Annotated in this window: 51 protein-coding genes (2 of these 51 only partly in view); 15 read left to right on the top strand and 36 right to left on the bottom strand. The window is 54.4% G+C overall.

Features of this window, described 5'->3' with window-relative positions; genetic code table 11:
• The 5 genes from VIJ98_RS01780 to gltP form a co-directional block, all read right to left on the bottom strand.
• Positions 1-5,239 carry the 5' portion of an autotransporter outer membrane beta-barrel domain-containing protein gene (locus tag VIJ98_RS01780; RefSeq protein WP_323271970.1) on the bottom strand. It extends 830 nt beyond the left edge of the window, so only the first 5,239 of its 6,069 coding nucleotides appear in the window; the start codon lies at positions 5,237-5,239; the stop codon falls past the left edge of the window.
• A gap of 531 nt (positions 5,240-5,770) precedes the next feature.
• A complete protein-coding gene (gene murP, locus VIJ98_RS01775) occupies positions 5,771-7,201 on the bottom strand; it encodes a PTS N-acetylmuramic acid transporter subunit IIBC (protein WP_323275720.1) in 1,431 nt (476 codons plus the stop codon).
• The gene (gene murQ / locus VIJ98_RS01770; RefSeq protein WP_323271968.1) at positions 7,201-8,112 is read right to left on the bottom strand and encodes an N-acetylmuramic acid 6-phosphate etherase; all 912 of its coding nucleotides are present in this window, start codon (positions 8,110-8,112) and stop codon (positions 7,201-7,203) included. Before murQ ends, murP begins: the two co-directional genes overlap by 1 nt.
• A 139-nt stretch (positions 8,113-8,251) precedes the next feature.
• Entirely contained in the window at positions 8,252-8,656 is a 405-nt protein-coding gene (locus VIJ98_RS01765) for a type II toxin-antitoxin system HicB family antitoxin (RefSeq protein WP_154154690.1), read from the bottom strand.
• Positions 8,657-8,873: 217 nt separating this feature from the next.
• Complete coding sequence (gltP, locus tag VIJ98_RS01760) at positions 8,874-10,175, bottom strand: glutamate/aspartate:proton symporter GltP (RefSeq protein ID WP_061718358.1); 1,302 nt, start codon at positions 10,173-10,175, stop codon at positions 8,874-8,876.
• Between the two features lie 581 nt (positions 10,176-10,756).
• Here gltP and acs point away from each other — a divergent pair.
• The 3 genes from acs (at position 10,757) to actP (ending at position 14,834) form a co-directional block, all read left to right on the top strand.
• Entirely contained in the window at positions 10,757-12,712 is a 1,956-nt protein-coding gene (acs, locus tag VIJ98_RS01755) for an acetate--CoA ligase (protein ID WP_154154692.1), read from the top strand.
• A gap of 146 nt (positions 12,713-12,858) precedes the next feature.
• Positions 12,859-13,185 carry a DUF485 domain-containing protein gene (locus VIJ98_RS01750; RefSeq protein ID WP_008109989.1) on the top strand — a complete coding sequence of 109 codons (327 nt, stop codon included), beginning with the start codon at positions 12,859-12,861 and terminating at the stop codon, positions 13,183-13,185.
• Complete coding sequence (gene actP / locus VIJ98_RS01745) at positions 13,182-14,834, top strand: cation/acetate symporter ActP (RefSeq protein ID WP_323271966.1); 1,653 nt, start codon at positions 13,182-13,184, stop codon at positions 14,832-14,834. Before VIJ98_RS01750 ends, actP begins: the two co-directional genes overlap by 4 nt.
• Positions 14,835-14,910: 76 nt before the next feature.
• Here actP and VIJ98_RS01740 read toward each other — a convergent pair whose 3' ends face one another.
• From VIJ98_RS01740 to VIJ98_RS01725, 4 genes are all read right to left on the bottom strand, one after another.
• Positions 14,911-15,456 carry a YfaZ family outer membrane protein gene (locus VIJ98_RS01740; protein ID WP_008109987.1) on the bottom strand — a complete coding sequence of 182 codons (546 nt, stop codon included), beginning with the start codon at positions 15,454-15,456 and terminating at the stop codon, positions 14,911-14,913.
• A gap of 140 nt (positions 15,457-15,596) precedes the next feature.
• Positions 15,597-16,139 carry a YfaZ family outer membrane protein gene (locus VIJ98_RS01735; protein WP_008109986.1) on the bottom strand — a complete coding sequence of 181 codons (543 nt, stop codon included), beginning with the start codon at positions 16,137-16,139 and terminating at the stop codon, positions 15,597-15,599.
• Positions 16,140-16,223: 84 nt separating this feature from the next.
• The gene (locus tag VIJ98_RS01730) at positions 16,224-16,919 is read right to left on the bottom strand and encodes an LrgB family protein (protein ID WP_323271964.1); all 696 of its coding nucleotides are present in this window, start codon (positions 16,917-16,919) and stop codon (positions 16,224-16,226) included.
• Positions 16,912-17,334 carry a CidA/LrgA family protein gene (locus VIJ98_RS01725; RefSeq protein WP_008109984.1) on the bottom strand — a complete coding sequence of 141 codons (423 nt, stop codon included), beginning with the start codon at positions 17,332-17,334 and terminating at the stop codon, positions 16,912-16,914. The genes VIJ98_RS01730 and VIJ98_RS01725 overlap by 8 nt, the downstream gene beginning before the upstream one ends.
• Before the next feature lie 104 nt (positions 17,335-17,438).
• Here VIJ98_RS01725 and VIJ98_RS01720 point away from each other — a divergent pair, with 104 nt between their 5' ends.
• Positions 17,439-18,341, top strand: coding sequence for a LysR family transcriptional regulator (locus VIJ98_RS01720; RefSeq protein WP_008109983.1), 903 nt, complete (start codon positions 17,439-17,441; stop codon positions 18,339-18,341).
• 69 nt (positions 18,342-18,410) lie between these two features.
• Here the strand turns inward: VIJ98_RS01720 and VIJ98_RS01715 are convergent, their stop codons facing one another.
• The 4 genes from VIJ98_RS01715 to soxR all read right to left on the bottom strand — a co-directional run bounded on the left by VIJ98_RS01715 (position 18,411) and on the right by soxR (position 22,993).
• Positions 18,411-20,060 (bottom strand): Na+/H+ antiporter, encoded by a 1,650-nt coding sequence (locus tag VIJ98_RS01715; protein WP_008109982.1) that lies wholly within the window; start codon positions 20,058-20,060, stop codon positions 18,411-18,413.
• A gap of 139 nt (positions 20,061-20,199) precedes the next feature.
• Complete coding sequence (locus VIJ98_RS01710) at positions 20,200-21,549, bottom strand: NCS2 family permease (protein ID WP_061718363.1); 1,350 nt, start codon at positions 21,547-21,549, stop codon at positions 20,200-20,202.
• Between the two features lie 258 nt (positions 21,550-21,807).
• Positions 21,808-22,473, bottom strand: coding sequence for a glutathione S-transferase family protein (locus tag VIJ98_RS01705; protein WP_154154704.1), 666 nt, complete (start codon positions 22,471-22,473; stop codon positions 21,808-21,810).
• 43 nt (positions 22,474-22,516) lie between these two features.
• Complete coding sequence (soxR, locus tag VIJ98_RS01700; protein ID WP_008109977.1) at positions 22,517-22,993, bottom strand: redox-sensitive transcriptional activator SoxR; 477 nt, start codon at positions 22,991-22,993, stop codon at positions 22,517-22,519.
• 98 nt (positions 22,994-23,091) lie between these two features.
• On the opposite strand from soxR, the gene soxS reads away from it, so the two are divergent.
• Together soxS and VIJ98_RS01690 are read left to right on the top strand one after the other, a co-directional pair.
• Entirely contained in the window at positions 23,092-23,523 is a 432-nt protein-coding gene (gene soxS / locus VIJ98_RS01695) for a superoxide response transcriptional regulator SoxS (RefSeq protein WP_036649992.1), read from the top strand.
• Positions 23,524-23,777: 254 nt separating this feature from the next.
• On the top strand, positions 23,778-24,059 hold the full coding sequence (locus VIJ98_RS01690) for a YjcB family protein (protein ID WP_008109973.1): 282 nt from the start codon (positions 23,778-23,780) through the stop codon (positions 24,057-24,059).
• Between the two features lie 56 nt (positions 24,060-24,115).
• Here VIJ98_RS01690 and VIJ98_RS01685 read toward each other — a convergent pair whose 3' ends face one another.
• A complete protein-coding gene (locus VIJ98_RS01685; protein WP_008109972.1) occupies positions 24,116-25,066 on the bottom strand; it encodes an ATP-grasp fold amidoligase family protein in 951 nt (316 codons plus the stop codon).
• 8 nt (positions 25,067-25,074) lie between these two features.
• Positions 25,075-26,331 (bottom strand): polysaccharide biosynthesis C-terminal domain-containing protein, encoded by a 1,257-nt coding sequence (locus VIJ98_RS01680; RefSeq protein WP_323271958.1) that lies wholly within the window; start codon positions 26,329-26,331, stop codon positions 25,075-25,077.
• Positions 26,332-26,857: 526 nt separating this feature from the next.
• On the opposite strand from VIJ98_RS01680, the gene VIJ98_RS01675 reads away from it, so the two are divergent.
• Entirely contained in the window at positions 26,858-27,253 is a 396-nt protein-coding gene (locus VIJ98_RS01675) for an IS3 family transposase (RefSeq protein ID WP_008109970.1), read from the top strand.
• A gap of 932 nt (positions 27,254-28,185) precedes the next feature.
• Here the strand turns inward: VIJ98_RS01675 and VIJ98_RS01670 are convergent.
• Complete coding sequence (locus VIJ98_RS01670) at positions 28,186-29,139, bottom strand: DMT family transporter (RefSeq protein WP_323271955.1); 954 nt, start codon at positions 29,137-29,139, stop codon at positions 28,186-28,188.
• A 72-nt stretch (positions 29,140-29,211) separates the two neighbouring features.
• On the bottom strand, positions 29,212-30,042 hold the full coding sequence (locus VIJ98_RS01665; RefSeq protein WP_323271953.1) for an AraC family transcriptional regulator: 831 nt from the start codon (positions 30,040-30,042) through the stop codon (positions 29,212-29,214).
• Between the two features lie 123 nt (positions 30,043-30,165).
• On the opposite strand from VIJ98_RS01665, the gene VIJ98_RS01660 reads away from it, so the two are divergent.
• Positions 30,166-30,693 (top strand): isochorismatase family protein, encoded by a 528-nt coding sequence (locus tag VIJ98_RS01660; RefSeq protein ID WP_008109967.1) that lies wholly within the window; start codon positions 30,166-30,168, stop codon positions 30,691-30,693.
• Positions 30,694-30,793: 100 nt separating this feature from the next.
• Here the strand turns inward: VIJ98_RS01660 and ssb1 are convergent, their stop codons facing one another.
• Entirely contained in the window at positions 30,794-31,348 is a 555-nt protein-coding gene (gene ssb1, locus VIJ98_RS01655) for a single-stranded DNA-binding protein SSB1 (protein WP_008109965.1), read from the bottom strand.
• A gap of 222 nt (positions 31,349-31,570) precedes the next feature.
• On the opposite strand from ssb1, the gene uvrA reads away from it, so the two are divergent.
• Both uvrA and VIJ98_RS01645 read left to right on the top strand, forming a co-directional pair.
• The gene (uvrA, locus tag VIJ98_RS01650; RefSeq protein ID WP_008109963.1) at positions 31,571-34,399 is read left to right on the top strand and encodes an excinuclease ABC subunit UvrA; all 2,829 of its coding nucleotides are present in this window, start codon (positions 31,571-31,573) and stop codon (positions 34,397-34,399) included.
• A 210-nt stretch (positions 34,400-34,609) separates the two neighbouring features.
• Positions 34,610-35,674: an NAD(P)-dependent alcohol dehydrogenase gene (locus VIJ98_RS01645; protein WP_061718370.1), complete on the top strand. Its 1,065-nt coding sequence runs from the start codon at positions 34,610-34,612 to the stop codon at positions 35,672-35,674.
• A gap of 6 nt (positions 35,675-35,680) precedes the next feature.
• Here VIJ98_RS01645 and VIJ98_RS01640 read toward each other — a convergent pair whose 3' ends face one another.
• The 7 genes from VIJ98_RS01640 to dnaB all read right to left on the bottom strand — a co-directional run bounded on the left by VIJ98_RS01640 (position 35,681) and on the right by dnaB (position 42,390).
• Positions 35,681-36,031: an MmcQ/YjbR family DNA-binding protein gene (locus VIJ98_RS01640; protein ID WP_008109961.1), complete on the bottom strand. Its 351-nt coding sequence runs from the start codon at positions 36,029-36,031 to the stop codon at positions 35,681-35,683.
• A 3-nt stretch (positions 36,032-36,034) separates the two neighbouring features.
• On the bottom strand, positions 36,035-36,451 hold the full coding sequence (locus tag VIJ98_RS01635) for a secondary thiamine-phosphate synthase enzyme YjbQ (RefSeq protein ID WP_061718371.1): 417 nt from the start codon (positions 36,449-36,451) through the stop codon (positions 36,035-36,037).
• Positions 36,452-36,559: 108 nt separating this feature from the next.
• Positions 36,560-38,095, bottom strand: coding sequence for a catalase (locus VIJ98_RS01630; RefSeq protein WP_323271951.1), 1,536 nt, complete (start codon positions 38,093-38,095; stop codon positions 36,560-36,562).
• A 183-nt stretch (positions 38,096-38,278) separates the two neighbouring features.
• A complete protein-coding gene (locus VIJ98_RS01625) occupies positions 38,279-39,472 on the bottom strand; it encodes an amino acid aminotransferase (protein WP_008109955.1) in 1,194 nt (397 codons plus the stop codon).
• Positions 39,473-39,520: 48 nt separating this feature from the next.
• Positions 39,521-40,135 (bottom strand): YitT family protein, encoded by a 615-nt coding sequence (locus tag VIJ98_RS01620; protein WP_008109953.1) that lies wholly within the window; start codon positions 40,133-40,135, stop codon positions 39,521-39,523.
• A 228-nt stretch (positions 40,136-40,363) separates the two neighbouring features.
• Positions 40,364-40,855: an Lrp/AsnC family transcriptional regulator gene (locus VIJ98_RS01615; RefSeq protein ID WP_008109951.1), complete on the bottom strand. Its 492-nt coding sequence runs from the start codon at positions 40,853-40,855 to the stop codon at positions 40,364-40,366.
• A gap of 128 nt (positions 40,856-40,983) precedes the next feature.
• Positions 40,984-42,390 carry a replicative DNA helicase gene (gene dnaB, locus VIJ98_RS01610; RefSeq protein WP_036649986.1) on the bottom strand — a complete coding sequence of 469 codons (1,407 nt, stop codon included), beginning with the start codon at positions 42,388-42,390 and terminating at the stop codon, positions 40,984-40,986.
• Positions 42,391-42,463: 73 nt separating this feature from the next.
• Between dnaB and VIJ98_RS01605 the strand changes: the two genes are divergently transcribed.
• Positions 42,464-43,447: a quinone oxidoreductase gene (locus VIJ98_RS01605; protein WP_154194861.1), complete on the top strand. Its 984-nt coding sequence runs from the start codon at positions 42,464-42,466 to the stop codon at positions 43,445-43,447.
• A 194-nt stretch (positions 43,448-43,641) separates the two neighbouring features.
• Here the strand turns inward: VIJ98_RS01605 and pspG are convergent, their stop codons facing one another.
• The 3 genes from pspG to traF all read right to left on the bottom strand — a co-directional run bounded on the left by pspG (position 43,642) and on the right by traF (position 46,478).
• Complete coding sequence (pspG, locus tag VIJ98_RS01600) at positions 43,642-43,875, bottom strand: envelope stress response protein PspG (RefSeq protein WP_154154880.1); 234 nt, start codon at positions 43,873-43,875, stop codon at positions 43,642-43,644.
• A 256-nt stretch (positions 43,876-44,131) separates the two neighbouring features.
• Entirely contained in the window at positions 44,132-45,130 is a 999-nt protein-coding gene (gene dusA / locus VIJ98_RS01595; protein WP_323271946.1) for a tRNA dihydrouridine(20/20a) synthase DusA, read from the bottom strand.
• Positions 45,131-45,227: 97 nt separating this feature from the next.
• Positions 45,228-46,478: a conjugal transfer protein TraF gene (gene traF, locus VIJ98_RS01590; RefSeq protein WP_323271944.1), complete on the bottom strand. Its 1,251-nt coding sequence runs from the start codon at positions 46,476-46,478 to the stop codon at positions 45,228-45,230.
• Positions 46,479-46,929: 451 nt separating this feature from the next.
• On the opposite strand from traF, the gene zur reads away from it, so the two are divergent.
• Positions 46,930-47,448 (top strand): zinc uptake transcriptional repressor Zur, encoded by a 519-nt coding sequence (gene zur / locus VIJ98_RS01585; RefSeq protein WP_008109945.1) that lies wholly within the window; start codon positions 46,930-46,932, stop codon positions 47,446-47,448.
• Between the two features lie 75 nt (positions 47,449-47,523).
• Here the strand turns inward: zur and VIJ98_RS01580 are convergent, their stop codons facing one another.
• The 4 genes from VIJ98_RS01580 to VIJ98_RS01565 form a co-directional block, all read right to left on the bottom strand.
• Positions 47,524-47,736: a CsbD family protein gene (locus tag VIJ98_RS01580; protein ID WP_008109944.1), complete on the bottom strand. Its 213-nt coding sequence runs from the start codon at positions 47,734-47,736 to the stop codon at positions 47,524-47,526.
• A gap of 164 nt (positions 47,737-47,900) precedes the next feature.
• Positions 47,901-49,223: an MATE family efflux transporter DinF gene (gene dinF / locus VIJ98_RS01575; RefSeq protein WP_323271941.1), complete on the bottom strand. Its 1,323-nt coding sequence runs from the start codon at positions 49,221-49,223 to the stop codon at positions 47,901-47,903.
• Between the two features lie 136 nt (positions 49,224-49,359).
• Positions 49,360-49,974 carry a transcriptional repressor LexA gene (gene lexA, locus VIJ98_RS01570; protein WP_008109941.1) on the bottom strand — a complete coding sequence of 205 codons (615 nt, stop codon included), beginning with the start codon at positions 49,972-49,974 and terminating at the stop codon, positions 49,360-49,362.
• Between the two features lie 105 nt (positions 49,975-50,079).
• On the bottom strand, positions 50,080-50,448 hold the full coding sequence (locus VIJ98_RS01565; protein ID WP_323271939.1) for a diacylglycerol kinase: 369 nt from the start codon (positions 50,446-50,448) through the stop codon (positions 50,080-50,082).
• Positions 50,449-50,575: 127 nt separating this feature from the next.
• On the opposite strand from VIJ98_RS01565, the gene plsB reads away from it, so the two are divergent.
• Positions 50,576-52,999 carry a glycerol-3-phosphate 1-O-acyltransferase PlsB gene (gene plsB, locus VIJ98_RS01560; protein ID WP_061718380.1) on the top strand — a complete coding sequence of 808 codons (2,424 nt, stop codon included), beginning with the start codon at positions 50,576-50,578 and terminating at the stop codon, positions 52,997-52,999.
• A 545-nt stretch (positions 53,000-53,544) separates the two neighbouring features.
• On the opposite strand, the gene ubiA is transcribed toward plsB, so the two are convergent.
• The 4 genes from ubiA to VIJ98_RS01540 all read right to left on the bottom strand — a co-directional run bounded on the left by ubiA (position 53,545) and on the right by VIJ98_RS01540 (position 56,225).
• Entirely contained in the window at positions 53,545-54,429 is an 885-nt protein-coding gene (gene ubiA / locus VIJ98_RS01555) for a 4-hydroxybenzoate octaprenyltransferase (protein WP_008109936.1), read from the bottom strand.
• A gap of 6 nt (positions 54,430-54,435) precedes the next feature.
• Entirely contained in the window at positions 54,436-54,954 is a 519-nt protein-coding gene (gene ubiC, locus VIJ98_RS01550) for a chorismate lyase (RefSeq protein WP_061718382.1), read from the bottom strand.
• Positions 54,955-55,046: 92 nt separating this feature from the next.
• Positions 55,047-55,457, bottom strand: a complete 411-nt coding sequence (gene psiE, locus VIJ98_RS01545; protein WP_008109934.1) for a phosphate-starvation-inducible protein PsiE — start codon at positions 55,455-55,457, stop codon at positions 55,047-55,049.
• Positions 55,458-55,526: 69 nt separating this feature from the next.
• Positions 55,527-56,225, bottom strand: coding sequence for a UTRA domain-containing protein (locus VIJ98_RS01540; RefSeq protein ID WP_323271937.1), 699 nt, complete (start codon positions 56,223-56,225; stop codon positions 55,527-55,529).
• A 224-nt stretch (positions 56,226-56,449) separates the two neighbouring features.
• Between VIJ98_RS01540 and VIJ98_RS01535 the strand changes: the two genes are divergently transcribed.
• Both VIJ98_RS01535 and VIJ98_RS01530 read left to right on the top strand, forming a co-directional pair.
• Positions 56,450-57,511: an ABC transporter substrate-binding protein gene (locus VIJ98_RS01535; protein WP_008109931.1), complete on the top strand. Its 1,062-nt coding sequence runs from the start codon at positions 56,450-56,452 to the stop codon at positions 57,509-57,511.
• Between the two features lie 10 nt (positions 57,512-57,521).
• Positions 57,522-57,671: the beginning of an alkaline phosphatase family protein gene (locus tag VIJ98_RS01530; protein ID WP_154154744.1), read on the top strand. It continues 660 nt past the right edge of the window; 150 of the gene's 810 nt are visible here — the first part of the coding sequence; it begins with the start codon at positions 57,522-57,524; its stop codon lies beyond the right edge, outside the window.

Below are 57,671 nucleotides of genomic sequence, written 5' to 3'. Positions count from 1 at the left end.
ACATCTCGCCGCCGTTGCCTTCCGGACGCGTCTGCTCGTGGCGCAGTTCGCCGAGGCGTTTATGCAGATCGTCGATAATCGCGGTGGTGTAATAGGCGAGACCAACCGGCGCGGAAACATAGGAAGGTACCTGCGGTACCACCGCCGGACGCGAATCGTAGCTTTGCGGCGTACCAAAGGCATCGGTGACGAAGGTCGGCTGGCAGCTGTTGCTATCTTCACACACGTAGTAGTTCGCCAGACGGTAATCCCAATAGTTATTGCCGCTACCGCTGACTAAGCGCTGATTAGGATCGCTGCTGCCCGGCGCAAAAGTGTAGAGGCGATATTGCCACGGCCCGGCGCCGAGATAGCCATCTTTCAGCGCGAAGCTGTTAGCGCTGGCATTACCGCCGACCTGCGCCAGCGAGATCCCTTCGTTGCCCTCCACGCCACCATTTTGATTGAGATCGGTGAGTGCGCCGGTGCTGGCATCGGCAAGTTTCACGTTAACCAGCGTGGTACCGCTGGCATTGCCGGTGACGTTGAGATGGTCGGTGAACTGGTTGCTCAGCGCACCGCCCTCATTCAGATTGGTGACCAGATTGAGCTGGCCGCCGCTCGATGCCAGCGAGCCCGCGATATCCAGCGTATTGCCCGGCGACCCCGCGCCGTTGGTGAGATCCAGCGTACCGGCGTTGTTCACCACCAGCGAATCCGCCGTTCCACCCGACAGCGTTGGATGCACGTTATCGCCGGCGAACAGCGTTGATCCCGCATCAACATTGATGGTGCTGTGCGCCAGCTGCAGGTTATCGGTTAGCGTCCATTTAGTGTTAGCGAAGTTGATGGTGCTCCAGCCGCTGCCGAGGTTGACCCCTTTGCTGAGATCGTCAGCGCTGAAGCTGCCACCGCGTGAATCGATCTGGTTGAAGGTTAAGGTGTTACCGGTGCCGGTGCCGCTGGAGAGATGGTACGTGGTGCCGAGATCGACATTGCTCACTTCAGCGGTGTTGTTGTTGTCATTGCCCATCGTCAGGCTGCCGTTGAGCGTACCGCCCGTCCAGCGGAACAGATCCGATCCGCCGCCTGGGTTGATATCGCCCTGCACTGCGCCTTCCGTCAGCAGGATTTCGTCATCGGCGTTGCTGCCCGCCACCGCCACGGTTTGTGGATTGGCGGTGATGATGTTGCCGAGGTTCTCGAAAATGGTTTTGCCACCGCGCAAATCCACCACCGGCGCCGTCAGGCTGTTGGAAGTGAAGTTGCCGGTATTGACGATGGTGCCTGCGGTGCTGGAGACCAGCGCCGATCCGCCCGCCGCATTACCGATATTCACATTGGCGGCGGTGGTGACATTGCCCGTGGTATTGGCGCGAATACCGGTGCCGCCCGCGCCGGTAACATTAAATTGATAGCCCGAACCCAACGTCAGATCGCCGCTGGTGGTGGAGCCATCGGCGTTGGCGATATTCAAGCCGGTACCGCTGCCGTTCACGTTGGTGGTCACGGTTGAAGCCGGATCGAACGGTACGGCGGTGCGGATACCGTTGCCGTCGCCGACATTGATGGTGAGATTGCTCAGGCCGACGTTGCTCAACTCGGCGCGGTTTTCGATGCCGTTGCCGCTGCCGAGCACGTTCACCGTGGCGTCGCTGGCGCTGAGTGCGGTCGCGCCGCTATCCAGCAAGATGCCGTGCGCGTTGCCGCGCGTGGTGATCACCGTGTCGCTGCCGGTTAAAGCCAGTTGCGCGCCATCGCTAATGCGCACGCCCGCCGTGCCGTTATCGACATTAATGGTGCCGCCTTTCGCCAGCGTGCTGCCGCTGCCGGAGACATCCAGCCCGGTGCCGTTGGCCACGTTGACCACGCCGTTGTTGGTCAGCGTACTGCCAGCGCGCGAACGGATACCAATATTGTTGCTGCCGGTAAGATTCACATTGCCGTTGTTGACCAGCTCTGCGCCGTTGGTGACATCAAAGCCAATTGCGCCATTGCCCGCGCCGCTGACGTTGCCGTTGCTGGTGACGCTGGTGGCCGCCGCGCTGCCATCCAGCGCATTACTCAGATCAGTGCGCAGATTATTCACCAGCACGCCGACCGCGTTGCTGCCGCTGAGATTGATGCTGCTGCCGCTATCCAGCGTGGCATTCGCGCCGCCTTCTGCGCGGATTGCCGTGCTGCCCTGGCCGCTGGCGGTGAAGCTGGCATTGCTGCTATTCAGGCTGCTGCCGCTGCCGGAGATGATCGCGCCGGTGCTGTTACTGGCGCTGGAGGTGATGGTTGTTGGAGAGGTGAAACTTAGCGCTGCGCCATCATCAATGCGATAGCCGGTTGAGCCGCTGCTGTTGATGTCTAAAGCGTTGGTGGCGGAGCTGATGCGCGATCCGCTGCCCGCCGCGTGATAGGCGATCTGGTCGCTGTTGTTGAATACCGGCGCTGAACCGGCGGCGATATTCACCAGTGCGCCGTTCAGCGCTTCTGCACCGATCGCGCCAGTGCCGTTCAAATTCAACGTGCCACCATTCAGGTTCGCTACCGCGCGATTCCCACTGGCGCTGACGCCGCGACTGCGATTAGTGGTGCTGCCGCCGTTAACGTTGATGGTGCCGGTGTTGTTGGCGGTGGTGGCAAAGGTGCTGCTGCCGCTGTTCACCGCGATGCCGGTGCCGCCATCGTTGATATTGATATTGCCGCTGTTGGTGCCGGTTGCACCGCTTTCCACGCGAATGCCGGTGGAATTGGCGCCGGTGAAGGTGATATCGCCGGTGTTAGTCAGCTGCGCGCGATTGCGTGCCACGTAGCCGGTCAATCCACTCTGCGAAGCATTTAAAGACGCCGCAGAATTGAGGCTGGTGCTGGTCACCGGCGAGCCGCTGTTTCTGCCGAAGATATCGTGTTTTTGTCCGTCAACAATCGCACCGATCGCATTGCTGCCGGTGAGATTCATGGTGGTTGCCGCGTTAATCACGCCATTTGCGCCACCTTCCACCGTGATGCCATTGGCGCCGCTGCCGCTGACGTTGATCACCGCCGCACCACTGTTGACATCTGTGCCAGCGCCGCTGCCGAGCACGGCGGTAGATCCGGCGCCCGACGCAGTAAGCGATAAGGCATTGCCATTAAAGTCTGCGCCCTGCTCAACGCGGAACAGCGTCGAGTTCTGTGTCGTCACATCAAACGGATTATTGCCCAGCACGTTGATCAGCGCATTGGGGCCGTAGGCGAAGAAGGCGATCTGATTGGTGCCGTTAGAAAAGGTCGGTACGGCAGCCGGATCCACCGTAACCGTGGAGTTTCCGCGCGCATGCACGCCAATTGCGCCATTGCCGCTAAGGTTAATCGGGCCATCGACGGTGGCCTGCGCCGTACCCGTTCCTTGCCCTTCCACCCACACGCCATAGTTGCGCGTGCCGCTGGCCGGATCGGCTCCGCCCGCCACGTTAATGGTGCCGGTTGAGGTGGCGCTGGCGGTGTTGCCATTGGTGGCCAGCACTTTCAGGCCGGTGCCGTTCACGCCATTCAGATTGATGGTGCCGGCGTTATTGATGTTGCCCGCGCTGTTGTTCACCAGCATGCCGACGTTTTCGCGCGGTATGGTGGCAGCCGCGCCGTTCACATTGATGGTGCCGTTGTTGATCATGGTGCCGTTATTAGCACCCGTCGCCGACATCCCCGCTGCGTTTTGCGTTTTCGTCCCGATGGTAATGCTGCCATCGTTTACCGCGTTGCCGTTGGCGACCAGCGCGATACCGCTGGTGAGCCCGCTCTGGTTCATCGCGGTATCCGCCGTCGCCTCACCCAGGCTGTTTTGCGGGCCGCGACCAATGTAGATATTGCCGCTGGCGTTATTGGTAAAGCTGGATGTGGCATCAGTCAGTAACACGCCGGATGCGGTGCCGCGCGCACTCGAACCGTTAACGCCGATGTTGATATTGCCGCTGTTATTGGCGGTGGATGACACACCAAGATTGATGCCGGCCACGCCATACTGTGAATTGCTGCCGGTGGTGGCGAAGTTGAGGATGCCGTTGTTGTTGAAGGTACTGCCGGTTTGCACGGCTACGCCGTTGGCACCGTACCCGGTCGAGCCAATGCCGGTGCCATCCTGACGATTAAGGAATCCGCCGTTAATCACGCCATTGTTTATCCCGCTGCTGTTGTCGGTTAACACCAGCGCCGTGCCGTTATTGGTGATGCTGCCCCGGCTCGCCAGCTTGCCATCAATCACCGCTTGTGCGCCGTTGGAGGCTTTAATCGCTCCGCCGGTTGCGCCCACCACTTCCAGCGTTTTACCCGCCGCCAGATTGACTTTCGCGCCCGCGCCACTGGCATTAATCACAATGCGATTGCCAATGGATTGCGTGACTTCATCTGGCGGTGTGGCGCTAACGTTGTAGACGATGCTGGCATTGGTGAAGGTGACGGCTTTGTTGAATTCGGTGAGATAGCGGGTTTTATCGAGGTTGCCTGCCTGCAGCTGGCTGATCAGCCAGTTATTGTAGCTTTGCAGTTGGCTGGCGTTAGTGACGGTAAAACTGGTGCTTTTGCCATCTAGCGTCTGCACGCTGAAACCACCGTTATAAGTGGCAAGATTTTGCACCTGATAGCTGCTGGTGGCCGATCCTGCGCCGTCTGGCGTGGCGGTTGCTCCGAAGAAGCTGATGCGGTTGTTGCTGTTCCAGTTCACCGTGCCGGTGCCGCTCACATCAAACAGCTGCGTCTTCTTGGCTGCCATGGTCCAGCTGTTGGTGCTGGCGCTGCTGAGCGCATTGGCCTGGCCGATATTCACATCCAGCGTGCCGCCGGTGACATCGGCAATGCGCGCATCGATATATTGGCCATTATTGACGTTTTGCACATCCGGCACGCTGGTGGCGCTGGTGACGGGCGCTAATGCGACAAGACTCGCAGAGTTGTAAACCTGGAACGTGCTGTTGGTGCCGGTGGCGGCATCGGGCGTAGTGATAGCAAAGTTTTGCGGGCCGGGATCAAGGCGATCCTGATTGAGATACTGCGATCCCGAGGTGATTGCTACTTGCCCGAGCGTGGTGGTGACTGCGCCATCTGTTCCTGCCGTGAACGCCTGATTGCCGCTGAGGGTTTCATTGCCGCTGCTGACGGTAATTTTACCTATTTGGTTGTCATTATTTTCTGGTGTGTAAGTCCCCAACGTAACAGCCTGACTTTGCATAGCTGGATAGATCAGCAATTGCGCCGTCAACATCCCTAATGCGATAGGATTTAATTTAAACCTCATACTTCCTCCAGTGGGCGTGCAGCGTCCGCGCTGTTTTTGCAACAGCGTTAAATTCATCGCGAGGGGATAAAACGGCAGGTTAATACCAATCCCGTGTAGCAATCTAATTTGAGAACAACTGTGTGAAGAAATACGGTGCAGCGAAAAAAGGGATGGATTTTTTGTTATAGATTAATTGGCTTTAGGTATAGACGTTTTCATTGCTGAGTGCAAAAGGCAATAATGAGTAACCTATTGTGATTTCGGGGAATTAATTGCGATGCAGGTTGGATATTATAAATATATTAAGTCCATTTTAAATTTTAGGGCTAGCTTTCTATCTCCTTAATAAATCCTTTATTTTTAACTGACACTTTACTTACAAACGGCACTTAATGGATTAACGGGATAGTGCCAGGATAAGCGATACGAGAGAGTTTAAAAGTGTGATCGGAATCACATTTAACCAGGTCGCCATGAATGGCGACCCTACGGGGAGCTGGTTTTGTAGGGTCGCCATTTATGGCGACCTGGTCGATATCCGCACTTCACTCAACTCAAATCCACATCGCGGGTACCGCCCCACCAGGTAAAGGCGAATCCGCCAATCCACGCCACGATCAGTCCGGCGAGATACACGGCCATTCCGGCAAAGATGCCCTGCGATGATGTCATTAGCGGCAGCGTGACTAAACCGGAAGGGCCAAACACGGTGTTCATTCCCACTGGCAATCCCAGCCACGCCACCAGCCCGATAAAGAAGCCGCCTAGCGCGCCGCCAAAACAGGCGGTAATAAACGGCTTCAGGCGCGGCAGCGTGACGCCATAAATCAGCGGTTCACCGACACCGAGCAAACCTGGCACAATCGCGCCTTTGATCTGTTTACGCAGCTGCGAGTGTTTATCCGCTTTACACCATAACGCCAGCGAGGCACCAACCTGCCCCGCGCCAGCCATCGCCAGAATGGGAAAGAGCGAGTTAAAGCCCTGGGTTTCCATCAGCGCGAAATAGACCGGAATAAAGCCCTGATGAATGCCAAACATCACCGCAATCAAAAACAGTCCGGCCAAAATAGCGCAACCAAACGGATTGTTATTGAGATGAATAAACAACCATGACATGCCTTTAAACAGTTCACCGCCGATTGGCATAATGACCAGGAAAGTCACCGCGCCGGTAATTAATAACGTCAGCAACGATGTCAGGATCATATCGAGATTATCGGGAATGATTTTTCGCAGCTGTTTCTCAATCCAGGCACCAAATATCGCCGCCAGCAGCACGCCTATAATATTGCCGCGTGGATCGATCACCATGCCGAAGAAATCCTGCATCCCGCTGTAATAGCCAACTTTGGCGTCAGGCACATAACCGAGCACAAACAGCGAGGCGATAATGGCGCCGTTGACGCCGGTCCCGCCAAAGGCTTTCTGCGCGTTGTAGCCGATCAAAATACTCAGGAAGGTAAACAGCCCTTTGCCGAACACCTTCATGTACGCCACGGTATCCAGCAGCCAGCGTGCATGATCGCCCGGCTGATTGAGGTGGAAGATCTGTTCAATTAGCGTGGCGAAACCCAGCAATAAACCGGCACCGATAAAACCGGGGATCAGCGGCGTAAAGATGGTGGCAAAGCAGGAGAGAAAACGGTGCAGCGCGCTGGTCTGTTTCGCCTTCATCTGCTGCTTTTGCGCGCTGGCGATGGCCTGCAGATCGCCTGGCGGTTGTTGATTGAGCAGCGACTGCATTTTCTCCGCTGCGGTTTGTGCTTTGCCGGGCCCGAGCACGATCTGCAGCTGAGCATCGCTGTCGATCACACCCAGCACGCCCGGCAGCGTTTTGAGTGTGGCGCTATCCACCTGCGTGGCATCGTTGAGCGTCAGGCGCAGACGCGTCATGCAGTTGCCGCACTGCACCACATTACTGGCGCCGCCCACTGCCTGCAGAATATCGCGCACCAGACCTTCGGTAATGGCCGCCATCATTGCGCTCCTGCGTCACGTAAAGCGTTGCGAATAAAGCCCTGATTCTGACTCAGCAGCGATTTCGCTTCAGCGGCAGTTAATCCCGCCAGCACCATGACAATCGCGGTTTTACAATGCCCATTACACGCCGCCAGCGCCTGCTGCGCGGTGGCATCGTCACAGTCGGTGGCTTGTTTGACGATGTTGACCTGGCGCTGCACCAGCTTCTGATTAGTGGCTTCCACATCGACCATCAGATTGCCGTACACCTTGCCGCTGCGAATCATCGCGCCGGTGGTGAGCATATTGAGCACCAGCTTCTGCGCCGTTCCGGCCTTCATGCGCGAAGAACCGGTGACCACTTCCGGGCCCACCACCGGCGTCAACGCCACATCCGCAGCCTGCGACATCGGGCTGTTGGGATTGCAGGTTAACGCCGCAGTAAATGCGCCCTGCTGACGCGCATACGCCAGCGCGCCCAGCACATACGGCGTGCGGCCGCTGGCGGCAATCCCGACCAGCACATCGTTAGCGTTGAACTGGATATCTCGCAGATCCTGCGCGCCTTGCTCAACATTGTCTTCGGCGTTTTCCACCGCCTGCAGAATCGCGGTGTGGCCACCGGCAATCAGCCCAACCACCTGGTTGCGCGGTGTGCCGAAAGTCGGCGGACATTCGCTGGCATCCAGAATCCCCAAGCGACCCGACGTACCCGCACCGCAGTAGATCAGGCGACCGCCTTTGCTAAAGGCATGGGTGATGGCATCCACCACCTGCCCAATCTGCGGCACGATGGCTTCCACCGCCAGCGCCACTTTTTTGTCTTCATCATTAATCACCCGCAGCATGGCTTCGGTAGACAGCTCATCAATGTTCTGACTGGCGGGATTACGACCTTCGGTGATCATCTGGCTGAGATCGATCTGCATGGGACACTCCGGTGAGAGAATAATTTATTCGTAAAACTATATATCACACAGAATTGTTAATTCCTCTGCTGCGCGTGATTTTTTTGCTTTTTGCCGCAGCAGGCATAAAAAAACCCGCCGAAGCGGGTGTTTTAAGGGTTCAGGCGTTTGCTAACTCTTTGCGCGCCAGCGCGGCCAAAAATCCACTTCTGGAACCATATTCACGATGGTGATCGACATAGCTATCGATTTTAGTTAATAGATTCTGTGGCAAGGTGATGTTGAGTTTTACCGCTTTGCCTTCATAGCGGCTGAGATCGATATCGACAAAGGCCCAATAACCACCCTGACAATTTTCATCCTCAATATGCGTTTCAATGCTCGTTGCCACCGGCACCTCGTAACCCGCATCAGTCGACGACTCTACATGCGCATCGATCGCAGCAGAAGCATCAGTTAATGCATCATCCACTGTCTCGCCAGCAAAAAAACATCCAACAACATCCGGTACAAAGCCAGAATAGGTGTTGCTCTCTGTCTTATGAAGATAAACGGGGAATCTCATGCTGAACCCTCACTTGAAAATGATTTTTAAAAACGTCTTTTAGAAAGTATTGGTGGTTATAGTGGGTATGAATATAAGCAAAGATATGAGCCAAAGGGTTATAGGACTTGTCTGCAGCAGGCATAAAAAAACCCGCCGAAGCGGGTTTCAGTGCGTAGCGGTCGCCATTAATGGCGACCCTACAACGTAGGGTGCGCATTTATGCGCACATGGAACATTAACTGGCGCTTTGAGTGCGCAGCTGCTGCTCGTAGGCGGCGGCTTGTTTGGTGTCGAACTGGTCTTCCCAGCGCGCAATCACCAGCACTGCCAGCGCGTTACCGATCACGTTCAGCGCGGTGCGCGCCATGTCCATGATGCGATCCACACCGGCGATAAACGCCAGACCTTCCAGCGGAATGCCCACGCTGCCCAGCGTTGCCAGCAGCACCACGAAGGAAACGCCCGGCACGCCGGCGATGCCTTTCGACGTCACCATCAGCGTCAGCACCAGAATGATCTCGTCGGTCAGCGACAGGTCAATGCCATACAGTTGGGCGATAAAGATCGCCGCGATGCTCTGGTACAGCGTTGAACCGTCGAGGTTGAACGAGTAACCGGTTGGCACCACGAAGCTGGTGATGGCTTTCGGCGCACCGTAAGCTTCCATCTTCTGCATGATGCGCGGCAGCACGGTTTCTGAGCTGGAAGTGGAATAGGCAAGAATCAGCTCGTCTTTCAGAATGCGCATTAGCGTAGTAATGCGCAGCTTACAGAAGCGCGCCACCGTGCCGAGCACCACGAAAGCAAAGAACAGAATCGCCACGTACACCAGCAGCACCAGCTTGGCGAGCGGATAGAGCGAAGCAAAACCGAAGTTCGCAATGGTGACCGCAATCAACGCAAACACGCCGACTGGCGCATAACGCATGATCATGTGCGTCACTTTAAACATGGTTTCGGAAATAGAGCGGAATACCGTGACCAGCGGATCGCGATGTTCCGATGGCAGCGCCGACAAGCCCATACCAAACAGCACCGAGAAGAAGATAATCGGCAGCATGTCGCCCTTCACCAGCGAGGCGAAGATGTTCTGCGGGATCAGCGACAGAATGGTGGTAACCAGACCGTGCGGTGCGCCCTGAACGGCTTCGGTTGTGGCTTCGTATTTAGAGATGTCCACCGTTGCCAGCGTTGACATATCAATGCCGCTGCCGGGTTGGAATACGTTGGCCAGCGTGATGCCGACCACAATGGCAATGGTGGTGATCACTTCAAAATAGATGATGGTTTTGACACCAATACGTCCGAGCTTTTTCGCATCACCCACGCCAGCAATGCCGACAATCAGTGAGGAGATAACAATCGGTACCACAATCATCTTGATCAGATGAATAAAGATGTCACCCGCTGGCGTCAGAATGTTAGTGATTAACCATTCACGATCGTCGGGCTGATTATGCAGCACGGTTCCCACAATCACGCCCAAAATCAGCGCGACGAGGATTTGCCATGCAAGGGTGAACTTAAAACCTTTCATAACGCGTTATTTCCTCAGTTAAAAACCCCTTTGCTCTGCTGCGAAGGTGCAGGAGAAATGTCACACAGGGAAGTGAGCAAAAGCCCGATAAAATAGAGGGTTATTTATGACTACGTCGTTTACAGCTGTGCGGGCATTTTGCGCCTGCGGAGTGATGCAGTCTGAGTTGATACCTGCTGAACAGGGCCGAGATAAGTACCATTTTCACTACGGTAAATGCAACCCCCGGCGTGATAGCGCAAATCTTATTCAGGTTAGTAGCATAAAATGCTGACAAAGGTTAACAGCCATAACTCGCTGTTATGAAAAGTGTTAATTCGATAAGTTTCAGCATAGCTATGCAATATTGCACAAAAAGCGGCCCGGCTCGTTTGCTGATTATTTGCACAGAAGAACCAGAAATCTCTTAGGCTTAAAGCAGAAAATCGGACTGAACGCGCGGTATTTTCACTCCGCGTTCGTGGGGCATTTGGCGGTGATAAAAGGTCGTGATCCAGACTACAAAACAGAAACAAAGCCCTACTGCGCTCTTCAATTAACCATTGATTGACATATGATTAACATCTTCAAGGAGGTCAGCCATGAGCCAAATACACAAGCATCCCGTACCCGCTGCCATTGCAGCGAATGCTCTCATTAATGCCGATCAGTATGCGGCACTGTATCAACAATCGGTTGACGATCCCGACACCTTTTGGGGTGAGCAAGGCAAAATCCTCGACTGGATTAAGCCTTACAGCAAAGTGAAAAATACCTCCTTTGCCCCCGGCAATATTTCAATCCGCTGGTATGAAGACGGTACGCTGAACCTTGCCGCCAACTGCCTCGATCGCCATTTGGCCACGCGTGGCGATCATCCCGCCATCATCTGGGAAGGCGACGACGCCAGCGAAAGCAAAACCATTACTTTCCGCGAACTGCATGCGGACGTCTGCCGCTTTGCCAATGTGCTCGGCAGCCTGGGCGTGAAGAAAGGCGACGTGGTGGCAATCTATATGCCGATGGTGCCCGAAGCCGCCGTGGCGATGCTGGCCTGTGCGCGCATTGGCGCGGTGCACTCGGTAATCTTCGGTGGCTTCTCACCGGAAGCGGTCGCCGGACGCGTGGTCGATTCCAACGCCAAACTGATCATCACCGCCGATGAAGGCGTGCGCGCCGGACGCAGCATTCCGCTGAAGAAAAACGTCGATGATGCCCTGAACAATCCGAACGTCACTACGGTAAAAAATGTGGTGGTGTTTAAGCGCACCGGTAAAGACACCGGCTGGCGCGAAGGCCGCGATCTGTGGTGGCACGATTTAGTGGCGAAGGCCAGCGATCAGCACCAACCGGTCGCCGTTGATGCCGAACATCCGCTGTTTATCCTTTATACCTCCGGTTCTACCGGCAAGCCGAAAGGCGTGCTGCACACCACCGGCGGTTATCTGGTGTATGCCGCCAGCACCTTTAAGTATGTGTTTGATTATCATCCTGATGATGTTTACTGGTGCACGGCTGATGTCGGCTGGATCACCGGTCACAGCTATCTGATTTACGGTCCGCTGGCGTGCGGCGCAACCACGCTGATGTTTGAAGGCGTGCCGAACTGGCCGAAGCCAAGTCGCATGGCGGAAGTGGTGGATAAACATAAGGTCACGCTGCTGTATACCGCGCCAACCGCGATTCGCGCGCTGATGGCCGAAGGTGATAAAGCGATTGAAGGCACCGATCGCAGCAGCCTGCGCATCATGGGTTCGGTGGGTGAACCGATCAACCCGGAAGCCTGGGAGTGGTATTACAAGAAGATTGGCGACAGCCGTTGCCCGATCGTCGATACCTGGTGGCAAACCGAAACCGGCGGCTTCATGATCACGCCGCTGCCGGGCGCAACTGAACTGAAAGCCGGTTCCGCCACCAAACCGTTCTTCGGCGTGCAGCCTGCGCTGGTAGATAACGAAGGCAATCCGCTTGAGGGCGCCACCGAAGGCAACCTGGTGATCGTTGATTCCTGGCCAGGCCAGGCGCGTACGCTGTATGGCGATCACGATCGTTTCGAGCAAACCTACTTCTCTACCTTCAAAAATCGCTACTTCAGCGGTGACGGCGCGCGCCGTGATGAAGATGGTTATTACTGGATCACCGGCCGCGTCGATGACGTGCTGAACGTTTCCGGTCACCGTCTTGGCACCGCCGAGATTGAATCGGCGCTGGTGTCGCATCCGAAGATTGCCGAAGCTGCGGTGGTGGGCATTCCGCACAGCATCAAAGGCCAGGCGATCTACGCTTATATCACGCTCAACCACGGCGAAGAGCCGTCGCCAGAGCTGTATACCGAAGTGCGTAACTGGGTGCGTAAAGAGATTGGCCCGATTGCCACGCCGGATGTGCTGCACTGGACCGACTCGCTGCCAAAAACCCGCTCCGGCAAGATTATGCGTCGCATTCTGCGCAAAATCGCTGCGGGCGATACCAGCAATCTCGGCGATACCTCTACGCTGGCCGATCCGGGCGTGGTAGAGAAATTGCTGGAGGAGAAACAGTCCATCACCATGCCGTAACCGGCTTCTGTTGTAGGGGCGACCATTTGGCCGCCCTTATATGCCACGTATTTCTGAGTTCGCACAACTTATAAAACTAGAATATTCAGCCAGTTAAATCATTTAATCGTGAGTATGCTGGCCGCCTTGCCTCTGGAGAAAATGTGATGAACGAAACCCCTGAACAGGAAGCAGTCTGGCAACAAGTCGAGAATAATCCGCGCTTTCATGAGCTGGTGCATAAGCGCCAGGCGTTTGCGCTGCTGCTCAGCGTGATCATGCTGGTGCTCTACATCGGCTTTATTCTGTTGATCGCCTTTGCGCCCGCCTGGCTCGGTACGCCGCTGCACGCCGGCACTAACGTCACGCGCGGCATTCCGATTGGCGTCGGTTTAATCGTGATGTCATTCGTGCTGACCGGCGTTTACGTGTGGCGCGCCAACGGCGAGTTTGATCGTCTGACCAAACAGATCCTGAGCGAGGTGAAATCATGAAGCGCCTGCTTACGGTGTTTTTAGCCATCGTGCCGGCCAGCGTGTTTGCCGCCGATGCCATTACCGGCGCGGTACAACGGCAAGCCACCAACTATGAAGCCATCATCATGTTCGTGGTATTTGTCGCCGCGACGCTCGGCATCACTTATTGGGCTTCGAAACGTACCCGCTCACGCAGCGATTACTACACCGCAGGCGGCAATATCACCGGTTTCCAGAATGGCCTCGCCATCGCAGGTGACTTTATGTCCGCCGCCTCTTTCCTCGGTATTTCTGCTCTGGTTTATACCTCGGGTTACGACGGGCTGATCTACTCGCTCGGCTTCCTCGTCGGCTGGCCGATGATCCTCTTTTTGATTGCTGAACGTCTGCGAAACCTCGGGCGCTATACCTTTGCCGATGTCGCTTCTTATCGCCTCGCGCAGAAACCGATCCGAACGCTGTCGGCCTGCGGCTCGCTGGTGGTGGTGGCGCTCTATCTGATCGCGCAGATGGTTGGTGCAGGTAAGCTGATCCAGCTGCTGTTTGGCCTCGATTACCATATCGCGGTGGTGATGGTCGGCATTTTGATGGTGCTGTACGTGCTGTTCGGCGGCATGCTGGCGACCACCTGGGTGCAGATCATTAAAGCGGTGCTGCTGCTGTTTGGCGCCAGCTTTATGGCGATTATGGTGATGAAAGCCGTTGGCTTTAGCTTCAATACGCTGTTCACCGAAGCGATGGCGGTGCACCCGAAAGGCGCGGCGATCATGCAGCCTGGCGGGCTGGTGAAAGATCCGATCTCGGCGCTCTCATTAGGTCTTGGTTTGATGTTCGGTACCGCCGGTTTGCCGCATATTCTGATGCGCTTCTTCACCGTGGCCGATGCGCGTGAAGCGCGTAAAAGCGTGTTCTGGGCCACCGGCTTTATGGGCTACTTCTACTTCCTGACCTTTATTATCGGCTTCGGCGCGATTTTGCTGGTGGGAGCGAATCCAGCCTTCAAAGATGCCAGCGGCGCGCTGCTCGGCGGCACCAACATGGCGGCGGTGCATCTGGCGAATGCGGTCGGCGGCAGCCTGTTCCTCGGCTTTATCTCGGCAGTGGCCTTCGCCACCATTCTGGCGGTGGTGGCAGGTTTGACACTGGCGGGCGCATCAGCGGTTTCACATGATCTCTATGCCAGCGTGATCCGCGAAGGCAAGGCGACGGAGCGCGATGAACTGCGCATCTCGAAGATCACCGTGCTGGTGTTGGGCGTGGTAGCGATTGCGCTGGGGATTCTGTTTGAGAAACAGAACATTGCCTTCATGGTCGGCCTGGCGTTCTCGATTGCTGCCAGCTGTAACTTCCCGATTATTTTGCTGTCGATGTACTGGTCGAAACTGACCACGCGCGGCGCGATGGTGGGCGGTTGGCTGGGACTGATCACTGCGGTGCTGCTGATGATCCTTGGCCCGACGATTTGGGTGCAAGTGTTGGGGCATGAGAAGCCGATTTATCCGTATGAGTATCCGGCGCTGTTCTCGATGCTGGCGGCGTTTATCGGCATCTGGCTGTTCTCGATTACCGACCATTCAGCACGCGGTGCGCAGGAACGTGCGCGCTTCCGTGGGCAGTTTATTCGCTCGCAGACGGGGATTGGGATTTCGCAGGGTAAATCGCATTAGTGAGGATGTTAAAAGGGTCGCCATGAATGGCGACCCTACGGATAGGGTGCGCATTGATGCGCACCTGGTTACCTCATTAGAAACGCAGTGACGCGCCAACGTAAGGGCCATCGACCAGTACGTTATCTTTGCGGCTGCCTTTGTTGTTCAGCTCAATGTACTGATAACCCACACGCAGGTTCAGCAGTGAAATCGGCGTAAAGCTTAGGCCGCCTGAGGCTTCCTGGTAGCTATCCAGACGATCGGAGAAGGCTTCTGGCGCATAGTAATATTCGCCGTACAGGCCCCACATGCTGTTGAAGCTGTATTGCGCTGCACCACCCACTGCCACGGTGAAGCCATCACGACCATCTTCCGGATGGGTGAACAGCGCTTTCGCGGTAGGAGCAATGCGGAAATCGCCCACGTCGATGTTATAGCCGAGGCCCGCACCGTAAGTGCTGCCATCGTGATCGCTGCGCAGCCAGTTGCCTTTCAGGAACAGGCCAGGTGAAGTGGTGCCGAGGCCAAGGTTCAGGTTGGTGCTATGCTCACCCACGTCAACACTGCCCTCAATTGCCTGCGCGCCGCTGCTCAGCAGTGCCAGACCCAATACGCTTCCAGTAACAAGTTGCTTTAACATGTGATTCCACTCCATGAAGGACAATTAATTCGGCGGCAAGGGTACCAGCCTGGCGACGAGAGACAACATTATTTGGAAAGCTTTACGTAAAAATGGATTACGGCGGGGGAAAAAGTGGCCCCGCAAGGCCACTCGTCAGACTAGAAACGCCAGGCTGCGCCCATAAACAACCCATCAATCGCATGTTGGGTTGTATGGCCGTGCAAACCACTGCCGAGATAGCGGTAACCTGAGCTCAACGTGAGCCAGTGTGCCGGTTGATAGTAAACACCCGCTTCAAATTGATGCAGATGATCCAGCTTATAATTGCCGATATTCGGCGACATGCTGAAATCGAAGTAAAGCCAGGTATGGCGCGCTTGTGGCAATGGAGCCATCGCGCGGATACCCGCGTTAACGCCGTAGCTGGAGGTCTTGTCGTGGTTCAACTCAGCCCAGAACAAGCCCACGCGTGGAACTACGCGCAGCTCTCCGACCGCCACGCCATAGCCCAGATTAGCGTCCAGCAACTCTGACTGATGTTTTGCTTTGACATATTCCACACCGTATTGCAGGCCTGGCGCGGTTTTTTGGCTATTGATTGCGGCAGCAAAGAAATCACTACCACCCTTTACGCCGATTTCCTGAGCGTTTACCCCAGCGGAGGCCAACAGGAGCCCCATTGCAAAATACTGACTTTTCATTTCTCGCTTCCTTATAGTTTAAGCGTGCAAACAATAAGCAAAGCGATGTGGTTGCAGTATGAGCAATGACTCAAAACAAAGGCATCATGACGCCCATAATAAATGGCTCAGCAGCGGCGCAAGAATCACCGTCACGACACCTGACAGCATCATCACCAGGCTGGACACCACGCCTTCCTGCTGGCCGAGTTGGTAAGCGCGCGCGGTACCTGCGCCGTGTGATGCCGCACCAAATCCCGCGCCTTTGGCGACGCCTTGTTTGATGGCGATACGCAGAAACAGCACATCGCCCACCGCCATGCCGAACACGCCGGTGATCACCACAAACAGCGCCACCAGATCCGGCTGGCCACCAATTGGCTGCGCGGCTGCCAGCGCAAACGGCGTGGTGATCGAGCGTACCGCCAGGCTGCGCTGGATGGTTTCCGGCAGCGTCAGCAAGCGCGCCAGCCACACCGAACTGCATACCGCCACCAGCGTGGCCGTCAGCACGCCCACGCTGAGCGACAACCAGTGACGCTTGATGATTTCGAGGTTTTCATATACCGGCACGGCAAACGCCAGCGTTGCCGGACCGAGCAACCAAATCAGCCAGTGACTTTCGGCGATGTAATTTTTCCAGCTGACATGAGTGAGCAGCAGCAGCGCCACCAGCACCAGCGGCGTCAAGACCAGCGGCATCAACAGCAGCGTGCGCCAGCGACGATAGAGAATCTTTTTGAGGTAATAGATTAACAGCGTGAATGCCAGACACAGCAGGCTAATCAGCAGGTCATTCATGATGGGCCTGCTTGCGGGCGGCGCGCGCCAGTTCGAAGCGATATAAACGATCGACTACCAGTGAAGTCGACGCCAGTACCAGCAAGGTACTGACGCCAATCACCACGCAGATGCGCCAGCCTTCGCTGCGCAGCAAATCGCTGTAGTTCACCACCGCCACAACCGCCGGAATAAAGAACAGCAGCATTTCCGCCAGCAGCCAGTTAGCACCGGCTTTCACCCAGCGCAGCGGCACGATGCGCGTCATGATCAACACCAGCAGCAGCACCATGCCAACCACATTAGCGGGTAGCGGCAGATGCAGCCAGCTCACCAGTCTGTCGCTGAAAATAAACAAACCGACATACAGCACCAGCTGCAGCGGAACAAACGTACGTTGCAGGAGATCCGTTCTGCGCGGACTTAATGCCATCATTGCCTTGCACCCTGAGGAAGAATTGAGGTGCCCAGTATAAATCCGCCGCAAACTGTGAAAGAAATGAATTAAAATCATTCAAACTATGCCAAAAAGGAATGTTTATGGACGTGCGCGCCCTGCGCTATTTCACAGAAGTGGTGCGTCAGCAAAGCTTCACCCGCGCCGCAGAGAAGCTGTTCGTGACGCAGCCGACCATCAGCAAAATGTTGCGTCAGCTGGAAGAGGAGCTCGGCTGCACCTTGCTGCTGCGTGAAGGCCGCAAACTGCATCTTACTGATAGCGGCCAGGCGGTTTACCAGCGCGGATTGGTGATTTTGCAGGAGTTTCATCAGCTTGAGGCGCAGTTGGGTGATATCAACCAGCTGAAAACCGGCGAGCTGCGGCTGGGGATTCCGCCGATGGTCGGCATGCAGATGGCCGGATCGATCTCCGCCTTTCGCCGCCGTTATCCGGGCGTACAGCTGAAAATATCCGAGTTTGGCGGCTTAACCGCGCAGCAAGCGGTGCTGAGTGGCGCGCTGGATATCGCCCTCACCGCGCTGCCGATTGAGTCAGAACTGCCGCTCAACACGCTGGAGTTGATGCACCATCCGCTGTGCGTGCTGCTGCCCCGCACTGAACAATGGCGCAATCACCGTAAAGTGGCTTTGGCGGAGTTAGCCGAACATCCGCTGCTGATCCTCAATGAAGAGTTCGCGCTGAATCGCCAGATCCGCAAAGCGTTTCAACGCCAGAACCTGACGCCGACTATTGCGCTGCGCAGCGCGCAGTGGGATTTTCTCGCCGCGATGGTACAGGCGGGCATGGGATTGGCGATTCTGCCGGAGCCCATTTGTCAGCGGCTGGATAAACAATCGCTGCTGTGGCTGCCGCTGGAATCGGAGCTGCAGTGGAGCTTAGGGTTGATTTGGCGGGAAGGCAGTTATCTGTCGCGTAGCGCCGAGGCGTGGATTGAGTGTTGTCGTGAGCACTGGCCGGATAGTGCGCCGCGGCTGTCAGTGTGAAAACGGCCGCAGCGCATTAATGTAGATCGGTCGCCATGAATGGCGACCCTACGTTTGTGTGGCTGGCTGCTATTCCTCTTTCTCGATTAACAGCGCTTCCAGCAGATCGAGATCGTGCAGCAGTTTCTGCATCGTCTCGTTGGAGATCTCCTGCGTGGCGCGCAGATGATAAACCTCGGCACGCTCAGCACGCAGCGCATTGAGGCGGAAACGACGTTCGAGGTTTTCGGCAAATTGCGCCTGTTCGATATCGTTTTTGCCCTCCGCGCGGCGACGCAGATTACCAATCACCCGCAAGCTGACCTCTTTCAGCAATTCAGGATCGATGTTCTCTTCGGTGTCGGTTTCGAGGCGCTGCTCCATTTTATGCAGACTCTCAATCGCCACGCCCGCCATCGCAGCACGCGCAAACTGAATCTCACGCCGATGGCCGACCTTATCGATACTTTCTACATCACGCAGCAGAATCGGCAAGATCACCACACCAACCAGCAGCGACACCAAAATCACGCCGGTAGCGATGAACACCAATTCGTAGCGTGCCGGGAACGGATCGCCGTTGCTGAGGAACAGCGGAATCGACAGCACACCGGCTAGCGTGATGGCGCCGCGTACGCCGGCAAAAGAGGCAATCAGCAGTTCACGCAGCGAGTAGTTGGTAAACTCCAGCGGCTTCTTCTTCAGCAGACGCATACTGGTGCGCTTCATGATCCACAACCAACCGAAACGCACTACCATCAGCGCGGCGTACACCAACAGAACGTCGGTAAACAGCATCCACAGTTCCACGTTAGGATCGGCATTGGCCTGTGCAATCGAGGTGGAAAGGATGTCAGGCAGTTGCAGGCCGAGCATCAGGAACACCATGCCGTTGAACACGAACTCCAGCATCTGCCATACGCTGTTTGCACGCAGACGCATCGCCAGCGGTGCCTGACGGATAATGCCAGAACGCGTGATGGTCATACCGGCGGCGACGGCGGCGAGGATGCCCGACACGCCAAGGTGTTCCGCAATCAGGTACGAGGCGAACGGTAACAGCAGCAGCAGCACGGTTTGTGTTGCCGGGTCATCACCGCTCCAGCGGCTCAGCAAACGCAGTGAGCGGCCATACAGCCAGCATATCGCCACACCAGCAACCAAACCGCCAACCGCCACTTTGAGAAACTCGACGCTGGCGCCGCCCCACGTAAACACCATGGTGCCCATCGCCACCGCGACGGCAAACTTCAGCGATACCAGACCTGATGCGTCGTTCATCAGGGCTTCACCCTGCACAATCGACATGATTTTTTTCGGGATGCGCCCTTCACCGACAATGCCGGACAGCGCCACGGCATCGGTTGGCGACAGCACCGCCGCCAGCGCAAAAGCGGGAATCAGCGGAATCCCCGGCACCAGCCAGTAAATCAGGTAGCCAATCCCGACCACGGTGATCAGCACCAGAACCAGCGCCAGCCCCATGATTTCGCGACCGTGATGCAGGAACTCGTTAATCGGCGTTTTCCAGCCATCCGCGAACAGCAGCGGCGGAATGAACAGCACGAGGAACAGCTCCGGATCAAAATCGACATGCAGGCCGAAGACGGGAAACGCGAGCAGTGCACCGGCGGCAATTTGTACCAGCGGCAGGGGAATTTGAAACGGCAGAATACGTGCCGCCACGCTGGAGAGTGAAACCACCAGCGTCATGATGAGAATAGTAAAGAAGATTTCCATGCTTTCCTTAGGCGAATCAATTTCATTAAAGCGATGTTGTTGCGTGGGAAAGTGTAAAACAAAACGCCGCACAGCGGGGCAACCCGATGTGCGGCGTGGGGCAGAAAGAGAATAATCTCGAAATTTATTCGCTTTAAAGTCAGATGGCCCAGCCACCGGCATAGAACGCCACCAGCGCGACAGCAATCACCACGGTGCCAACGTTCAACTTGCGCCACTCGCCAGCAAACAAACGACCAATCACCAGTGAAGCGAAGCCGAGCATGATGCCGGTGACGATGTTGCAGGTCAGCACGATGAACACTGCGGTCAGCAAGCCAGACATCGCATCAACGAAATCGTTGAAGTCGATTTTTGCCACGTTGCTCAGCATCAGCAGGCCAACGTACATCAATGCTGGTGCCGTCGCGTAAGCGGGAACCAGATAGGCCAGCGGCGACATAAACAGAATCACCAGGAACAGCAAACCCACCACAATCGCCGTCAGACCGGTTTTACCGCCCGCCGCCGTTCCTGCCGCAGATTCGATGTAAACCGCAGCCGGCGAAGCGCCGACCAGACCAGCGAACAGGCTGCTGACGGAATCGGTGGTCAGCGCACGACCGCCGTTGATGATCTGCCCCTCTTTATCCAGCAGATTCGCCTGCCCCGCTACCGCGCGAATGGTGCCGGTGGCATCAAAGACTGCAGTCATCACCAGCGCCAGCACGCTCGGCAGCACCACAGGTTGCAGCGCACCCATGATATCAAGGCTAAACATCGCCGATTGCCCGTTGGCATCCTTCAGGCTCGGCATGGCGAACAGACCTTGATAGGTCACCGCCGGATCGAAAATCAGGCCAAGAATCGAGATGGTGATGATGGTCAGCAGAATGCCGCCAGGCACGCGGCGTTTTTCCAGACCGAAAATCGCTGCCAGGCCGACCAGCGACATGATCACCGGAAATGACGCGAACTGACCCAGCGCCACCGGCAAGCCCGCAGCCGGGTTTTTCACCACCAAACCAATGCCGTCAGCGGCGATCAGCAGCAGGAACAAGCCGATACCGACACCGGTTCCGTGCGCCACGCCCATCGGCAAATTACGCAGAATCCATGCGCGGATGCCGGTGACCGAAATCAGCGTGAACAGTAAGCCCATCAGGAACACTGCGCCAAGCGCCACCGGTACGCTGATGTGCTGGCCAAGTACCAGGCTGAAAGCGGTGAAGGCGGTCAGCGAGATGGCGCAACCAATCGCCATTGGCAGGTTGGCCCACAAGCCCATGATAATCGAGCCAAAACTGGCGACTAAACAGGTAGCGACGAACACCGCTGTTGGCGAGAAGCCCGCTTTGCCCAGCATGCCGGGCACCACGATGACGGAATACACCATCGCCAGAAACGTTGTCAGACCCGCCAATACTTCCTGACGCACGCTGCTGCCGCGTGCAGAGATATTGAACCAGGCGTCCAGTTTTCCACTGGCCGGGCGCGATTCGCCAGACATAATTCTTCCTCAATATTTTTGTGATGTGAGTCGCCGCGCGGCGCACGTTTGCTGTTCCCTGATGGCGGATTTTCATGATGAAAATCCAGGCAAACGTTTACGTCGCCGCGTATTCCAGGCCGTAAAAGGGGACGCGGAAAAAAGGCAAACGATTATCTGGCGTTTGCCATGGGGTTTTCAACTACTAATCGCGGGCATGACAGGATAAATTCAGGCATCCGCCCCGTAGGGTCGCCATTCATGGCGACCTTGCCGCAATCAACTCTGCAATTGAATCGCGCCACCCTGCTGAATCGCACGTTGCCAGGCAGCGCGCTGCTGCATGGTTTCCAGCCAGCGGGCGGTGGCGGGCGTATCGCGCAGCGAACCACGTAACTGCAGTGCCAGCAGCGGGAAGCTCATCTGCACGTCGGCGATGCTAAAACGTGAACCGGCAAAAAATGGATGCTGCGTGAGATGTTCTTCAATCACGCTGCCGTGCAATGCCAGCTGCTTGTTCAGCCAGGCTTTCTGAATCCCTTTACTCAATGCGATGCCAGCCGGACGCAGCAGCCACGGCACCGGCTTTTTGCCAAACTGCGCAAACACCAGCTTCATTACCAGCAGCGGCATCAGCGATCCTTCCGCGTAATGCAGCCAGTAACGCGCCTGAATCTGTTCATCTTCATGACTCAACGCCAACTGATGCTCGCTGTCGTATTTGAGTTGCAGGTATTCGAGAATCGCGCCTGACTCGGCAATCACGCGATTGCCGTCGGTAATCACCGGTGATTTCCCTAGCGGATGCACTTTCTTTAAGGAATCGGGGGCCAGCAGAGTGTTTTCACGTTGATAGCGTTTGATTTGGTAAGGCACCGCGAGCTCTTCCAGTAGCCATAACACGCGATGCGAGCGGGAGTTTTCCAGATGGTGAACGGTGATCATACGGTTTCCTTGCCGGTAAAAGTGTTCCGCCAAGTATAGTCGATTAACGTTTTTGCTCGTCTTGTTCCGGATCGAGTAGCACCGCGCCCGAACCTTGCTCGCCCAGGCGGTCACCCGGATTGCGCAGCGGGCAATCGCGCATCGATAAACAGCCGCAGCCAATGCAGCCATCCAGATCGTTACGCAAGCGCGTCAGGGTTTCGATGCGTTTATCCAGCTCCTCGCGCCAGTGTTGCGTCAGCGCGTCCCACTCCTGCGTCGACATGCGCTTATTGGCCGGCACATGCGTCAGGCTGTCGCTCACCGTCGCCAGCGGAATGCCAATGCGTTGTGCGATTTTGATGATAGCTACGCGACGCAGCACGTCACGGCTGTAGCGGCGTTGATTGCCGCCGTTGCGCGAGCTGAAAATCAATCCTTTGGTCTCATAAAAGTGCAGCGCCGACACCGCCACGCCGCTGCGCTTCGCCACTTCGCCCGGCGTTAAAACCGGCTTCGGGTAATTGCGTTCTTTTTTCATTTAGGGCCTTTACCTCAAGTTAACTTGAGGAATTATACTCGCACCCCAGCAAAACTTCGAATTTCTCACCAGGCAAAAAACATCAGAAGGATGAGGCTATGATGCAACAGGAAATCATTCATTCGCTGTCCAACTGGATCGATCAGAATCTGGATAAAGCGCTGTCTATTGATGAAGTCGCGGCAAAATCAGGTTACTCAAAATGGCACCTGCAGCGTATGTTCCGTGCCGTCACGAAACAAACGCTGGGTGGCTATATTCGCGAACGTCGTCTGACGCTGGCCGCTGAAGCGCTGCGTCAAACTCAGCGTCCGGTGTTCGATATCGCGATGCAATACGGTTATGACTCGCAGCAGACCTTTTCGCGCGTGTTCCGCCGTCAGTTCTCGCAAACGCCAACCGCTTATCGTCACACTATGCGTCGTCAGGCGATGATTCAGCGTCCGCGCTTGCTCAGTTTTGACTGTGCAGACAACAACATGACCAGTTTTGCCCAGCGTACAACCGGCGAGTGCTGCCCGGTTAGCTAACCTTTTCTGCGCGCCCCTTGCGGGCGCACCTCGCTTTTCCTGCCTGCTTTTACCTCCAGTTCGATAAAAATCTTTCTACCATACCAGGTATAAATTTTGTTCAAAATTTAAAATCGAGTGATATAATGTGAGCCAAGTCACACTTTCCTGTATTCAGTAAGACGGCCTGAAGGACTTCCCTGACCTTCCTTCTTCGCCGCCAGTGATGTCGATTGAATGTCGGGGATATCACTGATTCTAAGAGGTTTTTGCAGATGGCCACCTTAACCACCAGTTTGATTGTTATGCGCTGGGAACTCCTGAGTGCGGTAATGATGTTCTTCGCCAGCACCATGAAAATTCGACTGCGTCAGAACAGTCATCACGTGATGGCACTGCTGTGCGGTGGCATCGGCGTAGGCATGTCCTGCTGGTTTGTTACTGGCCTGCTCGGTATCACGCTGAGCATGGAAAATCTGCATAACTTTATGGAAATCTCCAAAAACGCCTTTATTGAAGTGATGAGCCAGACGCCAACTGATTGGCCAATGCCTTAATCGCAGCCAATAAAAAACCCCGCCGAAGCGGGGTTTTTTATTTTGCTGTGTGATACTTAAATTTTCTTCAATACGGCCGGAATGGTTACTTCCGTCACCGTGATGCCCGGTATCTTCGTACCGCGACGATCCTGAATCCACATATCACCCATCATCTGATTGAGCCCGCGATCCAGACCGGTCACCAAACCCGCGCCTGGCGTAAAGGTCAACTCGCCGAAGTAGATCTGCTCTTTATCAATGTACCAATCCACGCGCACATAATCGAAATCACTCGCCAGCTTTTTACTCAACGCCAACGCGTGCTGCAACGAGGCCATTTGTGGCGTCACGTCCAGGCCGGTATCACGAATTTTGTGATACGCCTCGTTGAGGTTGTTGACGTAAAAGTTCATCGACAACAGCGGATTGCAGCGGTTGTAGATCACCTGCAACACATACTCAAAGCTGCCGTCGCGCTTGTTGAACATGTGGAACTTGTAGTCAATCGGCGCCGATTTACCATCGCCAATGTACTGCTCCACCAGAATGCGTGGCTTGATGTAGCGATAGTGAATCTCACGCGCTTCGTTGGCGAAATCGGTCTTCAGCCAGCGATGGCAATCGCTAATAATCTGCTGCTTCTTCAGCGCATCCGGCTCTTCCAGCAGGATCTCTACCATGTTAGAGGCGTGATTCGGCTTGATGACGGTATTTTTCCAGCTCGGCAGCGTGTGCAAAGAGCTGGGATCGCTGGTCTCGTACACCAGCGGGATCAGGTATTCGCTGCCCACTTTCTCGGCGATATATTCGCGCACCGAATATTTGTCCGACAGACGACCATACATCTGATAATCGCCATGGATGAATTTGCGGTACAGCACCTTCTCGTTAAACACTTTCGGCTCACGCAAATTGGGTAGTTTGCGGAACTTATGAAAATAGTAGATACGATCCTGGTATGCCCAGGGCATCTTCTTGATGAAGTACTGCACGCTTCTTCTGAGTTCATCTTTCAACTTGAGCATATCTGACCTCATTTGTAGGTTTTGTAGTTGAGTGAGGAAACCTGGATTTTTTGGATGACGCCGTTTTTGAAGAAGTAATTCATTACGGTAAGAGACAGCAATTCTGAGATGAAAACGCTCCATGCGGCACCCATGATGCCGTAGCCCTGGATCAGCCACCACGACAGCGGCAAGCTGATCACCATCAGGCAAACAATTTTCTTCAACAGATAATTAAACCCGCCTTCTTTGACCATGTAGCGATACGCTACGGTCCCCATCGCCGAAAAGCAGGTCGCTAACGACAACAACGTAATGAGACTTCCTGACTGTGTGTACTCGTGACCATATAAAGCGATGATGATTTTTTCGCCGTACATCGCGATCACCGCTAACAACAACAATGAAACACCCATGACATAACCATTAAGCCGTGCTGTCAGCTTGATGGCGGCTTCTCCACGCTCGCGGAAGATTTCCGAAAAGCAGGAAGTGATGATGGCGACCGGGATAAAAATCCAGGAGGCCGAAATGGTATTGGCGGCGGCGAACAGCCCGAGATCGCGCGCCGAGGCGATGCCCGCCAGGAACATCTGTGCCGCTTTCACCTGCACCGAGATAAAGATGCTGGAGATGGCAAGCGGTAATCCGGCATACAGCAAATAGCGCAGATAGGTGTTGCGCTTATCCTGCGGCGGCGCCACGTCCTGATTTTCGCGGTAAAAGTTAAAACGCTTAATCACATACGGCACCAGCGTGACGGCGATAATCGATACGGTCAGCCACAGCGGATTGAGGTGCAGCCAGGCAATGGCAAAACTTAAGCTGAAGCCCAGCAGCAAACCGACTGAGTTGGCGATGGTATTCAGTCGCGACGCTAAGCGCGCATTGTTGTAGACACTGAAGGTGTCCTGCGTCACGAAAACCGAAGAGATAAACGAGGCCAGTGCAAAAGCGAGGAAGTTTTCCTGCATGTTGTACCAGACCCAAATCAAGACGGGCAGCGATGTCAGCAACAGCAAAACCATGCGCATGTTGCGCGCTACGGTCATCAGGCGCAGCCCTTTCGGCGCACTCTTACTGATACGTTTAAACAGGATGGTTTCCGTACCGAAAATCGCCACGGTTTGCACCATGGAAAACAGCGAGGTCGAAAACGCCATTTGGCCAAAGATGGTTGGACCAAAGGATTTTGCCACGTAGGAGGTCACAAATATGACGCCGAACACGGAGACGATCTTTTCAGACATCATCCAGGCGGCATTAGACATTACGCTCAATTTCATTGACTGATCCTTAGTATTACGAACTACAACAACTTTCGGTACAACGTCCTTGAAATGAATTAACAAGCGCTCAGTGGGCCTGACTTAATTTATTAACTTCAAACCAAACTGGTCCGAAAAATGAGACTCGCGTCAGCAATTAGGAATTATATTCAGGAAAATTCCGATTATATCCGGTGCGAAACTCGGTGGATGTAAACGATTTCAGCTTAAATTCTAAGCAAAGGTTTACTGGCACACCCTGACATTTCTGCAAGTGGTTTATGCCGATTTTCCAATGAATGTAGTATTTTTCTGCATTTGGGATGGAGAGAATTTATATCAAAAACCTAAAGCCAGGAAGGCGTTCAATGCCATTCGGAATAAAATAAGATTTATCCCATGATGATATTTCTTCTAAATATCTTAATTTAACCCTCGCAATTCAAATCGCGCACTTTAATACTGAATTAATAGTGTTTTTGCAGTGCCAGATATTAATACAGTAATTCTCATCCACTAATTGATAAGAAAGGTAATAGCATTTATGAGAAAGTCACGATATAGCGAAGAGCAAATCACAAATGCCATTAAAGCTTCTGAAACGGGAGTGAAAGTCAGGGAGATTTGTGAGGAGCTTGGCATTTCCGAGGCCACTTTCTATAGCTGGAAGAAGAAGTTTTCTGGGCTCTCTTCCGAGGAAGGTCGCAAAATCAAGGAGTTGGAAGATCAGCTTCTTAACCTCACGCGTGAACTGCAATCTCTGAGTTCCGATAAAGAGATGCTGCAAAGCGTATTGAAAAACTTCTTTACCACGAATGAAAAGCGTCAGGCGGTTAACTTTCTGCAAACGACATTCGACATAGGTACCCGTCGTAGCTGCCGTTTACTGGATATTAGCCGCAGCGTTTATCATTATCCTGCAGGAACAGATAATCGCTAACACCATTAAGGCCGATGTTATTTGACTTAATGCTGAGATTTGTTCTTACCAGAAGATATGAAGATCATTTAATACGGCGTTCACAACATAAAAATTCGCTCCAATTTTTCCTGATGAATACCATCGCGGAATTGCTTCCTTTTTTGCGGTAAAATAGATTCACATCAGCAAAAGTCTCTCTATTCAAGCCATTCAAACGAAGTCCAATCTCATTTCGGTGAGATTGGCGCTTCAATTATTACTTTACCAACATTAATCATCAGCCCTGAATGCAGACAATTCTGTTAAGCATTAATGAACAACGCCGTGTAACCGCTCACACATAACCTCTGTTTTTAACTGGATCTACTCCTGGATTCTTTCATCATTCGGTTGACGCGCGTAGACCATAATTTCTCATCATGCCGCCAGGAATAATCCTGATAAGAAAGGTTATCTAGCCTAAACAATAACAGCCAAAAAGCGGGAGATAAGTTAAATTACTGCACCCTATTCATCGTTACGCTTAATGGTTTTTTGCCAACGGTTAATGGAATCTTTCTTAACATCGCCCTATTCCCTTAAGCAAAAAGTGGCTTTCGAGTGCCAATCTTCAGTGCCAAACGGCAATAAACGGTAGGTTAGATGCATGTTTTTCCGCCTTAACGCGCCGGTTTTTTCCGCTTTAGGGCCTGCTATAGCCAGGAAGAACGTGGATTAATGAAGGTTTAGTGCGCCTTAATACGGCCAAACACTGTCGCGCGGGACGCAGCGGCATGTCTGTTTATGACAAATCAGGGCTGAAAAAGCGGCTGAAATTAGCCGAAAAGTTATATCGACGGCCTAGTCAGCGTCAGAAAGTGGGATTAGAGGTGTGAAAGGGGTTAGTCAAATTCTTAAAATACAGCGGAGTACGCTGCCGAAATGATTTTTCAGCAGCGCTCATTGATGAATTATACCGCTGTGATATGCGGTTGCGGTTTAATGCGCATCGCGTAGATTACGCCGACAATCAGACATCCGATGCCGACAGCAGTTAACAGCGGCGGCCAGCTTTGTCGCCACAGGAATGTCCACAGCAATCCGGCTAAGGTTTCGAACACAATCAACGGCCCCATTATCACTGTCGGCACGCGCTGGCTGGCAGCATTCCAGCAGAGTGTGCCCAGCCATGAGCAGATCAGCCCGATACCTAACATTAATAATAGAAAGCGTTGCGGCTGCGGCCCGAAGGGCAGAGCAAACGCAGGTTGCTGCCAGTGGAGTTGCACGCAGACCAATAGATAGAACACTATCGCCAGCGGCAGCGTCACCAAACCTTGTGCTGTCGCCCAGCTGGATGGCTTGTGCTGGGGATGCGCGCGTAACCATAAACCATTACGCAGCGGATACCATGTCCAGCATGCCACCGCCAGAACCGCTAACCCTAAACCGGTGAGATAGCGCGACCAATCAAAATCGGGACCTTGCGTCTGAAGTTCGGCGGCATTCACGGAAGCCAGGCCTGCGGCAATAATCAGCAAAGCCGGCGTCAGTTTGCGCCACGGCAAGCGCCCTTCAAGATGGCCATAACAGAGATTAGCCGTCACGGTAATCACCACCGGCAAGGTGCCGATAATCATGGTCGAAATGGGCGCGCCGGTGCGTTGAATCGCGCTGGCGAGAAACGCGTAATAGAGTAAATTGCCAATCAGCGACAGCTTCAGCGCTTCAATCCAATCCTTGCGCGCCAGCTGACGCAAACGACGGCGATCCAGCCAGGCCAGCGGCAACACCACCAATCCAAAGGCGACGTAGCGTCCGGCCGATTGCAAAGTGCCCGGATAATCCGGTATCAGCAGCGGACCCACAAAGATCAATCCCCACATCAGTCCCGCTGCCAGCGCAAACAGTATTCCAGCAAACATAAACTCTTCCTTTATATGCATTCCGCTGCAGTGTGACGCAGGCGGAGGCGAAAGGCTTGTAGCAGATTGCGGTTAGCGTGAAGGGAACACTTGTTTTTGATAGCGGCCCGGCGTGATGCCGTAGCGATGCGCGAAGGCGCGGGTGAGATGGGCCTGATCGGTAAGGCCGACCGATGCCGCAACGGTTGCCGCACTGTCGCCGCGCGCCAGCTGCTGTTTCGCGGCGAACAGACGAAAAGCCATCAGCATTTGATGTGGTGTAACGTGGAAGTGCTGTTTGAAACTGCGCAGGAAATGCCACGGCGACAGTGATGCCAGCGCAGCAAGTTCTTCAAGCCGCACCGGTTCGGCGAGGTTTTCACGCAAATAGTCTCTCACCGCATCAAAGCGATGCGCCCCTTCGTTAGGTCGCTGCTGTCCCTGACGCGCCAGTGGACGCATCAACTCCAGTAGTTCGAGCAAAATGCTTTCGCGCTCCAGCGTAGTTTCCGCCTGCCACATCTGCGCCAGCAATTGCGAAAACGGCTGTGCCAGCCGCGCATCGGTGCGCAGTGCATCGGTGAACCACCAATCACGATCGCCAGTCAGACGATCCATTTCCCGCGGATCGATATAGATCATGCGATATCGCCAGCCTTCGTCGCAGGCAGATTCACCTGTATGAAGTTCGTCGGGATTCATCATGACTAACGAATGCTGTGGCGCGGTGTAATTGGCGCCGCGATAGCGAAAACGCTGGGCGCCGGACTCAATTGTGCCGATGCCAAAGGCTTCATGGGTATGGGGTTCAAAAGCGTAGCGGGAGATGTGCGCCTGATACAGCTCGATGCCCGGCAGCTCAGCGAAATGCTGAAACTGCGCACGATCTTGCTCACAAGGAAAGATTTCAGGAACCACCTTCACAACACACCTCCGATTTAAAAGCGCTTATAAGCATGCGCGGCAGTGGCGATAAATGCAAAGGTGAATTGCTTTACCTCTGCGCGTCGGCAATCCACACTGAGGCTTCAAACTTAGGAGAGTGAAATGGCGAATCGAGTCGTAGTTGTGGTGGATATGCAAAATGGCGTGCTGGCAACGCCGCGTTTTGATCGTGCCGGACGCTGCGAGCGGATCAATCAATTAACCGCTGCGGCCGATCAGGTGATTTTCATCCAGCACGTTGGGCCAGGTTTAGAAGTTGATTCAGTTGGTTGGGCGATTGTGCCCGAGTTGCAGCAGCCAGCCAACGGCATCTTCATCAATAAGACCGCTTGCGATAGCTTCTGGCAAACCGATCTTGCCGCTCAACTCGACCAACTGGGCATTAAAAACTTCGTCATTTGCGGCTGCGCGACCGATTACTGTGTTGATACCACCATCAAAGTCGGCGCCAGCCTCGGCTATCACATCACCGTCGCCGCCGATGCGCATACCACCGCCGACCGCACGTATGTTTCCGCGCAGCAGCAGATCAATCAGCACAACGAAGTGTGGGCCGATTTAATTATGCCAGGCAATCCGGTGCTGGTGCGTGAGACGGAAGCGTTATTGCGGGAATGGCGACCGCATTAAGGCTGCAACTTGTTCGGCTGCAGATAAAAAAATGCCACTCCTCGCGGAATGGCATTTCTGGGTTCGATAACGTCAGGCCTGAGATTGCTCAGGCAGATAATCAGAACGGAATATCGTCGTCAAAATCCATTGGCGGTTCGTTGTTGGCTGGTGCGCTCTGCTGCTGTGGACGCTGTTGCGCACCACCGCTGAACTGGTTACCACCGCCCTGCGGCTGCTGTTGTGGCTGCTGTGGCTGGCCCCAACCGTTGTTATTGCCGCCGCCCTGGCCGCCCGAAGGTGCACCACCTGCGTTCGCGCCCTGCTGACGTCCGCCCAGCATCTGCATGGTGCCGCCAACGTTAACTACCACTTCAGTGGTGTATTTTTCCTGGCCGGCCTGATCGGTCCATTTGCGGGTACGCAGCTGGCCTTCGATGTAAACCTGAGAACCTTTACGCAGGTATTCGCCAGCCACTTCCGCCAGCTTGCCGAACAGCACAACGCGGTGCCATTCAGTGATCTCTTTGTTTTCACCGGTTGTTTTGTCGCGCCAGCTTTCTGACGTGGCCAGCGTAATGTTGGCTACCGCGCCACCATTTGGCATGTAGCGCACTTCCGGATCCTGACCCAGATTCCCGACTAGAATCACTTTGTTTACGCCACGACTGGCCATGTTGCTGTCTCCCGATGAGTTGATGCTAAAAGTCTAAGCGAAAAATTGTATCACGTCACATTGGCGTGTGCCCACTTTAGAGCGGGATTCCAAAATTTATCGGCGGACACAATAGCAAAAACACTGGATATTTATTCAGTTTATTTTTTGTGCCATAATGGACCGTTTCTGCTGGTCGTGCTGGCAAGGCATGGCGAGTGTTGTTCAATCCGGGAAAGGTGAATGGATAAGATCGAAGTCCGCGGTGCTCGCACCCATAATTTGAAGAACATCAACCTGATCATCCCTCGCGATAAGCTCATTGTGGTCACCGGTCTGTCAGGTTCCGGTAAGTCTTCACTGGCGTTTGATACGCTGTATGCGGAAGGCCAGCGTCGCTATGTCGAGTCGCTTTCGGCCTATGCGCGCCAGTTTCTTTCATTAATGGAGAAACCGGACGTTGACCATATTGAAGGTCTGTCGCCCGCCATCTCCATTGAGCAGAAATCGACTTCGCATAACCCGCGTTCCACCGTCGGCACCATTACTGAAATTCATGACTATCTGCGCCTGCTGTTTGCACGCGTGGGTGAGCCGCGCTGTCCGGATCACGACGTTCCACTGGCGGCGCAAACCGTGAGCCAGATGGTTGATCAGGTGCTGTCGCAGGAAGAAGGACGTCGTCTAATGCTGCTGGCGCCAGTGGTGAAAGATCGCAAAGGCGAACACACCAAAACGCTGGAAAACCTCGCCGCGCAGGGCTATATCCGTGCGCGTATCGATGGTGAAGTGTGCGACCTGTCGGATCCGCCGAAGCTGGAGTTACAGAAGAAGCACACCATCGAAGTGGTGATTGACCGCTTCCGCGTGCGCGACGATCTGGCAACGCGTCTTGCCGAATCCTTCGAAACCACGCTGGAACTGAGCGGTGGTACGGCGATCGTCGCCGATATGGATGATACCAGCGCCGAAGAGATGCTGTTCTCGGCCAACTTTGCCTGTCCGATTTGTGGCTACAGCATGCGTGAACTCGAACCGCGCCTGTTCTCGTTCAACAATCCGGCCGGTGCCTGCCCGACCTGTGATGGCCTGGGCGTGCAGCAATATTTCGATCCCGATCGTGTGGTGCAAAATCCCGAGCTGTCGCTGGCGGGCGGCGCCATTCGCGGCTGGGATCGCCGTAACTTCTACTATTTCCAGATGCTGCGCTCGCTGGCTGAGCATCTGCAATTCGATGTCGAAGCTCCGTTCAACAGCCTGAGCGACAACGCGCGCAATGTGATTCTGTACGGTTCCGGCAAAGAGAATATCGAATTCAAATACATCAACGATCGCGGTGACACCTCAGTGCGCCGCCATCCGTTTGAAGGCGTGCTGCACAACATGGAGCGCCGTTATAAAGAGACGGAATCCAACGCGGTGCGTGAAGAGCTGGCGAAATTTATCAGCAACCGCGCCTGTGCCAGCTGTGAAGGCACTCGTCTGCGTCGTGAAGCGCGCCATGTGTTTGTCGAAGACACCAACCTGCCAACCATCTCAGAAATGAGCATCGGCCATGCGATGGATTTCTTCGCCAACATGAAGCTGAGTGGTCAGCGTGCGCAGATCGCGGAAAAAATCCTTAAGGAGATTGGCGATCGCCTGAGCTTCCTGGTTAACGTCGGCTTGAATTACCTGTCGATGTCACGCTCGGCGGAAACGCTGTCCGGCGGTGAAGCGCAGCGTATTCGTCTGGCCAGCCAGATTGGTGCCGGTTTGGTTGGCGTGATGTACGTGCTGGATGAACCCTCCATCGGCCTGCATCAGCGCGATAACGAACGCCTTCTCGGCACGCTGATTCACCTGCGCGATCTCGGTAATACCGTGATTGTGGTGGAGCACGATGAGGATGCGATTCGTGCCGCTGACCACGTGATCGATATCGGTCCGGGCGCTGGCGTGCACGGTGGTCAGGTGGTTGCCGAAGGCGATGTGCACGCGATCATGGCGAATGAAAATTCCCTCACTGGCCAGTTCCTCAGCGGCAAACGTGAGATTGCGATCCCTAAACAGCGCGTCAAAGGCGATCCAGCCAAAGTGCTGAAACTGACCGGTGCGCGCGGTAACAACCTCAAAGATGTCACGCTGACGATTCCGGTCGGCTTGTTTACCTGTATCACCGGCGTGTCCGGATCGGGTAAATCAACGCTGATCAACGATACGCTGTTCCCGATTGCGCAGCGCCAGCTCAATGGCGCTACCACCATCGAAGCCGCGCCGTATCGTGAGATCGCCGGTCTGGAACATTTCGATAAAGTGATCGATATCGATCAGAGCCCGATTGGCCGTACGCCGCGTTCGAATCCCGCGACCTATACCGGCATTTTCACGCCGGTACGTGAGCTGTTCGCCGGTGTACCGGAAGCGCGTTCACGCGGCTACAATCCGGGCCGCTTCAGCTTCAACGTGCGCGGCGGACGCTGCGAAGCCTGTCAGGGCGATGGCGTGATCAAGGTAGAAATGCACTTTCTGCCGGACATCTACGTGCCGTGCGATCAGTGCAAAGGCAAACGCTATAACCGCGAAACGCTGGAGATCAAATACAAAGGCAAGAGCATCCACGAAGTGCTGGATATGACCATCGAAGAAGCGCGCGAGTTCTTTGATGCGGTGCCGGCGCTGGCGCGTAAGCTGCAAACGCTGATCGATGTTGGCCTGTCGTATATCCGCCTCGGTCAGTCGGCGACCACGCTCTCGGGCGGTGAAGCGCAGCGCGTCAAGCTGGCGCGTGAGCTCTCAAAACGCGGCACCGGCCAAACGCTCTATATCCTTGATGAGCCGACCACCGGCCTGCACTTTGCGGATATTCAGCAACTGCTGGAAGTGCTGCATCAGCTGCGCGATCAGGGCAACACCATCGTGGTGATTGAGCACAACCTCGACGTGGTGAAAACCGCAGACTGGATTGTCGATCTCGGCCCGGAAGGCGGCAGCGGCGGCGGTGAAATCCTGGTATCCGGTACGCCAGAAACGGTGGCGGAGTGTGAAAAATCACACACGGCACGTTTCCTTAAGCCAATGTTGAAGAAGTAATTTTCTCCCAGGCCCGCCATTGCGGGCCTGATTTTTTCTGCCGAATTCCGCAACGAAATGCAGGAACAGGCAAGAATCAGACAACTTCAGGCATATACGCATTCCATCCTGCTGACTATCCTTACAGCGTTCCTTTTGGCGTGATTCACGCGCCTTTTATCCCTTACGGGATCCCGCATAAAACTCACGACACATCCTACTGGAGACACCATGAATATTACGCATGCCTATGCCGCACAGGACGCGAAAGCAAAACTCGCCCCGTTCGACTTTAAGCCACGCGAACTGCGCGCTCATGATGTGCAGATTGAAGTGTTGTACTGCGGCGTCTGCCACTCTGACCTGCATACCGCGCGCAACGAATGGCGCAACACCATTTTCCCTGTAGTGCCGGGCCACGAAATCGTGGGTCGCGTCACTGCCGTTGGCGCGCACACTCACAACTACAAAGTGGGTGATTTGGTGGGCGTTGGTTGTATGGTTGATTCGTGCCGCAGCTGTCCAAGCTGTCAGGAAGGGCTGGAGCAGTATTGCGAAAATGGCTTCGTTGGCACTTATAACGGTGAAGACCGTGAAACCAAAGCCATCACCTACGGCGGTTACTCCACCAGCATGGTAGTAGATGAAAGCTTCGTGCTGCGCGTTCCAGAGAATCTCGATCTGGCGGGCGTTGCGCCGCTGCTGTGTGCCGGTATCACCACTTACTCGCCGCTGCGCCACTGGAATGTTGGTCCGGGTAAAAAAGTCGGTATCGTCGGTTTGGGCGGCCTCGGTCACATGGGCGTGAAACTGGCTCATGCGATGGGCGCACATGTGGTGCTGTTCACCACGTCACCGTCAAAAATTGAAGATGGTAAACGCCTTGGCGCGGATGAAGTGGTGATCTCGAAAGATGCCGATCAAATGGCAGCGCACACCAACAGCTTTGACTTCATTCTGAACACCGTTGCGGCGCAGCACGATCTCAACCCGTTCATCGCCCTGCTGAAGCGTGATGGCAACATGACGCTGGTCGGCGCACCGGAGCACGATCACCCGGCACCGCAGGTCTTCAACCTGATCTTCAAACGTCGTAGCATCGCCGGTTCACTGATTGGCGGCATCGCGGAAACCCAGGAGATGCTGGATTTCTGCGGCGAGCACGGTATCACTTCAGATATCGAACTGATCGCGATGAATCAAATCAACGAAGCCTACGAACGTATGCTAAAAAGCGACGTGAAATACCGCTTCGTGATTGATATCAATACCCTGCGCGAGGAATCTGCGGCTTAATTCGCCTCAGTGGTCATCATGGTTGACGCCCGCTTCACGCGTGGCGTCAGCCTGTTGCCAGGAAGCATCCACCAGATAGTAAATCTGCGAATCCTTCAGCGAACCATCCAGCCACAACGTGCTCCAGTGCGACTTGTTTAAGTGCTCGCTGGGAAACACATCGTTATGCTCCTCACGTAATAATTCCGCTAGTGCAGGCGTTGCTTTCAGCGACAAAGCCGGACGCCCTTTTACCTCATAAAGCATGGCAAACAGCACGCCTTCACTTTTAATCTGCGTCGCCTGCCAGCACTCTTTAAAGCTTTGTTCCGCGCCCGGCTTGCTCATGCAATACGTCAGTAAATCCGATGTGTTCATGTTTTATTCCCCTTGTAAGGTCGCCACGATACGCCGCGCACCGCCCTGCACCCGATGTTCACCCAACCAGATTCCCTGCCATGTGCCTAACATCAGGCGACCACGGTTGACCGGAATCAGGAGCGAAACGCCGAGTAGCGACGATTTGATGTGTGCGGGCATGTCGTCGGCCCCTTCGTAGTCGTGCTGATAAGGCGCACTTTCCGGAACATGGCGTAAGAAATGCTGCTCCATATCGCTGCGCACAGTGGGATCGCAATTCTCATTTAGCGTTAGAGACGCCGATGTGTGTTGCAGCAGAAGATGCAATTGGCCGACGCGCACATCGGATAAGCCGTGAAGCTGGCCGACAATCTCGTCGGTAATCAGATGAAAGCCGCGCGCTTTGGCGCCAAGCGTAAGCGTTTGTTGATGCCACATGCCAGAATCCTATAAGTAATCACACCGTTTAAGTGTGCAGCATGTCGGCGAAAGGTAAACCCTGAAGAGAGGAAAAAGCGGCAGAGCGTGAAGTCTGCCGCCTGAAGGTTAGTCGCTCAGCTTAGCAGCCATGGTTTTGATGCTGCCCACATCATCTTTGGTGATAGCAGCAAGGCGCTCGCCGTACTCTTTATCGGCTTTGTAGAAGTACGACAGCATAATGGCGCGGCTCTGCACATCCACACCTTTCAGCGCGCCGCCCAGAGAATTGATCAGATCGGTTTTCTCTTTGTCGTTAAAGGAACGATACAGATCGCCCGCCTGCTTAAAGTTCTGCGTTTTAGCGATCATAGCCTGCTGCGTAGTGCCGCTCAGCGGGCTGTGACTATAACGTGCGCTCTGCAGCTCTTCACGCGGATAGATACGGCTTGGCTGATAGTTGACGCCATGATCGTCAGCTTTACCGCTGTTCATCGCGCCATCCTGATTCCCGTTACTCACCGGCACGCGCGGCGCGTTGACCGGCAACGTCAGGCCATTGGCGCCCAAGCGGTGCATCTGGGTATCGGCGTAGGAGAACAAACGGCCCTGCAGCAGACGGTCTTCTGATGGCTCAATGCCCGGCACCAGATTCGATGGCGCCATCGCTACCTGCTCGGTTTCCTGGAAGAAGTTATCCACGTTGCGGTTCAGTTCCATCTTCCCCACTTTCACTTCAGCGATACCCGGCCAGATTTTGGTGGCGTCCAGCGGGTTGAAATCGAATTTATCCAGATCGCTGGCTTTAATGGTTTGAATATAGAGATCCCATTTCGGGAAGGCTTTGTTGTTGATCGATGCCACTAAATCCTCGGTCATGTGGCTGAAGGTGCCGCTTTGAATTGCCGCCACTTCACCTGGATCGAGGTTCTTTTCGCCTTGCAGGGTCTTCCAGTGGAACTTCACATAGTGCACTTCGCCTTTCGCGTTGACGAACTTATAGGCGTGCACGCTGTTGCCATCCATCTGACGATAGTTTGCTGGCGTACCCATGTTGGAGAACAACATGGTCAGGCCGTGCGTTGCTTCTGGTACATGTGAGAAGAAATCAAAAGTGCGGGCGTCGTTGCCAAGGTTGGTACGTGGATCGGGCTTAAACGCGTGCACCATGTCCGGGAATTTAATTGCGTCACGGATGAAGAACACCGGCAGGTTGTTGCCGACTAAATCCCAGTTGCCCTGACTGGTGTAAAACTTGGTGGCAAAACCGCGTGGATCACGCAGCGTTTCCGGAGAATGTTTGCTGTGCACTACGGAGGAGAAGCGCACAAATACCGGCGTCACGCTGCCCGGTTTGAACACTTCGGCAATGGTTAAGTCACTGATGTCTTTGCTGGCGCGGAACTCGCCGTGTGCGCCGGTACCGCGTGCGTGAACCACGCGCTCTGGAATGCGTTCACGGTCAAAGCGTTGCAGCTTTTGGATCAGCTGCACGTCCTGCAGCAGCACCGCACCATGCTCGCCTGCGGTTTGTGAATTCTGGTTATCACCAACCGGCGCGCCGTTATCGCGCGTGAGCTCGGTGCTATAAGCCGGAACAGAGAAAGCTAACGCAAGTGCAATAGCCGTAGGTTTGATGAGGTAAGAACGGGTTTTAAGGGTCATGAGCATGCTTCCTTGTGCATAAAATTCGCGATTATGATGTCGCGCTCAGCCTTTTTTCAGGCTGGAGAATCTTTACATTCAAGGAGTTAAGCCCTAACAAGACCAGTCTCGATTATCCTTAACAAATAAGTTAAAAAAAAACCGCCAGCCTGCGCCGACGGTTTTTTAATCATAAATTCTGGCTTACATCACTGCGGCAAACGCCTCAGCAACCTGGTTGACGTTACGGCTGTTCAGACCGGCAACGCACATGCGGCCGCTGGCAATCAGGTAGACGCCGAACTCATCGCGCAGACGATCAACCTGCTGCGCGCTCAGACCGGTGTAGCTGAACATACCGCGCTGTTTCAGCAGGTAATCAAAGTTTTGACCCGGCAGCTTGGTGCTCAACACATTCACCAGCGCCTGGCGCATTTCGATAATGCGCAGACGCATCGCTTCCACTTCTGCCAGCCAGTTATTCAGCAGCGCTTCGTCGTTCAGCACGCAGGAAACCACCTGCGCACCAAAGTTTGGCGGGCTGGAATAGTTGCGACGCACGGTCGCTTTCAGTTGACCCAGCACACGAGCAGACTCCTCCGCGCTGTCGCAGACAATGGACAAGCCGCCAACACGCTCGCCGTACAGCGAAAAGATCTTGGAGAACGAGTTGCTCACCAGCGCTGGCAAGCCGGCAGCCGCAATGGCGCGAATGGCATAAGCATCCGCTTCCATGCCCGCACCAAAGCCCTGATAAGCGATATCGAGGAACGGAATCAGCTCCTGCGCTTTCAGCACTTCGGTAGTCTCGTCCCACTGCGCGTTGGTCAGATCGGCGCCGGTTGGGTTGTGGCAGCACGGATGCAGCAGAACGATGGATTGTTTCGGCAAGGTTTTCAGCTTGGCGATGAACGCATCAAACTTCACGCCGTTGGTTTCTGCGTCGTACCACGGATAAGTCTCTACATCGAAGCCCGCACCGTTGAAGATTGCGATATGGTTTTCCCACGTTGGATCGCTCACCCACACGTTTGACGCTGGGAAGTAACGCTTAAGGAAATCAGCACCGACTTTCAGCGCACCTGAGCCACCTAAGGTCTGGATGGACGCAATACGGCCCGCTTGCAGCATCGGATGTTGTTTACCGAACAGCAACGGTGCAATGGCGTTACGGTAAGCGTTCAGACCTTCCATCGGCAGATACAGCGACGCCTGATGCGGCTGCGCCTGCAGGCGCTCTTCTGCTGCGGCAACCGCCTGCAGCTGAGGAATGATGCCCGCTTCGTTGTAATAGAGACCAATGCTCAGGTTTACTTTGTTATCGCGCGGATCTTGTTTGAAGGTTTCCATCAACGACAGAATCGGATCGCCGGCATAGGCATCAACGTTTTGAAACACGGTGCAGATCTCCATGATTGGTCAGAAATAAGAGGTAAAGATGCGTCATCAAACCATGTAACGGCCGGGACGATGATTCATTGCGATGATGAGATTGAGGATCACCGCGCCCGCGATTGAAGCAAACAGCATCGGTAACGACACCACAAACAGCGACGCTAATACCACGCAGGTATCAACCGCCATTTGCAGTTTTCCGGCACGCAGACCGATGCGGTCCTGCAGCCAGAGCGCCAAAATATTGATGCCGCCGAGGCTGGCTTTGTGACGGAACAACACTATAAACCCAATGCCCATCACCACGTTACCGAACAGTGTCGCATAAAACGGATTTAGCGCAGAAAAATGCACAAACAGCGGATGCAAATGGGTGAACAGCGACACCAGGCCAACGGCGCAGAAGGTTTTCAGGGTAAATTCCCAGCCCATGCGGCGCACGGCCAGCCAGTAAAATGGCAGGTTGATCAGGAAGAAGGCGCTACCAAAGGAGAGCGGCGACAAATAGCTGATTAAGAAGGCAATACCCGCTGAACTGCCGGTCAGTGCGCCAGCCTGTTTCAGCATAATGACGCCGAAAGAGACCATCAGCGTGCCGAGCACTATTGCCAGCGCATCTTCAATCAGCGAATGGGGAACTTTGGTGGGTTGAACAACGTTATCCATGGGTTAATCTCATTGCAAATGATGCGGTTCAAATGCAAAAAACGCACCACATCGGCGACGTATGCGCGCCGCCGATGGGTGCCAGCGATTATCCAATTGATAACTAAGGCGCTTTATTGCAGGTTTTTGTGCATCAATTGAGACTCAAACCATCAACCCATGCACAAATCTGTTTTCTGGTGCGCGTTTTTTGCATTATTAAGGCAATAATTGCACCAGATTAGCACATCACGCACTTTTTTGGCGCGTTTTGTGCTGCGGGATCATCATCAAACCGTTCTCTTTTAAACGGCTCAATACCACGGACGTTTTCACATGTGCCACGCTTTGATGACCAGCCACTAACTGGCTGATCAACGCGCTCAATGACGCCAGATCGGCCACCGCCACTTTCAGCAGATAATCTGCATCGCCAGTGGTTTTAAAGGCATCGACGATGGCGGCTTCTTCTTCCACCATGCGATGAAAACTCTCTTCATAATCGGGCGTGTGGTTTTTCAATCGCACTTCAATTAATCCCACCATGCCAAGGCCCACCGCATCGGGCGAGAGGCGCGCGTGATAGCCGAGAATGAGATTGGCCTGCTCAAGATTGATGCGGCGGCGTGAACATTGCGATGCCGAAAGTCCGACTAAATCACTGAGTTCCTGGTTGGTGAGGCGTCCGTTAGATTGTAATAATGTCAATATCTTAAGGTCGTGATCGTCTACCTGAGTCATTCTGTTTCCACAGCGAAATAAGGGGCGCTTTGGTACAGATAACCTGATTAAAGCCGGGGTTGTCCAACACTATTTTCTGATGACGTGAAATGCATGCACAAAACGTGCATGCATCCGGGTTGAAAGGGTTATTCGTCGTCGTATTGCGGGCCAGCGTAGTTATCAAAGCGCGACCATTGGCCATTAAAGGTCAAACGTACCGTACCGATCGGGCCGTTACGCTGCTTACCGAGGATGATCTCGGCGATGCCTTTAAGATCGCTGTTTTCGTGATACACCTCGTCACGATAGATGAACATGATCAAGTCGGCATCCTGCTCGATCGAGCCTGATTCACGCAGATCCGAGTTCACCGGACGCTTATCCGCACGTTGTTCCAATGAGCGGTTCAGCTGCGACAGCGCCACCACCGGCACATTCAGCTCTTTCGCCAGCGCTTTGAGCGAGCGCGAGATCTCGGCGATCTCCAGCGTACGGTTGTCGGACAGCGCAGGCACGCGCATCAGCTGCAGGTAGTCGATCATGATCAGGCTCAACCCGCCGTTTTCGCGGAAAATGCGGCGCGCGCGTGAACGCACTTCAGTTGGCGTCAGGCCAGAAGAGTCATCAATAAACATGTTCTTCTTCTCGAGCAAAATCCCCATGGTGGCGGAAATGCGCGCCCAATCTTCATCTTCCAACTGACCGGTACGAATACGCGTCTGATCCACGCGCGACAGCGACGCCAGCATACGCATCATCAGCTGTTCGCTGGGCATCTCCAGACTGAAAATCAGCACCGGCTTGTCCTGCAACATCGCGGCGTTTTCGCACAAATTCATGGCGAAGGTGGTTTTGCCCATTGAAGGACGCGCCGCGACGATAATCAGATCCGAGCCCTGTAAACCGGCGGTTTTTTTGTTCAAATCCTGATAGCCGGTATCGACGCCGGTCACGCCGTCGTGCGGCGTTGAAACTAGCGACTCAATACGCGAAACCGTGGCTTCGAGGATCTGCTCGATGTTCTGCGGACCCTGATCTTTATTGGCGCGCTGTTCAGCAATTTTGAAAACGTTGGATTCGGCAAAGTCGAGCAGATCTTCACTGCTCCGTCCTTGCGGATCGTAACCGGCATCGGCGATTTGGTTCGCCACCGAGATCATCTCTCGCACCACCGCACGTTCGCGCACGATATCGGCATAAGCACCAATGTTCGCCGCACTTGGCGTATTCTTTGCCAGCTCGGCCAGATAGGCGAAGCCGCCGGCCATCTCTAATTCGCCCAGCGTTTCCAGCGATTCAGAGAGTGTAATCAGGTCGATCGGCTGGCCCGCTTCCAGCAAACGCTGCATTTCCGTGAAGATCATGCGGTGCGAGCGGTTGAAGAAATCATTGGCGACAACGCGTTCTGAGACGTTGTCCCAGCGCTGGTTATCCAGCATCAACCCACCGAGCACCGACTGCTCCGCTTCTATGGAATGCGGCGGCATTTTCACGCCTTCCAGCTGCCGATCGCGGGGTTCGTTCGATTTGTTGGTGGGTTTATTTCCTGCCATAGTGAATGCATTACCGATCGTGAAAGGGACGCGCAAGTATAACGTCCCAGGATGAACAATCACAGGAGTCAGAATGGCAAAGCGTATTCAGTTCAACCAACACGGCGGCCCAGATGTGCTGCAATGGGTCGATTTCGAATTAGCCGATCCCGCCGAGCACGAAGTGCAGGTGGAAAACAAGGCGATTGGCATTAACTACATTGATACCTACGTGCGCAGCGGTTTGTATCCGCAAAGCAGCTTCCCTTCCGGCCTGGGCACCGAAGCGGCCGGCGTGGTGAAGCGCGTCGGATCGGCGGTGACGCGTTTTAAGGCGGGCGACCGCGTGGTCTATTGCCAGGCCGCGCTCGGTGCGTATAGCGAAGTGCACAATGTGGCGGAAGATCGTCTGGTGATCCTGCCGGATAGCATCTCGTTTGAGCAAGGCGCGGCCTCTTTCCTTAAAGGGTTAACCGTGCAGTATCTGCTGCGACAAACCTATAAAGTTAAAGCCGATGAAATCTTCCTGTTCCATGCCGCAGCCGGTGGCGTGGGTTTGATCGCCTGCCAATGGGCCAAAGCGCTCGGCGCACATCTGATTGGCACTGTAGGTTCCGCAGAGAAAGCGAAGATTGCCAAAGATGCCGGCGCCTGGGCGACGATCAACTATCGCGAAGAGGATATTGCGAAGCGCGTCAGCGAATTGACCAACGGCGAGAAAGTGGCCGTAGTGTATGACTCGGTGGGAAAAGATACCTGGGAACCTTCGTTGGATAGCCTGCGTCGCCATGGATTAATGGTCAGCTTTGGTAATGCTTCAGGTCCGGTAACCGGCGTTGATCTTGGCATTCTCAATAAGAAAGGCTCGCTGTTCGTCACTCGCCCTTCGCTGTTCGGCTACATCACCAATCGTGCAGAACTGGATGCCGCCAGTAATGAATTGTTCTCATTGATCGCCAGCCGGGCAATTCAGCTTAATGTGTCAGAGCAGCAGAAATTTGCCTTGCGTGACGCGGTGCGCGCGCATCAGGTGCTGGAGAGCCGCGCGACTCAGGGTTCCAGCCTGTTGATTCCCTGATCGCTAAATGCAAAAGGGGCTTCCCGTAGGAAGCCCCTTTTTCTTTCTTTTTTATAGTTCGCGCTGGTGTAGGGACAGCGGCGATGAATTCGTTTGAAACAACGCCAATCATCCTGACAGAAAACATAAGTAAAAAATATGTTTAAATGCGGAATTATTCTAAGCAATTTCCGAGTCTGTGATCGTCACCGCAATTAGCGCCAGTCCCTTCTATCTAAGTCGCTGATTTTTCTTTTCAGCCTGCGCAATTTAGCCTCACCTGAAGGCGTGGTAAATGCGCGATAAAGCCATACAACAGCCACTGCCAGCACCAGCCATGGCAACACTTTGATAACAATTGCCAGCAATCCGCCAAAGAACATCAAAGCGGTCGCCACCACCAATGCCGCAATCACGCCCAGCAGCGAAACGCCGGTGAACAGCAGCATCAGAAAAAATCCGATAACAAATAGAATTTCCACGAAGGCTCTCCTGTGTAAGTAACATCAGGAACATTACAAGATGCGTGCCAACTTATAAATTTGGCTAACTATTTGAATATGTTGGATAAGGGATGAGTGAAGGCTTGAAAGGATGATGAAAAAAACTAATTTATGGCGCAGAAAAAACCATCCTGCTGGCCTTGATGTGCGCATGAATGCGCACCCTACAAAAGCCGGAACGCTCCGGCTTGCCTGACGATGATTACATCACTTCCTGCGGGATCTTATCCGCTACCAACGCTAACGCCGCTTCCAGCACGCGCACATCGGCACCGGGTTTATGGGCGTTTTCACTTAAGTAACGACGCCACTGGCGCGCACCGGGAATACCCTGGAACAGGCCAAGCATATGACGTGTAACATGGCCGAGATACATGCCTTTAGATAATTCAGCTTCAATGTACGGATACATTGAGCGCACCACCGCCACCGGATCGATACGCGGCGTATCGCGGCCAAACAGTTCGCGGTCAATCTGCGCCAGAATACCCGGATTCTGATAGGCTTCGCGCCCCATCATCACGCCATCCATATGCTGCAGATGCAGTTTAGCTTCTTCCAGGGTTTTGATGCCGCCATTAATCGCCATGGTCAACGCCGGGAAGTCGCGCTTCAATTGGTATACGCGTGGATAATCGAGCGGCGGGATCTCGCGATTCTCTTTCGGACTCAAACCGGAAAGCCAGGCTTTGCGCGCGTGGATAATAAAGGTATCGCAGCCGCCCTGTTGCGCCACGGTGCCAATAAAATCACACAGGAATTCGTAGCTGTCCTGCTCATCAATGCCGATACGGGTTTTCACCGTCACCGGAATGCTCACCACATCGCGCATCGCTTTAATGCAGTCGGCAACCAGCGCCGCATCGCCCATCAGGCAAGCTCCAAAACGGCCGTTCTGTACGCGATCGGACGGACAACCCACGTTGAGGTTGATCTCATCGTAGCCACGCTCTTCTGCCAGCTTTGCGCACTGCGCCAGCGCGGCGGGATCGCTACCACCCAGCTGCAGCGCCAGTGGATGCTCTTCCTCGCTGTAAGCCAGATAGTCGCCTTTACCGTGGATGATCGCGCCGGTCGTCACCATTTCGGTGTATAGCAGCGTGTCGCCGCTCAGCTGACGGTGGAAATAACGACAGTGACGATCGGTCCAGTCGAGCATTGGGGCGATGGAAAAACGTTGCGAGGAGAAAGTATCGGTCATGAAACGCAGTAAATCCGCAGTAAGTTAAGTGATGAGAAACTGCGCAATCATATCACAGCAAAACGGGCGGCACAGCCGCCCGTTATCAGACGGGGAATTAGAAATTAAATCCGAGCTGCAGCATCGCACCCACGGTGTTGTCTTTACCCACAGAACCGGCCAGATCGAGATGAACGGTATTGCTGAACGGTGACACACCCAAACCAGCGGTGAACACGTCGGTATCGTTCGACTTCAAATCGGCACGATAACCGGCACGCAGCGCCAGCCAATCCAGCACACGATACTCCGCACCTACGCCAGCATACTGGCTGCTGTCTTCCGATTTGAAGCGCTTGGTTTCAGTCAGATCAACATCACCGGCCAGCGTGAACGGCCCGTTATTCCAGGAAAGCCCGGTCGTAACCAGTGGACGAATTTGGTAAGTATCGCGGTAGCCGTTCACCTCTTTGGTGTCGATATCGCGCGAGATCAGGTTTTGCCCGGTCACACCGAAAGTCCAGTTCTCACCGAAATCCGTTGCAACGCCAGCATCCACGTTGAAACCGGTATCGCTGCTGCGATAGCGGCTGTTGTTGATGTCGCTCTTGTCGTAGTTGTAGATACTCGCGGTGTAGTTATACAGCCAGGTTTTCTGCAGCTTTGGCGTTACGCCGACAGAAACCGGATGGCCGGCAATCGAGAACTCATGCGCGACTGACACACCATAATCGGTGACCAAAGCCGCCAGCCCATTGGCGCTGGAGCGCAAGTTATCTTCATCACCCGGAACAGGAATTCTTGACCCATCGGCAACAGCGCGCAAGTAGGCAATATCGCTATCCGCCACGTTGGCGCGCACGTGCGCAGTACCGTACGCCTTAGTGATAAAGGCAAAAGGTAAGGTTTCATTTGGAACGGTGACGGCCAGGGCTACGCCCGCCGTTGCGTTGGCTTTATTGCCGCGCAGATCGCTGAGCTGATTAGCCATATCGCCTGCTGCGGCCTTCAACTGCGGGTAACCATTGAGGTAATCGGCAAAGGTCAGGTTATCGATTACGTCCTGATAACGATCAACGGTATCAGTGATGTCATCGACGCGATCGAGCAATTTGTCTTTGTCAGTAACCTGTGCACCGGCTGAAGGAAAAATGATGCTGACGTTATCTTCAGGTTGCGCTTTGGTCATCAATGCTGGGTTAGCCAGCACTGCGGAACTCCAGGTGGAAGAGGCTACGCCGGTACCGCCCATTGCGTCGTTACGCGCGTCATACCATGTACCTGCTGCCAGAGCTGAGGAAGAAAGAAATACTGCATTCAAACCAACAAGATAAGCTACTTTTTTGTGCCTGAATATTGTCTTCACCATGAGCCTGCCATCACCTTTGAAATGTCGCTGAATCACTCACCGACTGAAAGTTTAGTTAGCCGCTATTCTGAACCCTGGCTAACGCTTCATTGCTGTGAATTAAAAGGAAATAGCACTGCTATTCGCAGAATTGGATGCGTAAGCACCATTCCGCTGTGTTTTTATGCAGAAAAATTAACAGTGAGTAAATTGATACCAGAAATTACTTAAGACCTTTTGAACCATAGACGCTAACCCGGTGAGTTGCAAAGCAAAATCCGTGCAGCCGTTGCGCTGCCTGCCGGTACGCATTTTTCAGAAATGTTGATTGCAACAAAATTGATCGAAAAACAGGAAGGGTAATCGATTGATTGGTGGGAATTTTCTGTAGGAATTTAAGCAAAATAAGCAATCACAGCAGCGTAAAAATTTGTGTGATAAAATAACATCACCTGCAACCCGGAGAATGCCTATGTCAAACCTCACGCCAGAACAACTTCTTACCCAGGCTGAATCACTTTGCCTTGATCGCGGCGTGCGCCTCACCACTCAGCGCGCGGAAGTGCTGCGCTTGATGGCAGAGCAGAATGGTTCGATAAGCGCTTACGATTTGCTGGATCAGCTGCGTGTCAGTGAACCGCAAGCTAAACCGCCCACCATTTATCGCGCGCTGGATTTCCTGCTAGAACAGGGATTTATTCATCGCGTTGAGTCGAACAACAGTTATGTGGTTTGTCATCATTTTGATGAGCCGGCACATACTTCAGTGATGCTGGTGTGTGACGGTTGCGCGGCAGTGACTGAAAAACATGCTCATGGTGTGGAAAAGACCATTGCTTCGTTAGCGGATCAGGCGGGATTTTCTCTGCGTCATACTGTAATTGAGGCGCATGGCCTGTGTGAGAACTGCGCAGAAGTGGCGGCTTGCACGCATCATGAAAGCTGTGAGCATGACCATCAGGTTGAGGGGAAAAAACGGGTAAGAAAATAGAGAGGCACGTCCTTGTGCCGGGCCAATCACTACGCTAAATGATTGGCGGGTAGGAGCATCTTCCTTAAGGGGCGATTACCAGCGGTAATCTTTATTGGTGCTTTCCCAGTCCTTAACTTCTTGCTCGGCCTGGTCTTTCGCATAACCGTAGCGCTCCTGGATTTTACCGACCAACTGATCGCGTTTACCTTCGATCACCGTCATGTCGTCATCCGTAAGCTTGCCCCACTTCTCTTTAAATTTCCCTTTAAACTGCTTCCAGTTTCCGCTCGCTTCGTCTTTGTTCATAATAATCCTCCACTTCATCCTGAGTGAGATAGATACATCGCCTATCTATCTGGCGATATACCCACACAACGCGCTACTCATGTGCGCCGTATAAGGTAATTGTAGTAGCCGTTTCGCAGTTTGCAGAGAATTACAGATTAATCTGTAGGTTACGCTTCGCTTATTCAGGCGTTGAACCAGCTATCACGTTGCCAGTGACCTCGCCAGATCAGCCACAGCGTCAGTCCGCGTAGCGCCAGGAACACCGTCACTGCCAGCCATAAACCGTGATTGCCGAGCCACGGTAACGTAAGCAGCGATATACCATAGCCGATTGCCGCCATCACCATGCTGTTACGCATCTCACGGCCGCGCGTCGCACCGATAAACATGCCATCCAGCAGATAACACCAAACGCCAACCAGCGGCAGAATCACCTGCCAAATCAGATATCTGTCGGCCATCTCGCGAAGCGCTTCCAGTGACGTCAACATCGCCACTATTTGCGGGCCGGTTAACGCATAAATCAGCGCAAAGATCGCTGCGACGAAGCAAGCCTGGCGGCAAGCCGCATGCCAAACCAGCAACAGCCGACTGCGATCTTTGGCCCCAACAGCTTCACCTGAACAGGCTTCAACCGCGTAGGCAAAACCATCCAGCGCGTATGCGGTAAAAGTGAGGAACATCAACAGTACCGCATTGACCGCCACCACATCCGGGCCAATTCGAGCACCAAGGATGGTGAGTGAGGCGAAGCAAATTTGCAGCATTAAAGAGCGCAGCATAATGTCGCGATTGAGGCGGAATAGCCGCGCCGCATCGCCGCGCCAGCTAGTTTTAAGCAGAGTAAAGTGGATACCGCGCATTTTCAGCACGCGCGCTACCATCCACAAACCCACGCCCAGCGTGACATATTCTGCCAGCGCGGTAGCCGCCGCCGCGCCAGCCACACCCCAATGCAGTTTCAGTACGAACAGCAGATCAAGCAGGATATTTACCAGATTGCCGATGATCAGCAGCACCATCGGTGCCCGCGCATATTGAACGCCCAGCAGCCAGCCCAGAATCACCAAATTGGCTAAGGTTGCGGGCGCACTCAGCCAGCGAATCTCAATAAAGATTTGCGCCTGCTGCTGCACTTCCGGGCTGCCGCCCATCAAGGCTGCCGCCAAGCTGCTCACCGGCGTTCGTAGCACCATAAATAGCACGCCAAAAACCAGCGCAATCAGCAGCGGTTGCGTTAAGGCGCGCGCCAGCGCGGTTTTGTCATTGGCGCCAAATGCCTGAGCGGTCAATCCGGTGGTGCTCATGCGCAGGAATAGCAGAAGCATAAAGATGAAGCTGGTTGCCGTTGTGCCCACGGCGACGCCGCCGAGATAAATAGGGCTATCGAGATGACCAATAACGGCAGTATCCACCACGCCCAGTAACGGGACGGTGATATTTGACAGGATCATCGGCAGCGCTAGCCGCCAGAGTGTTTTATCTGAAGAGGAAAACAGCTGCATCAGCCCATTCCGTTATGTGCGGTAATCAGCATAATGGCGCCAGCGTGAGCCGCAGAAAGAGTCACAGAGAAGTAAAACAGCAGACTGCGGTCAGCGCAAATTCACACCGCCGCAGTTGGGGAGGATCAGAAACTGATCAGAGCCACTCGCCGTTGCGTACAATCCCGACAGCTAAACCTTCAACAGTTAGTGACTGCTCACGGGTATCAACAACAATCGGCTGGAAATCGGTGTTTTCCGGCAGCAGATGAACAATTGCACCCTGCTTTTTCCAGCGTTTCACGGTGACTTCATCATCAATGCGCGCCACGACAACCTGGCCGTTACGCACTTCCTGCGTTTTATGCACCGCTAACAGATCGCCATCCATAATACCGATATCTTTCATCGACATGCCGCTCACGCGCAGCAGGAAATCGGCGCTCGGTTTGAACAGATTCGCATCCACCTGATAGTGGGCTTCAATATGTTCCTGCGCCAGCAAGGGTTCACCGGCAGCGACGCGGCCAATCAGCGGCAGCCCTTCGCTCGGTTCTTCTTCCATTAGCAAACGAATCCCGCGCGATGCGCCGGAAACAATTTCAATTACGCCTTTACGCGCCAGCGCTTTCAGATGCTCTTCAGCAGCATTGGGCGAGCGAAAACCCAGTTGCGCAGCAATTTCCGCACGCGTTGGCGGCATGCCCGTCTGGTTAATATGGTCGCGAATCAGGTCATAGACCTGTTGCTGCCGTGCAGTTAACGCTTTCATCCCGCCCCCTGGTTGTTTATACAGTCGCTGTGAGTATATACAGGTATTCGCGAAATGAAAACCGTAACAGAGGGAAAAATCAGCGGTTTGATGAATCTGGAATCCCTATCTCAAATGCGTCCAGAGCAGCGCGATCCAGACGAACAGAGCCAGTAAGATAGTCAGCAATACGGCGGCCGATCCCATATCTTTGGCGCGGCCCGCGAGCGGATGTTGCTCCTGCCCGATTCGGTCAACCACCGCTTCGATAGCGCTATTAAGGATCTCAATGATGATAACCAGCACTACCGAGCCAATCATCAAGATGCGGGAGATGGTATCTACATCCAGCCAGCACGCCACGAGAATGGCCACCAGCGCGGCAACAGCTTCCTGCCGAAATGCGGCTTCGTGCTGCCATGCGGCACGCAGGCCCTGCCAGGAATAACCGGCTGCTTTCACTATTCTTACTAAACCGGTGACGTTATTTGCCATGTCTATGGAACCCTTGATCTATTTTGACGTCAATGTGTGGGCAGTATGAGGCGGCAGAGCCACAGACCTTCGCTGCGCTTTCTGGTATGCTTGCCGCGCTTTGCTAACAAGAGGCTTAAAGTTGTCTATGTCAGGTTGGCGTAAACTCTATTACAAATTATTGAATTTACCACTCTCTATTTTGGTAAAAAGTAAGGTCATTCCGACCGATCCCGTCTCTGAACACGGGATCGATCCGACTCGTCCGGTGATGTATGTTTTGCCTTATGATTCAAAGGCTGACCTGCTCACGCTGCGTGCTCAATGCCTGAAACATGATCTGCCCGATCCGCTGGCTCCGCTGGAGATCGATGGCACCCTGCTGCCGCGCCACGTGTTTATTCACGATGGCCCACGCGTGATTCCCTATTTCGTGGCCAATCCCGAATCGGTAAAGCTGTTCCACGATTATCTGGATTTGCACCGCAGTAACCCGCAACTCGACGTGCAAATGCTGCCGGTCGCGGTGATGTTTGGTCGTGCGCCGGGACGTGAAACATCCGGTGAATCCACGCCGCATCTGCGCGTGCTCAATGGCGTGCAGAAGTTCTTCGCTATTCTGTGGCACGGCCGCGACAGCTTTGTACGCTTCTCGCAAACCGTTTCGCTACGCCAGATGGCGACCGAACACGGCACCGATAAGTCGATTGCACAGAAGCTGGCTCGCGTGGCGCGTATTCACTTTGCTCGCCAACGTCTGGCTGCGGTCGGCCCGCGTCTGCCTGCACGTCAGGATCTCTTCAACAAGCTATTACAGTCCAAAGCGATTGAAAAAGCGGTAGAAGATGAAGCACGCAGCAAAAAGATTTCGCATGAGAAAGCCCAGCAGAACGCCATCGAAATGATGGAGGAAGTGGCGGCGAACTTCTCTTACGAAGCGATTAAGGTCACTGACCGCGTGATGGGCTGGCTGTGGAGCCGCCTGTATCAGGGCATCAACGTACATGGCGGTGAGCGCGTGCGTCAGCTGGCGCAGGATGGTCATGAGATTGTCTATGTGCCCTGCCACCGCAGCCACATGGATTATCTGCTGCTCTCCTACGTGCTTTATCATCAAGGCCTGGTGCCACCGCACATTGCTGCGGGTATCAACCTGAACTTCTGGCCTGCCGGCCCGATTTTCCGTCGTCTGGGCGCGTTCTTTATTCGTCGTACCTTTAAGGGCAACAAACTCTACTCCACCGTGTTCCGTGAATATCTCGGCGAGCTATTTAGCCGTGGTTACTCCGTTGAATACTTTGTGGAAGGCGGACGTTCGCGTACTGGCCGTTTGCTGGACCCGAAAACCGGCACCCTGTCGATGACGCTGCAAGCGATGCTGCGCGGCGGCAGTCGTCCTATCACCTTCGTGCCGATCTACATCGGTTACGAGCACGTGATGGAAGTGGGCACGTATGCCAAAGAGCTGCGTGGCGCGGCCAAAGAGAAAGAGAGCTTCCTGCAGATGGTGCGCGGCTTGCGTAAGCTGCGCAATCTGGGTCAGGGCTACGTTAACTTCGGCGAACCGCTGCCGTTGATGAACTACCTGAACAAAAACGTGCCGGAATGGCGCGATGCGATTGATCCTATCGAACCGCAACGTCCTGCGTGGATGACGCCGGCCGTGAATGACATTGCGGCGAAGCTGATGGTGCGCATTAACGAAGCCGGTGCAGCAAACGCCATGAACCTGTGCGTGACTGCGCTGCTGGCGTCACGTCAACGTTCACTGACCCGCGAACAGCTGATTGAGCAGTTAGAGTGCTATACGCAACTCCTACGCAACGTGCCGTATTCGCCGGAAGCCACGGTGCCCGATATGAGCGCCGAAGCGCTGCTTGATCACGCGATGGGCATGAACAAGTTCGAGACCGAGCAAGACAGTATTGGCGACATCATCATTTTGCCGCGCGAGCAGGCGGTGCTGATGACCTACTATCGCAACAACATCCATCACATGCTGGTGATGCCATCCCTGATTGCCGCCATCGTGCAGCAACACCGCGAAATCAGCGAAGCAGAGCTGCTGCGTCAGGTTAGCCTGGTTTATCCGATGCTGAAGAGCGAACTGTTCCTGCGCTGGGACAACGCGGAATTACCTGCGCTGCTCAACGCACTCTGTTCAGAGATGGCACGTCAGGGGCTGATTACCTTGCAGGATGGTCAGCTGAAAATGACACCGGCACGTCATCGTTCTCTGCAACTGTTGGCGGCGGGTATTCGTGAGACGCTACAGCGCTTCGCGATTACCTTCGCCATCCTCAGCGCGAAACCGGCCATCAACCGTGGCACGCTGGAGAAAGAGAGCCGCACGCTAGCTCAGCGTCTTTCTGTGCTGCACGGCATCAACGCGCCAGAGTTCTTTGATAAAGCGGTGTTCACTGCGCTGGTACTTACGCTGCGTGATGAAGGTTATATCAGTGACAAAGGCGATGCCGATGCTGAACGCAGCCATATGATGTGGCAGATGCTGGCGGAGCTGGTAACCAGCGATGTCCGTCTGACGATTGAGAGCGCGGTCACCCACGATTAGTAGGCGACATGAAAACACAAAGGCGCACTTCGGTGCGCCCTGCTAAGTCCTCGCTATTCTCCCACGATCCCTCCTGCCTGATGACTCACCTTGGTCATCATTCTGCTACTGACATCGCCCACTATGATTACACACCCGATTTGGATCTTCGTAGGGTGCGCATTTATGCGCACCTGGTCGCCATGAATGGCGACCCTACGAGACTTGTAGCGATGGCGAGTCAAAATTATGACTTGATGGTGCAGCGCGGGTGTTGAGGCGACATCCCAACTCGCTGAACGAGTGAGGGATTCCAGGGCGAGCCGCATGGATGCGGCGAGAGGTGGCGCTGAGCAGGAGCGAATCGCCACCGGTCCGTCAGGAATCGTGAACGAGTGAAGGCACCGCGCAGCGGCGAGCTGGGCTGGCGCAAGGCCCGGGAGTGCAGAGGGCGCGGCCAGGCGCTCTCTGCTCGGTCGCCGCACGGAGGTGCTGCAACTGCCTCACCGCAAGGCGAACGAAAGTCGCTCTGCGCTTAACTGAACACCTAGGTGCGCCTAATATGTTTACAGCAAATCCGCGAACGGCACGGTGCTGAGCAGAATGCCGAGAAACAGCACCATACCCACATAATTGTTATTCAGAAACGCCTGGAAGCAGGGATCGCGCTCGCGCTGGGCAATCAGCTTCTGCTGATGCACAAACAAACCAGCAGCCAGCAGCAGCGACCAGTAAAATGCGCCATTCAGATTGAGCATCATGCCCACCAACGCCATCAGGCCAAGCGTAGCCAGCTGCAGTAAACCGATAATCAGTTTGTCGTAACGACCAAACAGAATCGCTGTCGACTTCACGCCAATCTTTAAATCGTCATCACGATCAACCATCGCGTACTGCGTGTCGTAGGCCACCGTCCAGCAGATATTCGCCAGGAACACCAACCAGCAGACCAAAGGTAAGGACTCACTAACTGCCGCCCATCCCATCGGAATCGCCCAGCCAAATGCCGCGCCGAGCACCACCTGCGGCAGATGCGTGTAGCGCTTCATAAACGGATAAACCCACGCCAGCGCCAGGCCGCCAAATGATAGCAAAATGGTCATGGTGTTCATGGTCAGCACCAGCATAAACGCCAGCAAGCCGAGACCGGCGAACAGCAGTTTGGCCTCTTTCTCAGATACCGCGCCGCTGGCCAGCGGACGTGACGCCGTGCGCTTAACGTGACCATCGATTTTGCGGTCAGCGTAGTCATTGATGACGCAGCCTGCAGCACGCATCACGATAACGCCGAGCACAAACACCAGCAGCACCGGCAGCGGTGGAATCGCCATGCCGGAGAGCCACAATGCCCACAGAGTTGGCCACAGCAGTAGCACGGTGCCGATGGGTTTATCGATACGCATCAGGCGGCAGTAAGCCTGCCATTTGGTCATGGGTAAGGTGTTTTGCACAGTGGTTTATCCTTGATCCAGCGCGCGATAGAGCGGCGACGCCGGTAAAAACAGTTCAGTTAACAGTAGCGGTTTGCCCGACAAGCGCAGGCGAGAACGGCGTCCCCATAACTCGCCAACCTGACCAGGATCGATAAAATCGCGGCTCAGAGTAGATGAAGAGAACAGATAGCGACCGAGCGGGCGCGTACCGAGCTGTTGCAGCATCTGCTCCGGGCCGTTCAGCGTGCTTTCTGGCACCACCGTGCGGCCAATCAGCCAGGGTTCACCATCACCGCACAGCACTATTTCGCGCAGCCAAAAGCGCTGATCGGCGGGCAGAAATTCCGCCTCATCCGTTATCTCATCGGCGCCAATAAACGCTTCGCGGATCAGTTCTACGGTCACTTGCTGACAATGCTGCTCGAAGCGACGCGTCATGGAGTCTTCTTCCATTAACCAGTCAAGTAACGGGGCAGAAAGCTGCGGGGAAGAGGCTGGCAGCCAGTGCAATGCGCGTAACTGGCGCAGCGCGTCATGCGACATCAGGACATCTCCGGAAAAAAAGTTGCCCTAGTTTAACGCAGAGGAGAATGCGTGGCACTGCTGGTTGTGCCACGCGCTAAAAACAGGGTTAATTACTCGCGCTTCAGGCGGTTACTGTTGGCCAGCCACAGCGTCACCACCAGAATCAAAATCGCGGCTGAATAGTAGAGGGTATCAAACGGATTTTTATGGTCGACGATGATCAGGCGAATAATCGCCGTGATGCCGATATAGATGAAATAGCGTAGCGGGAAGTGATAACCCGACTGAAAGTACTTCACAATCAAGGCGATAAATTCGAAGTAGAGGAAATAGATAACGATGCCTTCAATTAGCAGATAGGACGACGTCTGCTCGCCAGTGCTAAACAGCACATTGGCCAGATGAATGGTTTCTTTACCGAGAAACACCACCAGAATAATGGCCAGGATGATCAGTCCAATATTCAGCACCCACTGCAGTGCTAAAGAAATGTACTGCCCAACCCCTGTTTTTATTGTCATTTTTTGCGCCTCTCGCTCTCAATTACCCACTGGCGCTATCATGCTGTAGTGTGATCAAAATCACAATATTTATACTTCGACATCCACGCACAGCGCGTCGTAGCGCCAGAACTCGCAGTCGCAATCAATCACACGCTTATGCTGATCGCGGTTGATGCGGGTAATTAACAATCCGGGCGTACCACTCGCCACGTTAAGCGCGGGCGCGGCGCGCGCCGGCAGCGGTCCCGGCAAGATGGTAAAACGCGCGCCACCGTAGCGAATGCCATAGCGCTGGTCATACAGATCGGTCAGCGAGCGCGTCAGGTCTTCATCCAGCAATCCCGGAAAAAAAGCGGGATTGAGGTAATGCTCGACATACAACACGGCGCGACCGTCAATACGACGCAGGCGGCGAATGCGGTAAACCTTATCGCATTCAAGCAGTTGCAGATGACGCGCGATCGCCAGTTGTGCCGGTACTTCACGCGCCTCCAGCACTTCGGTGCTGGCAATGCGACCTTGCTCGGCGGCCATGGCATGAAAATGGCTGTGATGTGACGGGTTATAGACCAGCCGCGGCGGTGCGAGAAACCAGCCGCGACGCAATTCCCGGTAGATAATACCCTGCGCTTCCAGCAAACCCAGCGCCTCACGCAGCGTGATGCGCGTGGTGGAATATTGATCGCTTAAGCTGCGTTCGGCAGGCAAACGACCGCTGGCAAATTCACCGTTTTCAATGCGTTCCCGCAGCCCTGCCGCAATCACATCCGCCGTTTTCGACAACATTTTTCAGCCTCATTTTGGGGCAAATCTGCACTATGACAGTTCGATGACTACAATGTGACAGAGTACAACCCACGCTTTAGCGCGCTGTAACCGCATGTGGATCGTCGCGCCACACCACATTTCACCACCATGGTCATAAAACCTTCATCTACTCGGGCTACATTGGCTCGGTTCTTGCTGGACTAGACCAAGAAGTCCCACAACATATACCGGGAGCAATCGAGATGAAAGCGTTTATCGCCTCTGTAGTAGCCAGTGCCGTACTGCTTGCACTGCCTGCCGCGCAAGCCGCAGATAATGACCTCGCCGCGTTAGAAAAAGCCGCGCGCGCCGAAGGCCAGGTTAACAGCGTCGGCATGCCAGATAGCTGGGCCAACTGGAAAGATACCTGGAGTGACCTCAACAGCAAATATGGTCTGAAGCACAGCGACACCGACATGTCATCGGCGCAGGAACTGGCAAAATTTGATGCAGAGAAAGAGAACGCCAGCGCCGATATCGGTGATGTGGGCGCGGCTTTCGGTCCGATTGCCGTGGCTAAAGGCGTGGCGCAACCCTATAAACCAACGCATTGGGATCAAATCCCGAGCTGGGCAAAAGATCAGGATGGCAACTGGATGCTGGCTTATACCGGCACCATCGCGTTCCTGGTGGATAAGCAGCAGGTTAAAGATGTGCCACACAGCTGGGCCGATCTGAAGAAAGGTAAGTATGTGGTCACTATCGGTGACGTCGGCACTGCGGCTCAGGCGGCGAACGGCGTATTAGCGGCAAGCTACGCGTTGGGCGGTGACGAGAAGAATGTGAAACCGGCGTTGAGCTTCTTCGGCGATCTGGCGAAAGAAGGCCGTCTTGGCGTGACCGATCCGGTGATTGCCAACATCGAGAAAGGCGAAATTCAGGTGGCTGTAGTGTGGGACTTTAACGGCCTGAACTACCGCGATCAGATCGACAAAAACCGCTACGAAGTGGTGATCCCATCTGATGGTTCCGTGACGTCTGGCTACAGCACCATTATCAACAAATACGCCAAACATCCGAACGCCGCCAAGCTGGCGCGTGAATACATCTTGTCTGATGAAGGTCAGATCAATCTGGCGAAAGGTTATGCGCGTCCGATTCGTGCCGAACACCTGAAACTGCCAGCCGACGTGCAGGCCAAGCTGCTGCCGCAGTCTGAGTATAAAAATGCTCGCCCAATCAAAGACCAGGCCGCATGGGATAAAACCTCGAAAATGCTGCCGCGTCTGTGGCAAGAGAACGTCATCATCAATATGAAGCAGTAAGGAGCGAGGGATGAAAACGATCCTGGTGGTGTTGGATGGGCTGAGTAATCAGGTGGCGCAACACGCAATGGGCTATCTGTTTGCCGAATGCGCGCAGGGCAACGGCCAATATTACACGCTGACCTGCGAACTGCCTTCGCTGTCGCGCCCGCTGTACGAA

Origin of the sequence: Pantoea sp. S18, from assembly GCF_045689705.1 — a bacterium.
GTDB lineage: Bacteria > Pseudomonadota > Gammaproteobacteria > Enterobacterales > Enterobacteriaceae > Pantoea > Pantoea symbiotica.
This window is presented reverse-complemented; position numbering and strand designations above follow the sequence as displayed.

Bases quoted from the DNA above. Each gene is read 5' to 3' on its own strand.
- VIJ98_RS01605 (WP_154194861.1), top strand. From the start codon at position 42,464: ATGGCAAAGCGTATTCAGTTCAACCAACACGGCGGCCCAGATGTGCTG.
- uvrA (WP_008109963.1), top strand. From the start codon at position 31,571: ATGGATAAGATCGAAGTCCGCGGTGCTCGCACCCATAATTTGAAGAAC.
- VIJ98_RS01690 (WP_008109973.1), top strand. From the start codon at position 23,778: ATGGCCACCTTAACCACCAGTTTGATTGTTATGCGCTGGGAACTCCTG.
- VIJ98_RS01660 (WP_008109967.1), top strand. From the start codon at position 30,166: ATGGCGAATCGAGTCGTAGTTGTGGTGGATATGCAAAATGGCGTGCTG.
- VIJ98_RS01710 (WP_061718363.1), bottom strand. From the start codon at position 21,549: ATGTCTGGCGAATCGCGCCCGGCCAGTGGAAAACTGGACGCCTGGTTC.
- VIJ98_RS01715 (WP_008109982.1), bottom strand. From the start codon at position 20,060: ATGGAAATCTTCTTTACTATTCTCATCATGACGCTGGTGGTTTCACTC.
- VIJ98_RS01720 (WP_008109983.1), top strand. From the start codon at position 17,439: ATGGACGTGCGCGCCCTGCGCTATTTCACAGAAGTGGTGCGTCAGCAA.
- ssb1 (WP_008109965.1), bottom strand. From the start codon at position 31,348: ATGGCCAGTCGTGGCGTAAACAAAGTGATTCTAGTCGGGAATCTGGGT.
- VIJ98_RS01615 (WP_008109951.1), bottom strand. From the start codon at position 40,855: ATGACTCAGGTAGACGATCACGACCTTAAGATATTGACATTATTACAA.
- gltP (WP_061718358.1), bottom strand. From the start codon at position 10,175: ATGAAAGGTTTTAAGTTCACCCTTGCATGGCAAATCCTCGTCGCGCTG.
- soxS (WP_036649992.1), top strand. From the start codon at position 23,092: ATGATGCAACAGGAAATCATTCATTCGCTGTCCAACTGGATCGATCAG.
- VIJ98_RS01540 (WP_323271937.1), bottom strand. From the start codon at position 56,225: ATGTTGTCGAAAACGGCGGATGTGATTGCGGCAGGGCTGCGGGAACGC.
- dnaB (WP_036649986.1), bottom strand. From the start codon at position 42,390: ATGGCAGGAAATAAACCCACCAACAAATCGAACGAACCCCGCGATCGG.
- VIJ98_RS01705 (WP_154154704.1), bottom strand. From the start codon at position 22,473: ATGATCACCGTTCACCATCTGGAAAACTCCCGCTCGCATCGCGTGTTA.
- VIJ98_RS01725 (WP_008109984.1), bottom strand. From the start codon at position 17,334: ATGATGGCATTAAGTCCGCGCAGAACGGATCTCCTGCAACGTACGTTT.
- VIJ98_RS01580 (WP_008109944.1), bottom strand. From the start codon at position 47,736: ATGAACAAAGACGAAGCGAGCGGAAACTGGAAGCAGTTTAAAGGGAAA.
- dusA (WP_323271946.1), bottom strand. From the start codon at position 45,130: ATGACCGATACTTTCTCCTCGCAACGTTTTTCCATCGCCCCAATGCTC.
- VIJ98_RS01680 (WP_323271958.1), bottom strand. From the start codon at position 26,331: ATGAAATTGAGCGTAATGTCTAATGCCGCCTGGATGATGTCTGAAAAG.
- zur (WP_008109945.1), top strand. From the start codon at position 46,930: ATGTCAAACCTCACGCCAGAACAACTTCTTACCCAGGCTGAATCACTT.
- pspG (WP_154154880.1), bottom strand. From the start codon at position 43,875: ATGCTGCTGTTCACCGGCGTTTCGCTGCTGGGCGTGATTGCGGCATTG.
- VIJ98_RS01565 (WP_323271939.1), bottom strand. From the start codon at position 50,448: ATGGCAAATAACGTCACCGGTTTAGTAAGAATAGTGAAAGCAGCCGGT.
- murP (WP_323275720.1), bottom strand. From the start codon at position 7,201: ATGGCGGCCATTACCGAAGGTCTGGTGCGCGATATTCTGCAGGCAGTG.
- actP (WP_323271966.1), top strand. From the start codon at position 13,182: ATGAAGCGCCTGCTTACGGTGTTTTTAGCCATCGTGCCGGCCAGCGTG.
- VIJ98_RS01765 (WP_154154690.1), bottom strand. From the start codon at position 8,656: ATGAGATTCCCCGTTTATCTTCATAAGACAGAGAGCAACACCTATTCT.
- VIJ98_RS01730 (WP_323271964.1), bottom strand. From the start codon at position 16,919: ATGAATGACCTGCTGATTAGCCTGCTGTGTCTGGCATTCACGCTGTTA.
- VIJ98_RS01740 (WP_008109987.1), bottom strand. From the start codon at position 15,456: ATGTTAAAGCAACTTGTTACTGGAAGCGTATTGGGTCTGGCACTGCTG.
- VIJ98_RS01535 (WP_008109931.1), top strand. From the start codon at position 56,450: ATGAAAGCGTTTATCGCCTCTGTAGTAGCCAGTGCCGTACTGCTTGCA.
- VIJ98_RS01670 (WP_323271955.1), bottom strand. From the start codon at position 29,139: ATGTTTGCTGGAATACTGTTTGCGCTGGCAGCGGGACTGATGTGGGGA.
- VIJ98_RS01750 (WP_008109989.1), top strand. From the start codon at position 12,859: ATGAACGAAACCCCTGAACAGGAAGCAGTCTGGCAACAAGTCGAGAAT.
- soxR (WP_008109977.1), bottom strand. From the start codon at position 22,993: ATGAAAAAAGAACGCAATTACCCGAAGCCGGTTTTAACGCCGGGCGAA.
- VIJ98_RS01640 (WP_008109961.1), bottom strand. From the start codon at position 36,031: ATGAACACATCGGATTTACTGACGTATTGCATGAGCAAGCCGGGCGCG.
- ubiC (WP_061718382.1), bottom strand. From the start codon at position 54,954: ATGTCGCATGACGCGCTGCGCCAGTTACGCGCATTGCACTGGCTGCCA.
- VIJ98_RS01685 (WP_008109972.1), bottom strand. From the start codon at position 25,066: ATGCTCAAGTTGAAAGATGAACTCAGAAGAAGCGTGCAGTACTTCATC.
- VIJ98_RS01675 (WP_008109970.1), top strand. From the start codon at position 26,858: ATGAGAAAGTCACGATATAGCGAAGAGCAAATCACAAATGCCATTAAA.
- VIJ98_RS01735 (WP_008109986.1), bottom strand. From the start codon at position 16,139: ATGAAAAGTCAGTATTTTGCAATGGGGCTCCTGTTGGCCTCCGCTGGG.
- psiE (WP_008109934.1), bottom strand. From the start codon at position 55,457: ATGACAATAAAAACAGGGGTTGGGCAGTACATTTCTTTAGCACTGCAG.
- acs (WP_154154692.1), top strand. From the start codon at position 10,757: ATGAGCCAAATACACAAGCATCCCGTACCCGCTGCCATTGCAGCGAAT.
- dinF (WP_323271941.1), bottom strand. From the start codon at position 49,223: ATGCAGCTGTTTTCCTCTTCAGATAAAACACTCTGGCGGCTAGCGCTG.
- plsB (WP_061718380.1), top strand. From the start codon at position 50,576: ATGTCAGGTTGGCGTAAACTCTATTACAAATTATTGAATTTACCACTC.
- VIJ98_RS01635 (WP_061718371.1), bottom strand. From the start codon at position 36,451: ATGTGGCATCAACAAACGCTTACGCTTGGCGCCAAAGCGCGCGGCTTT.
- VIJ98_RS01620 (WP_008109953.1), bottom strand. From the start codon at position 40,135: ATGGATAACGTTGTTCAACCCACCAAAGTTCCCCATTCGCTGATTGAA.
- traF (WP_323271944.1), bottom strand. From the start codon at position 46,478: ATGGTGAAGACAATATTCAGGCACAAAAAAGTAGCTTATCTTGTTGGT.
- lexA (WP_008109941.1), bottom strand. From the start codon at position 49,974: ATGAAAGCGTTAACTGCACGGCAGCAACAGGTCTATGACCTGATTCGC.
- VIJ98_RS01630 (WP_323271951.1), bottom strand. From the start codon at position 38,095: ATGACCCTTAAAACCCGTTCTTACCTCATCAAACCTACGGCTATTGCA.
- murQ (WP_323271968.1), bottom strand. From the start codon at position 8,112: ATGCAGATCGATCTCAGCCAGATGATCACCGAAGGTCGTAATCCCGCC.
- VIJ98_RS01645 (WP_061718370.1), top strand. From the start codon at position 34,610: ATGAATATTACGCATGCCTATGCCGCACAGGACGCGAAAGCAAAACTC.